68 protein-coding genes (2 of these 68 only partly in view) are annotated in these 56,173 nt (G+C 47.1%); 53 read left to right on the forward strand and 15 right to left on the reverse strand.

Annotated features, from left to right (window positions below):
- Positions 1-34, forward strand: the 3' portion of a protein-coding gene (prmC, locus tag NQS30_RS00590) for a peptide chain release factor N(5)-glutamine methyltransferase (RefSeq protein WP_015240760.1). Its footprint begins 827 nt before the window's first position; only the last 34 of its 861 coding nucleotides appear in the window; the start codon falls outside the window, past its left edge; the stop codon is at positions 32-34.
- Between the two features lie 70 nt (positions 35-104).
- Positions 105-383 carry a DUF5316 family protein gene (locus NQS30_RS00595; RefSeq protein WP_020954349.1) on the forward strand — a complete coding sequence of 93 codons (279 nt, stop codon included), beginning with the start codon at positions 105-107 and terminating at the stop codon, positions 381-383.
- On the opposite strand, the gene NQS30_RS00600 is transcribed toward NQS30_RS00595, so the two are convergent.
- Positions 370-744: a UPF0715 family protein gene (locus tag NQS30_RS00600; protein ID WP_015240759.1), complete on the reverse strand. Its 375-nt coding sequence runs from the start codon at positions 742-744 to the stop codon at positions 370-372. The two genes, NQS30_RS00595 and NQS30_RS00600, sit on opposite strands and share 14 nt — an antisense overlap.
- A 160-nt stretch (positions 745-904) precedes the next feature.
- On the opposite strand from NQS30_RS00600, the gene spoIIR reads away from it, so the two are divergent.
- From spoIIR to NQS30_RS00690, 18 genes are all read left to right on the forward strand, one after another.
- Positions 905-1,585 carry a stage II sporulation protein R gene (gene spoIIR / locus NQS30_RS00605; RefSeq protein ID WP_015240758.1) on the forward strand — a complete coding sequence of 227 codons (681 nt, stop codon included), beginning with the start codon at positions 905-907 and terminating at the stop codon, positions 1,583-1,585.
- Positions 1,586-1,655: 70 nt separating this feature from the next.
- Positions 1,656-2,099: a GNAT family N-acetyltransferase gene (locus tag NQS30_RS00610; RefSeq protein WP_007407603.1), complete on the forward strand. Its 444-nt coding sequence runs from the start codon at positions 1,656-1,658 to the stop codon at positions 2,097-2,099.
- Positions 2,100-2,255: 156 nt separating this feature from the next.
- Positions 2,256-3,296 (forward strand): L-threonylcarbamoyladenylate synthase, encoded by a 1,041-nt coding sequence (locus tag NQS30_RS00615; protein ID WP_080130569.1) that lies wholly within the window; start codon positions 2,256-2,258, stop codon positions 3,294-3,296.
- Positions 3,297-3,364: 68 nt separating this feature from the next.
- Entirely contained in the window at positions 3,365-3,922 is a 558-nt protein-coding gene (locus NQS30_RS00620) for a manganese efflux pump MntP (RefSeq protein WP_015418417.1), read from the forward strand.
- A 73-nt stretch (positions 3,923-3,995) separates the two neighbouring features.
- Positions 3,996-4,451: a low molecular weight protein arginine phosphatase gene (locus NQS30_RS00625; RefSeq protein WP_007407600.1), complete on the forward strand. Its 456-nt coding sequence runs from the start codon at positions 3,996-3,998 to the stop codon at positions 4,449-4,451.
- A gap of 133 nt (positions 4,452-4,584) precedes the next feature.
- The gene (rpiB, locus tag NQS30_RS00630; protein ID WP_003151149.1) at positions 4,585-5,034 is read left to right on the forward strand and encodes a ribose 5-phosphate isomerase B; all 450 of its coding nucleotides are present in this window, start codon (positions 4,585-4,587) and stop codon (positions 5,032-5,034) included.
- Positions 5,035-5,047: 13 nt separating this feature from the next.
- Positions 5,048-5,590, forward strand: a complete 543-nt coding sequence (locus NQS30_RS00635; protein WP_218791407.1) for a TIGR01440 family protein — start codon at positions 5,048-5,050, stop codon at positions 5,588-5,590.
- Positions 5,591-5,737: 147 nt separating this feature from the next.
- Positions 5,738-6,985, forward strand: coding sequence for a serine hydroxymethyltransferase (gene glyA / locus NQS30_RS00640; RefSeq protein ID WP_015240756.1), 1,248 nt, complete (start codon positions 5,738-5,740; stop codon positions 6,983-6,985).
- Between the two features lie 134 nt (positions 6,986-7,119).
- Positions 7,120-7,749, forward strand: coding sequence for a uracil phosphoribosyltransferase (gene upp, locus NQS30_RS00645; RefSeq protein ID WP_003151154.1), 630 nt, complete (start codon positions 7,120-7,122; stop codon positions 7,747-7,749).
- Between the two features lie 420 nt (positions 7,750-8,169).
- Entirely contained in the window at positions 8,170-8,553 is a 384-nt protein-coding gene (gene atpI, locus NQS30_RS00650) for an ATP synthase subunit I (protein WP_003151155.1), read from the forward strand.
- Between the two features lie 7 nt (positions 8,554-8,560).
- The gene (gene atpB, locus NQS30_RS00655; RefSeq protein WP_014419099.1) at positions 8,561-9,295 is read left to right on the forward strand and encodes a F0F1 ATP synthase subunit A; all 735 of its coding nucleotides are present in this window, start codon (positions 8,561-8,563) and stop codon (positions 9,293-9,295) included.
- A 45-nt stretch (positions 9,296-9,340) separates the two neighbouring features.
- Complete coding sequence (gene atpE / locus NQS30_RS00660; protein ID WP_003151167.1) at positions 9,341-9,553, forward strand: F0F1 ATP synthase subunit C; 213 nt, start codon at positions 9,341-9,343, stop codon at positions 9,551-9,553.
- Positions 9,554-9,695: 142 nt separating this feature from the next.
- A complete protein-coding gene (atpF, locus tag NQS30_RS00665; protein WP_003151168.1) occupies positions 9,696-10,208 on the forward strand; it encodes a F0F1 ATP synthase subunit B in 513 nt (170 codons plus the stop codon).
- Complete coding sequence (locus NQS30_RS00670) at positions 10,205-10,750, forward strand: F0F1 ATP synthase subunit delta (protein WP_218791406.1); 546 nt, start codon at positions 10,205-10,207, stop codon at positions 10,748-10,750. Before atpF ends, NQS30_RS00670 begins: the two co-directional genes overlap by 4 nt.
- Before the next feature lie 16 nt (positions 10,751-10,766).
- Complete coding sequence (gene atpA, locus NQS30_RS00675) at positions 10,767-12,275, forward strand: F0F1 ATP synthase subunit alpha (RefSeq protein WP_003151170.1); 1,509 nt, start codon at positions 10,767-10,769, stop codon at positions 12,273-12,275.
- 75 nt (positions 12,276-12,350) lie between these two features.
- A complete protein-coding gene (gene atpG / locus NQS30_RS00680) occupies positions 12,351-13,214 on the forward strand; it encodes an ATP synthase F1 subunit gamma (protein ID WP_003151172.1) in 864 nt (287 codons plus the stop codon).
- Positions 13,215-13,239: 25 nt separating this feature from the next.
- Positions 13,240-14,661 (forward strand): F0F1 ATP synthase subunit beta, encoded by a 1,422-nt coding sequence (gene atpD / locus NQS30_RS00685; protein ID WP_003151173.1) that lies wholly within the window; start codon positions 13,240-13,242, stop codon positions 14,659-14,661.
- A gap of 23 nt (positions 14,662-14,684) precedes the next feature.
- Positions 14,685-15,083 (forward strand): F0F1 ATP synthase subunit epsilon, encoded by a 399-nt coding sequence (locus NQS30_RS00690; protein ID WP_003151176.1) that lies wholly within the window; start codon positions 14,685-14,687, stop codon positions 15,081-15,083.
- A gap of 44 nt (positions 15,084-15,127) precedes the next feature.
- Here NQS30_RS00690 and NQS30_RS00695 read toward each other — a convergent pair whose 3' ends face one another.
- Positions 15,128-15,598 (reverse strand): hypothetical protein, encoded by a 471-nt coding sequence (locus NQS30_RS00695; RefSeq protein ID WP_007407595.1) that lies wholly within the window; start codon positions 15,596-15,598, stop codon positions 15,128-15,130.
- Between the two features lie 172 nt (positions 15,599-15,770).
- Here NQS30_RS00695 and NQS30_RS00700 point away from each other — a divergent pair, with 172 nt between their 5' ends.
- From NQS30_RS00700 to NQS30_RS00775, 16 genes are all read left to right on the forward strand, one after another.
- Positions 15,771-16,001, forward strand: a complete 231-nt coding sequence (locus tag NQS30_RS00700; protein WP_007614366.1) for a DUF1146 family protein — start codon at positions 15,771-15,773, stop codon at positions 15,999-16,001.
- A 141-nt stretch (positions 16,002-16,142) separates the two neighbouring features.
- Positions 16,143-16,883: a YwmB family TATA-box binding protein gene (locus NQS30_RS00705; protein WP_007614364.1), complete on the forward strand. Its 741-nt coding sequence runs from the start codon at positions 16,143-16,145 to the stop codon at positions 16,881-16,883.
- A gap of 33 nt (positions 16,884-16,916) precedes the next feature.
- Complete coding sequence (gene murA / locus NQS30_RS00710; RefSeq protein ID WP_007614362.1) at positions 16,917-18,227, forward strand: UDP-N-acetylglucosamine 1-carboxyvinyltransferase; 1,311 nt, start codon at positions 16,917-16,919, stop codon at positions 18,225-18,227.
- A gap of 199 nt (positions 18,228-18,426) precedes the next feature.
- Positions 18,427-19,458, forward strand: coding sequence for a stage II sporulation protein D (gene spoIID, locus NQS30_RS00715; RefSeq protein WP_012118658.1), 1,032 nt, complete (start codon positions 18,427-18,429; stop codon positions 19,456-19,458).
- A gap of 264 nt (positions 19,459-19,722) precedes the next feature.
- On the forward strand, positions 19,723-20,409 hold the full coding sequence (locus NQS30_RS00720) for a VWA domain-containing protein (protein ID WP_007407590.1): 687 nt from the start codon (positions 19,723-19,725) through the stop codon (positions 20,407-20,409).
- 309 nt (positions 20,410-20,718) lie between these two features.
- Positions 20,719-21,399 (forward strand): VWA domain-containing protein, encoded by a 681-nt coding sequence (locus NQS30_RS00725; protein WP_012118657.1) that lies wholly within the window; start codon positions 20,719-20,721, stop codon positions 21,397-21,399.
- 85 nt (positions 21,400-21,484) lie between these two features.
- On the forward strand, positions 21,485-21,649 hold the full coding sequence (locus NQS30_RS00730) for a hypothetical protein (protein ID WP_007407587.1): 165 nt from the start codon (positions 21,485-21,487) through the stop codon (positions 21,647-21,649).
- A 94-nt stretch (positions 21,650-21,743) separates the two neighbouring features.
- The gene (gene fdhD / locus NQS30_RS00735) at positions 21,744-22,532 is read left to right on the forward strand and encodes a formate dehydrogenase accessory sulfurtransferase FdhD (RefSeq protein WP_007407586.1); all 789 of its coding nucleotides are present in this window, start codon (positions 21,744-21,746) and stop codon (positions 22,530-22,532) included.
- Between the two features lie 17 nt (positions 22,533-22,549).
- Positions 22,550-23,575, forward strand: a complete 1,026-nt coding sequence (moaA, locus tag NQS30_RS00740) for a GTP 3',8-cyclase MoaA (RefSeq protein ID WP_218791405.1) — start codon at positions 22,550-22,552, stop codon at positions 23,573-23,575.
- Positions 23,576-23,765: 190 nt separating this feature from the next.
- Entirely contained in the window at positions 23,766-24,896 is a 1,131-nt protein-coding gene (locus tag NQS30_RS00745) for a response regulator aspartate phosphatase (protein WP_007407584.1), read from the forward strand.
- A gap of 120 nt (positions 24,897-25,016) precedes the next feature.
- Positions 25,017-25,496, forward strand: coding sequence for a hypothetical protein (locus NQS30_RS00750; RefSeq protein WP_218791404.1), 480 nt, complete (start codon positions 25,017-25,019; stop codon positions 25,494-25,496).
- 74 nt (positions 25,497-25,570) lie between these two features.
- Positions 25,571-25,759: a CsbD family protein gene (locus NQS30_RS00755; protein ID WP_012118653.1), complete on the forward strand. Its 189-nt coding sequence runs from the start codon at positions 25,571-25,573 to the stop codon at positions 25,757-25,759.
- A 353-nt stretch (positions 25,760-26,112) separates the two neighbouring features.
- Positions 26,113-26,430, forward strand: coding sequence for an urease subunit gamma (ureA, locus tag NQS30_RS00760; RefSeq protein WP_007407581.1), 318 nt, complete (start codon positions 26,113-26,115; stop codon positions 26,428-26,430).
- Positions 26,427-26,801: an urease subunit beta gene (gene ureB, locus NQS30_RS00765; protein WP_012118652.1), complete on the forward strand. Its 375-nt coding sequence runs from the start codon at positions 26,427-26,429 to the stop codon at positions 26,799-26,801. The genes ureA and ureB overlap by 4 nt, the downstream gene beginning before the upstream one ends.
- Positions 26,798-28,507 carry an urease subunit alpha gene (ureC, locus tag NQS30_RS00770; RefSeq protein ID WP_007407580.1) on the forward strand — a complete coding sequence of 570 codons (1,710 nt, stop codon included), beginning with the start codon at positions 26,798-26,800 and terminating at the stop codon, positions 28,505-28,507. Before ureB ends, ureC begins: the two co-directional genes overlap by 4 nt.
- Before the next feature lie 140 nt (positions 28,508-28,647).
- Complete coding sequence (locus NQS30_RS00775) at positions 28,648-29,052, forward strand: Rrf2 family transcriptional regulator (RefSeq protein WP_007614341.1); 405 nt, start codon at positions 28,648-28,650, stop codon at positions 29,050-29,052.
- 330 nt (positions 29,053-29,382) lie between these two features.
- On the opposite strand, the gene xynA is transcribed toward NQS30_RS00775, so the two are convergent.
- From xynA to cls, 3 genes are all read right to left on the reverse strand, one after another.
- Positions 29,383-30,024 carry an endo-1,4-beta-xylanase XynA gene (gene xynA, locus NQS30_RS00780; RefSeq protein ID WP_007407578.1) on the reverse strand — a complete coding sequence of 214 codons (642 nt, stop codon included), beginning with the start codon at positions 30,022-30,024 and terminating at the stop codon, positions 29,383-29,385.
- A 478-nt stretch (positions 30,025-30,502) separates the two neighbouring features.
- Entirely contained in the window at positions 30,503-30,889 is a 387-nt protein-coding gene (locus NQS30_RS00785; protein ID WP_064115301.1) for a DUF5362 family protein, read from the reverse strand.
- A gap of 136 nt (positions 30,890-31,025) precedes the next feature.
- Complete coding sequence (cls, locus tag NQS30_RS00790) at positions 31,026-32,474, reverse strand: cardiolipin synthase (protein ID WP_012118648.1); 1,449 nt, start codon at positions 32,472-32,474, stop codon at positions 31,026-31,028.
- A 220-nt stretch (positions 32,475-32,694) separates the two neighbouring features.
- Here cls and NQS30_RS00795 point away from each other — a divergent pair, with 220 nt between their 5' ends.
- Positions 32,695-33,132: a DUF5392 family protein gene (locus NQS30_RS00795; RefSeq protein ID WP_007614328.1), complete on the forward strand. Its 438-nt coding sequence runs from the start codon at positions 32,695-32,697 to the stop codon at positions 33,130-33,132.
- A gap of 31 nt (positions 33,133-33,163) precedes the next feature.
- Here NQS30_RS00795 and NQS30_RS00800 read toward each other — a convergent pair whose 3' ends face one another.
- Together NQS30_RS00800 and NQS30_RS00805 are read right to left on the reverse strand one after the other, a co-directional pair.
- Positions 33,164-33,613: a DUF5362 family protein gene (locus NQS30_RS00800; protein ID WP_007407573.1), complete on the reverse strand. Its 450-nt coding sequence runs from the start codon at positions 33,611-33,613 to the stop codon at positions 33,164-33,166.
- Positions 33,610-34,101: a GNAT family N-acetyltransferase gene (locus NQS30_RS00805; protein WP_089072492.1), complete on the reverse strand. Its 492-nt coding sequence runs from the start codon at positions 34,099-34,101 to the stop codon at positions 33,610-33,612. Before NQS30_RS00805 ends, NQS30_RS00800 begins: the two co-directional genes overlap by 4 nt.
- A 138-nt stretch (positions 34,102-34,239) precedes the next feature.
- Between NQS30_RS00805 and spoIIQ the strand changes: the two genes are divergently transcribed.
- The gene (spoIIQ, locus tag NQS30_RS00810) at positions 34,240-35,109 is read left to right on the forward strand and encodes a stage II sporulation protein SpoIIQ (protein WP_007407571.1); all 870 of its coding nucleotides are present in this window, start codon (positions 34,240-34,242) and stop codon (positions 35,107-35,109) included.
- A 91-nt stretch (positions 35,110-35,200) separates the two neighbouring features.
- On the forward strand, positions 35,201-35,623 hold the full coding sequence (locus NQS30_RS00815; RefSeq protein WP_007407570.1) for a VanZ family protein: 423 nt from the start codon (positions 35,201-35,203) through the stop codon (positions 35,621-35,623).
- Between the two features lie 15 nt (positions 35,624-35,638).
- Here the strand turns inward: NQS30_RS00815 and NQS30_RS00820 are convergent, their stop codons facing one another.
- Entirely contained in the window at positions 35,639-36,214 is a 576-nt protein-coding gene (locus tag NQS30_RS00820) for an undecaprenyl-diphosphatase (RefSeq protein WP_059367654.1), read from the reverse strand.
- A 164-nt stretch (positions 36,215-36,378) separates the two neighbouring features.
- On the opposite strand from NQS30_RS00820, the gene ftsW reads away from it, so the two are divergent.
- Entirely contained in the window at positions 36,379-37,533 is a 1,155-nt protein-coding gene (gene ftsW, locus NQS30_RS00825) for a putative lipid II flippase FtsW (protein WP_218791403.1), read from the forward strand.
- 52 nt (positions 37,534-37,585) lie between these two features.
- On the opposite strand, the gene NQS30_RS00830 is transcribed toward ftsW, so the two are convergent.
- Together NQS30_RS00830 and NQS30_RS00835 are read right to left on the reverse strand one after the other, a co-directional pair.
- The gene (locus tag NQS30_RS00830) at positions 37,586-37,936 is read right to left on the reverse strand and encodes a P-II family nitrogen regulator (RefSeq protein ID WP_003151222.1); all 351 of its coding nucleotides are present in this window, start codon (positions 37,934-37,936) and stop codon (positions 37,586-37,588) included.
- A 17-nt stretch (positions 37,937-37,953) separates the two neighbouring features.
- Positions 37,954-39,165 carry an ammonium transporter gene (locus NQS30_RS00835; RefSeq protein ID WP_003151223.1) on the reverse strand — a complete coding sequence of 404 codons (1,212 nt, stop codon included), beginning with the start codon at positions 39,163-39,165 and terminating at the stop codon, positions 37,954-37,956.
- A 252-nt stretch (positions 39,166-39,417) separates the two neighbouring features.
- On the opposite strand from NQS30_RS00835, the gene NQS30_RS00840 reads away from it, so the two are divergent.
- The 3 genes from NQS30_RS00840 (at position 39,418) to NQS30_RS00850 (ending at position 42,962) form a co-directional block, all read left to right on the forward strand.
- Positions 39,418-39,984: an isochorismatase family protein gene (locus NQS30_RS00840; protein ID WP_012118644.1), complete on the forward strand. Its 567-nt coding sequence runs from the start codon at positions 39,418-39,420 to the stop codon at positions 39,982-39,984.
- Positions 39,981-41,345, forward strand: coding sequence for an MFS transporter (locus tag NQS30_RS00845; protein WP_122504237.1), 1,365 nt, complete (start codon positions 39,981-39,983; stop codon positions 41,343-41,345). The genes NQS30_RS00840 and NQS30_RS00845 overlap by 4 nt, the downstream gene beginning before the upstream one ends.
- A gap of 162 nt (positions 41,346-41,507) precedes the next feature.
- On the forward strand, positions 41,508-42,962 hold the full coding sequence (locus NQS30_RS00850; RefSeq protein WP_122504236.1) for an NCS1 family nucleobase:cation symporter-1: 1,455 nt from the start codon (positions 41,508-41,510) through the stop codon (positions 42,960-42,962).
- Between the two features lie 35 nt (positions 42,963-42,997).
- On the opposite strand, the gene NQS30_RS00855 is transcribed toward NQS30_RS00850, so the two are convergent.
- Both NQS30_RS00855 and NQS30_RS00860 read right to left on the reverse strand, forming a co-directional pair.
- Positions 42,998-44,194, reverse strand: a complete 1,197-nt coding sequence (locus NQS30_RS00855) for an MFS transporter (RefSeq protein ID WP_012118641.1) — start codon at positions 44,192-44,194, stop codon at positions 42,998-43,000.
- A gap of 24 nt (positions 44,195-44,218) precedes the next feature.
- The gene (locus NQS30_RS00860; RefSeq protein WP_007407562.1) at positions 44,219-44,632 is read right to left on the reverse strand and encodes a MarR family winged helix-turn-helix transcriptional regulator; all 414 of its coding nucleotides are present in this window, start codon (positions 44,630-44,632) and stop codon (positions 44,219-44,221) included.
- A gap of 331 nt (positions 44,633-44,963) precedes the next feature.
- Between NQS30_RS00860 and spoIIID the strand changes: the two genes are divergently transcribed.
- From spoIIID to NQS30_RS00880, 4 genes are all read left to right on the forward strand, one after another.
- Complete coding sequence (gene spoIIID / locus NQS30_RS00865) at positions 44,964-45,245, forward strand: sporulation transcriptional regulator SpoIIID (RefSeq protein WP_003151236.1); 282 nt, start codon at positions 44,964-44,966, stop codon at positions 45,243-45,245.
- Positions 45,246-45,425: 180 nt separating this feature from the next.
- Entirely contained in the window at positions 45,426-46,427 is a 1,002-nt protein-coding gene (mbl, locus tag NQS30_RS00870; RefSeq protein WP_003151237.1) for a cell shape-determining protein Mbl, read from the forward strand.
- A 159-nt stretch (positions 46,428-46,586) separates the two neighbouring features.
- The gene (locus tag NQS30_RS00875) at positions 46,587-47,384 is read left to right on the forward strand and encodes a flagellar hook-basal body complex protein FlhO (protein WP_007614310.1); all 798 of its coding nucleotides are present in this window, start codon (positions 46,587-46,589) and stop codon (positions 47,382-47,384) included.
- 24 nt (positions 47,385-47,408) lie between these two features.
- A complete protein-coding gene (locus tag NQS30_RS00880) occupies positions 47,409-48,230 on the forward strand; it encodes a flagellar hook-basal body protein (RefSeq protein ID WP_012118640.1) in 822 nt (273 codons plus the stop codon).
- 17 nt (positions 48,231-48,247) lie between these two features.
- Here the strand turns inward: NQS30_RS00880 and NQS30_RS00885 are convergent, their stop codons facing one another.
- Entirely contained in the window at positions 48,248-49,312 is a 1,065-nt protein-coding gene (locus tag NQS30_RS00885; RefSeq protein WP_007407559.1) for a tetratricopeptide repeat protein, read from the reverse strand.
- 195 nt (positions 49,313-49,507) lie between these two features.
- Between NQS30_RS00885 and fabZ the strand changes: the two genes are divergently transcribed.
- Positions 49,508-49,933, forward strand: a complete 426-nt coding sequence (fabZ, locus tag NQS30_RS00890) for a 3-hydroxyacyl-ACP dehydratase FabZ (RefSeq protein ID WP_003151242.1) — start codon at positions 49,508-49,510, stop codon at positions 49,931-49,933.
- 55 nt (positions 49,934-49,988) lie between these two features.
- Positions 49,989-50,384 carry a large conductance mechanosensitive channel protein MscL gene (gene mscL, locus NQS30_RS00895; RefSeq protein WP_003151243.1) on the forward strand — a complete coding sequence of 132 codons (396 nt, stop codon included), beginning with the start codon at positions 49,989-49,991 and terminating at the stop codon, positions 50,382-50,384.
- 47 nt (positions 50,385-50,431) lie between these two features.
- Here mscL and NQS30_RS00900 read toward each other — a convergent pair whose 3' ends face one another.
- The gene (locus NQS30_RS00900) at positions 50,432-50,842 is read right to left on the reverse strand and encodes a YwpF-like family protein (protein WP_012118638.1); all 411 of its coding nucleotides are present in this window, start codon (positions 50,840-50,842) and stop codon (positions 50,432-50,434) included.
- Positions 50,843-51,014: 172 nt separating this feature from the next.
- Between NQS30_RS00900 and NQS30_RS00905 the strand changes: the two genes are divergently transcribed.
- The 4 genes from NQS30_RS00905 (at position 51,015) to NQS30_RS00920 (ending at position 53,652) form a co-directional block, all read left to right on the forward strand.
- Positions 51,015-51,368: a hypothetical protein gene (locus NQS30_RS00905; RefSeq protein ID WP_003151247.1), complete on the forward strand. Its 354-nt coding sequence runs from the start codon at positions 51,015-51,017 to the stop codon at positions 51,366-51,368.
- A gap of 97 nt (positions 51,369-51,465) precedes the next feature.
- Complete coding sequence (locus NQS30_RS00910; RefSeq protein ID WP_003151249.1) at positions 51,466-51,807, forward strand: single-stranded DNA-binding protein; 342 nt, start codon at positions 51,466-51,468, stop codon at positions 51,805-51,807.
- Between the two features lie 208 nt (positions 51,808-52,015).
- Entirely contained in the window at positions 52,016-52,798 is a 783-nt protein-coding gene (locus NQS30_RS00915; protein WP_003151250.1) for a transcriptional regulator GlcR, read from the forward strand.
- Positions 52,795-53,652, forward strand: a complete 858-nt coding sequence (locus tag NQS30_RS00920; protein ID WP_025285398.1) for a Cof-type HAD-IIB family hydrolase — start codon at positions 52,795-52,797, stop codon at positions 53,650-53,652. The genes NQS30_RS00915 and NQS30_RS00920 overlap by 4 nt, the downstream gene beginning before the upstream one ends.
- A 112-nt stretch (positions 53,653-53,764) precedes the next feature.
- Here NQS30_RS00920 and NQS30_RS00925 read toward each other — a convergent pair whose 3' ends face one another.
- Positions 53,765-56,173, reverse strand: partial view of a DEAD/DEAH box helicase gene (locus tag NQS30_RS00925; RefSeq protein ID WP_025285397.1) — the 3' portion only. It continues 366 nt past the right edge of the window; only the last 2,409 of its 2,775 coding nucleotides appear in the window; its start codon lies beyond the right edge, outside the window — the gene reads right to left on this strand; it ends in the stop codon at positions 53,765-53,767.

The following is a 56,173-nucleotide window of genomic DNA, read 5'->3' on the forward strand; positions in this document are numbered from 1 at the left end:
AGACAGAACCGTATCCGCGGTCATCACATCATGAAAAAAGCCCGCCGGTGACGCACACGGCGGGCTTTTGTTACAATGGAAAGAAAATGAAAGGGGCATCCGCCTTGAAAAAAGCGTTCGCCTTCGGATGTATACTCGCCGCCGCAGCTTATGCGGCGGGGTTTGTTCTGCCGTTTGGCGTTGATATCATTTTCGGCGCCGTTACGGCTGTTCTTATCGTCACAGCGATCATCGTTTCCGGGTTGGCCGTAAGCGGAGCGGAGCAGCGGGCCAATTATCATTCTGAAACAGAAGAAGGACGGCACGCCCGTTTAAAGATGGCCGCCGTTTTCTTTTGCGCCGCTCTCCCTTCAGCCGGCTGTCTGCTGATTACGCTTCTGTAGCCGGATTTTGTCTTTGCAGCAATACGGAATCCCATACCCAATAGACGACGGCTGTTAAAACCGCAAAGATATAAAAGGCTGAATTAGAAAACAGAGATTGGCCTGACGGCTGCAAAAGACCGAAGATGATCCCGTTTGCAATGAATGACACCCCTAAATAATAAAGAAAATACAGCGGATGAAATCTCTTCGGCTTTTTATTCAGAAAGTATTGAAGCGGCAGCGCAAAAATCAAATAAGGAAACAAAAAATAAAACGCCATCGAAATGAAAGCCGCGAAAATGAATTGATGAACATACAAAATAGAATAAATGACAGACATACATGCCGCCGACAGCAGCACGGTGTAATTATATTTCATCTGAAAACCTCCTATCAAAATAATATCGTACCATATTTTGAATCTGTCAATGCAGATTATCAGCTTGCTAGATTTTTTTCTTCCCGCCGGTTTAAACCTTTTCCGTCATGTCCATAATGGGACTAGATAAAAAAAGCACGGAGAGGAACGGTGGGGACCGATGAAACATACAATGATGATCTGCATATATATTTTTCTTTTATTATCAGGAGCGCTTGCGGGTTTGACAAAAGAAGAAACGGCGCGGGCATCAGCCGATGAGCCCGTCGTCATACCGGATGAAGCGATCCGGCTCAGAATTTTGGCCAACAGTGATAACGATGAGGATCAAAAGCTCAAGCGCCAGATCAGAGATGCTGTAAACAAGCAAATCACGGACTGGGTGAAAGATATCACTTCCATTGAAGAAGCGCGGCGGCTCATTCGTTCGAAGCTTCCTGAAATTAAAGAAATCGCCAAACAAACGATGAAAGAAAAGGGTGCGCATCAATCCGTTTCAGTTCAATTCAATAAAATCTCGTTTCCGACAAAGCTCTACGGCAATATGGTCTATCCGGCCGGAAAATATGAAGCGATTTTAATTACACTCGGCAATGGCGAGGGCGCCAACTGGTGGTGCGTCTTGTTTCCGCCGCTGTGCTTCCTTGATTTCTCAAACGGCGAAGCGGTGAAAGATCAGGAAGAGGGCGGACAGAAGCAGGAAGAAACGCAGAAACAGACTAAAAAAGTGCTGGATGACGTAAAAGCAAAGGCTGATAAAGCGAAGAAAGAAAATAAAGATGACGATGATACCGAAGTGAAGTTTTTCCTCGTCGATTGGATTTCAGATCTATTTTCCTGAAGTAAAAGGCATAAATCCGGATTCGATTCATAGATTGGAAGAAAGAGTTGATCGAAACGGAGGGAAATATATGTTTTATCAGCTGAGAGTGGCAAGAGATCAAGATACGGAGGCGCTGGAGGCCTTTTTGAAAAAGGCTGATACGGCACATGCGGAAATCGATCAGCAGATCAGCCGGTTTATCGTACTGGAAGACAGCGAAAAAATGATTGCCGCCTGTCTCGGGATCGAAAAATTCAGCGGCGGAAAAGGGCTTCTCCGTTCACTCGTCATGTCGGACAGGCTGAATCAAAGCCATATCGTTACACTGTTTCAAAGTATGGATGTGCTGTGCAAAAAACATGAGATTCAAGATGTCTACTTAGTCGCCAATCAGCCCTCATCTGCTGAGTTTCTGAATGTGATGGGATTTGAAGCGTGCGCCGATGCGCCTGATGAACTGTATACGTCCGAACATTTCCGCAACTCGTTATGCACAGAAGGTTCGTTTTTAATGGTGAAAACCTCTGCCTGATCTAACTTATACACAAGGTTATCCACTTATTAAAAAGTGTTGTCCACAGTTTGTGGATAACACTTGTTTTATTAAAGGACATCTTTTATACTTTCAAAAGGAATACACGAGAGAAAATAAAGTTTTACCGCTTTAAAATAAGGAGTTTGGTTATACATGAAAACAAGAAGATGGTTTGTGGATTGTTCCGCAGAATTATCCACAACCGATCCCCAGATTACACAAGCCGCGGAATTGCTGCGGCAGAATGAGGTTGTGGCTTTTCCGACAGAAACCGTTTACGGACTGGGCGCTAACGCTGAAAATACGGAAGCCGTAACGAAAATATATGAGGCGAAAGGAAGGCCGAGCGATAACCCGCTGATTGTGCATATATCCCATATCAGCCAGCTTGATCGTTTTATCAGCCATATTCCTGAGACGGCGAAAAAGCTTATGAAGCTATTCTGGCCGGGGGCGCTGACCCTTGTTCTGCCGTGTAAGCCCGGTGTGCTGTCACCCCGTGTCACCGCGGGACTTGAGACGGTAGCGGTCAGAATGCCTGATCATCCGGCAGCATTAGCCCTCATCAGCTCGGCCGGACTGCCGATCGCCGCGCCGAGCGCCAATTTATCAGGAAAACCGAGCCCGACGAAGGCCGAGCATGTAGCTCATGATTTAAACGGCCGCATTGCCGGTATTGTGGACGGCGGCGCGACGGGAATCGGAGTGGAATCAACCGTTCTGTCCTGTACGGGGAAACAGCCCGTGCTGCTTCGTCCGGGCGGCGTGACAAAAGAGCAGATTGAATCCGCCGCCGGTCCGGTTCTTGTGGATAAAGGGCTGACCGAAGAAGATGAGGTTCCTATTTCTCCCGGTATGAAATATACACATTACGCGCCTTCTGCGCCGATGGCTATTGCCGACGGCGGCGCCCGGAGAATTCAAGAACTGGCAGACGCATATAAAAGCCGGGGGAAACGAATCGGCATTCTGACAACAGAAGAGAACGCCGATAGTTACCAGGCTGATTATATCAAGGTCTGCGGCAGACGCGCCGACCTTGAAACAGTGGCGTCCGCCTTATACGATGCGCTCCGCAGCTTTGATGAAGCGGAAGTGGACATGATTATTTCTGAGTCCTTTCCCGATACCGGAGTGGGGCTTGCCATTATGAACAGGCTGATGAAAGCCGCAGGCGGCACCGTTATCCATTAACTTGTTCTACCCCTTATCGGACATGCATAAGCTAAACAAGCGGGCACGTCCAAGGGGGTTTTTATTTCATGTCGAATCTATTCATCGGGGAACTTGTCTCCTTAAGCATCATGGCATTTGCTTTGGGGACGGATGCCTTTTCCGTCGGGCTCGGAATGGGAATGATTCAGCTGAAGAAAAAACAGATTTTTCATATAGGGGTTGTCATCGGGCTGTTTCATGTCATGATGCCGCTTGCGGGAATGGCGGCCGGGCATCTGCTGTCCGGTTTTCTGGGGATGCTCGCCGTTTACATCGGCGGATCTCTTCTTTTCATTTTAGGGGTGCAGATGATCATCGCCGCGTTTAAACAATCAGACGGGCCGCTCATATCTCCGGCAGGCTCGGGACTGTTGCTGTTTGCGGTCGGTGTCAGTCTGGACAGCTTTTCTGTCGGGCTCAGTCTCGGGATGAACGGTTCCAATCCGTTTCTGGCCGTTACGCTGTTCGGGGTCTTCAGCACCGTTTTAACATGGGCGGGCCTTTTGGCGGGAAGAAAGGTGCAGTCGTGGCTCGGCTCCTACAGCGAAGCGCTTGGCGGAGCCATTTTGATCGGATTCGGATTGAAACTGCTTTTACCGATATAAGATACGTAAAAAAAGAAACGAAGATGCCGTTTCTTTTTTCTTCATTTATAATAAGCAGTAAGAGGTGACGGACATGAAAATAATCTTTGTTTGTACAGGCAATACGTGCCGCAGTCCCATGGCTGAGGCTCTTTTTAAATCCATTGCAGAAACGAAAGGGCTGGACGTCAGCGTAAGTTCGGCCGGCGTATTCGCGTCTCCGAACGGAAAAGCGTCAGCCCATGCCGTAGAAGCGCTGTTTGAAAAACGGATCGCTCTCAATCACAGTTCATCTCCCTTATCGGAAGAACATATCGAGACGGCTGATCTGGTGCTGGCGATGACGGAACAGCACAAACAGCTGATTGAAGGCCGATATCAAAACAGTCAGGGCAAAGTCTTTACCATTAAAGAATACGTAACGGGAGAAAACGGCGATATCTCTGACCCGTTCGGCGGTCCGCTTGATGTTTATAAACAAACGCGGGACGAACTGGAGGAGCTGCTGACCCTTTTGGCTGATCAATTGCTTGACGGAAAAAGCAAGTAATCTGTCAGAAAATCTGCAAACAGGTCATTTGCAAAACGAATGTGAAAGAGTAGAATGAAATCAACGGATTTCGTAATAAAAAGGACAAGCACACTGGGCTGTCTTCGCCCAGCCACACCTAGGAGGTAAATGAATGAAAGTAGCTATTGCGTCAGATCACGGCGGCGTCCATATCCGCGAAGAAATAAAAAGTCTTTTGGATGAATTGCAGATTGAATACATTGATATGGGCTGTGAATGCGGCGCCGGCTCTGTCGATTATTCAGACTACGCTTTTCCGGTAGCGGAAAAAGTGGTGAACGGCGAAGCTGACAGGGGAATTTTAATTTGCGGCACAGGCATCGGCATGAGCATCTCCGCAAATAAGGTAAAGGGCATACGCTGTGCGCTTGCCCATGACACCTTCAGCGCAAAAGCGACGCGTGAACACAATGACACGAATGTTCTTGCGATGGGCGAACGCGTCATCGGCCCGGGGCTGGCGCGCGAAATCGCAAAAGTCTGGCTGACGACTGAATTTACGGGCGGCCGCCACGAACGGCGGATCGGCAAAATCGCAGATTACGAAGAAAAAAATCTGTAAGAGGTGCTGGACAATGGAAGAGGTGAAGCAAAAATGGACGGACATGCTGACTGAGTTTCAAGAGCAGGCAGGACTGACGGACGGCAGTCTGCTGGTGATCGGGTGCAGTACAAGTGAAGCCGCCGGAAGCCGGATCGGCACCGCCGGAAGCGGGGATTGGGCTGAATTGATATACGGCGGACTTAACCGGTTTAAGGAAAAAACGGGTGTGCATCTTGCTTTTCAATGCTGCGAGCATTTAAACAGGGCGCTTGTCATTGAAGCAGAAACGGCCGAGCGGTTCAGGCTCCCCATTGTTTCAGCCGTCCCCGTCCCGAAAGCGGGCGGAGCGATGGCCTCTTATGCATACCGGCAGATGCGTTCTCCCGTGCTCGCCGAATCGATTCAGGCTGACGCCGGGATCGACATCGGCGATACGTTCATCGGCATGCATCTGAAACCCGTTGCCGTCCCTGTCCGGATATCAAGCCGTGAGCTTGGAGAAGCACATGTGACGATGGCCCGGACAAGGCCGAAGCTGATAGGCGGAATTCGCGCCGTTTATGAATGCGAATGATGAAAATGCTTTTCCTGTATAATGTTCGTGTTTTCTAATTAAATTTTGTGATTTTTTTAAATAAGCTGTTACATTCACCTGAAAAACCATGTACAATAAGGGTGGTAAAAATAAAGAACAGGAAACGGATAGGAGAGGATCTCGCTGATGAAACATTTACCTGTACAAGACAAACAAGTGTTTAACGCCATCAAAGATGAGCGTAAGCGTCAACAGACTAAGATCGAATTAATTGCTTCTGAAAACTTCGTGACGGAAGCGGTAATGGAAGCACAAGGCTCTGTTTTAACAAACAAATATGCTGAAGGCTACCCCGGCAAACGCTACTACGGCGGCTGTGAGCATGTTGATGTCGTTGAGGACATCGCCCGCGACCGCGCGAAAGAGATTTTCGGAGCTGAGCATGTAAACGTTCAGCCGCACTCAGGCGCTCAAGCGAACATGGCTGTTTACTTCACGATTTTAGAGCACGGCGACACGGTGCTCGGGATGAACCTCTCCCACGGCGGCCACTTAACACACGGAAGCCCGGTTAATTTCAGCGGCGTTCAATACAACTTTGTAGAATACGGTGTCGATAAAGACACGCAATATATAGATTATGAAGATGTGCGTGAAAAAGCGCTGGCGCATAAGCCGAAACTCATCGTTGCCGGAGCGAGCGCGTACCCCCGCACGATCGACTTTAAAAAATTCCGCGAAATCGCTGATGAAGTCGGCGCTTACTTCATGGTAGACATGGCGCATATCGCGGGTCTTGTCGCAGCCGGTCTTCATCCGAATCCGGTTCCTTACGCTGACTTTGTAACGACAACGACTCACAAAACACTTCGCGGACCCCGCGGAGGAATGATCCTTTGCCGTGAAGAGTTCGGCAAAAAGATTGATAAATCCATTTTCCCGGGAATCCAAGGCGGACCGCTTATGCATGTCATCGCGGCCAAAGCCGTTTCTTTCGGAGAGGTGCTTGAAGATGATTTCAAAACATATGCGCAAAACGTCATCTCGAACGCGAAGCGCCTGGCTGAGTCTCTGAACAAAGAGGGCATTCAGCTCGTATCAGGCGGAACGGATAACCACCTTGTGCTTGTCGACCTCCGTTCTCTCGGTCTGACCGGAAAAGTCGCTGAACACGTTCTTGATGAAATCGGCATTACATCTAATAAAAACGCGATCCCTTACGATCCGGAAAAACCGTTCGTCACAAGCGGAATCCGCCTCGGTACGGCAGCTGTGACAAGCCGCGGCTTTGACGGTGACGCGCTTGAAGAAGTCGGCGCCATCATCGGCCTCGCGCTGAAACATCATGAAGACGAAGCAAAACTTGAAGAAGCGAGACAGCGCGTATCTGCCTTGACTGAAAAGTTTCCTTTATATAAAGAACTAGGCTATTAATAAGGAAGAAACCCGCCGGAACCTTAATCCGGCGGGTTTTTTTATGATTTTCTTGAAACTGTTTGTCTTTTTCTGTAGAATCAATAGAAGTGTGAAAAAGTCACTCGGACAACAAAAAAGGAGCTGAACACAGTATGGGAAAGGTTTACGTATTTGATCATCCTTTAATCCAGCATAAACTGACATATATTCGGAATGAAAATACAGGCACAAAGGATTTCAGAGACCTTGTGGACGAAGTCGCATCACTGATGGCGTTTGAAATTACACGTGATCTTCCTCTTAAAGAAGTGGAAGTGAAAACACCTGTTCAAACAGCGACATCCAAAGTGATTTCAGGGAAGAAACTCGGTATCGTGCCGATCCTGAGAGCGGGTCTCGGAATGGTTGACGGCATGCTGAAATTAATCCCGGCCGCTAAAGTGGGACATGTCGGATTATACCGTGATCCGGAAACCTTAAAACCGGTGGAATACTATGTCAAGCTTCCTTCTGATGTAGAAGAACGCGAATTTATTGTCGTGGATCCGATGCTTGCTACGGGAGGCTCTGCGGTGGAAGCGATAAACAGCCTGAAAAAGCGCGGCGCGAGAAACATTCGTTTTATGTGTCTTGTAGCGGCTCCGGAAGGCGTGGAAGAGCTGCAGAAACACCATTCTGACGTTGATATTTACATCGCCGCCCTTGATGAAAAACTGAATGAAAAAGGCTATATCGTTCCGGGCCTCGGTGACGCGGGTGACAGACTGTACGGAACCAAATAAATCGGAAAACCTCATTCAGGGGTTTTCTTTTTTTATCCAGATATTTGCTGAATGGGCAGAGTTCATACATCTATAGGTGAAATTGTGAACATTCTGTGTATGCTTCCGGTATAAAAAGTTTTTTAACTTTAAACAGATTGACACATGTTAGGGGCTATTGTATGCTAAACGAGGGTATTATGAGAAGGTTTTCATTCCTTTCATTTCTAGTATCCATCCTCATTTTAAATCCTCCAAAAAACCCGTTATATGAGGATTTATCTAAGCGAATGAAACAGCATCCCGTGGCATCAGGAGGATGAGTGGTTTTTTCGAACAGGCCGTTTTGCGGGACAAAAAAAGGCCTTCTGCAAAGGGTTAACCGCATGTTTTGCCGTATCCAGGAATTATATTACATTTTCATCAGGAGACAGATAGTTGATGGACGATCCCAATCTTACATTCAGCAGACAACGGAGATATGTATTTGTGATCTTAGCAATCTATTTGCTGGGATATGGTCTTACGGCGTATAAAACTGTTTTTCTAGGCCTCTTTTTGGGAACTGTTTTCAGTTTGTTTAATTTGTGGCTCTTGACCAGAAGAATGAATGCTTTTGACAAGGCCGTGGCGAAAGGAAAGTCCATACGATCACTCGGGAGCGCAGCGCGTTGGTGCAATGCGATACTTGCGATGGCTGTCGCCTTTAAATATCCCGATAAAGTCAGTGTGGCAAGTGTGATTATTGGATTAATGACAATTTATCCCGTCATTATGATAGATTCCATTATTCAGCTCAAACGTTCATCAATGGAAGAGAGGTGAAAACCCATTGAATCACGATTACAGAACTATTGATTTGTTTGGTCTTACTTTTAATCTGACAAACATTCTGATGATTACTGTGGCAAGTGTGATTGTGCTGCTGATTGCGATTCTCACTACGAGAACGCTGTCCATCCGTCCAGGAAAAGCCCAGAACTTCATGGAATGGATTGTTGATTTTGTCCGCAATATTATAGGCAGTACAATGGATTTAAAAACAGGGGCTAACTTCTTGGCGCTTGGTGTAACCTTGCTGATGTACATATTTGTATCAAATATGCTGGGGCTGCCGTTTTCTGTAACGGTCGGACACGAGCTTTGGTGGAAATCACCGACGGCCGATCCGGCTATTACTCTGACTCTAGCCGTTATGGTTGTGTCGTTAACGCACTATTACGGCGTGAAGATGAAAGGTTTGAAGGAATACTCTAAGGATTACCTCAGACCGGTTCCGCTTATGTTCCCGATGAAGATCATTGAGGAGTTTGCGAATACGCTGACACTCGGACTTCGTCTTTACGGTAACATTTTCGCCGGGGAAATTCTTCTTGGCCTGCTTGCGAATCTGGCGACGAATTTCTACTCAAACAGCTTCTTTCTCGGTTTGGTCGGCACAGTCGGAGCCATTCTTCCGATGCTTGCATGGCAGGCGTTCAGCTTGTTCATCGGTACCATCCAGGCATTTATCTTTACGATGCTGACGATGGTGTACATGTCACACAAAATCAGTCATGATCATTAAAATCATATATCCATTCGGATAACATTTTAAAGGAGGAACTTTTTCATGAATTTAATAGCAGCTGCAATTGCAATCGGTTTAGGTGCACTTGGTGCAGGTATTGGTAACGGTCTGATCGTTTCACGTACGGTAGAGGGAATCGCCCGTCAGCCGGAAGCAGGAAAAGAACTTAGAACTCTTATGTTCATGGGTATCGCATTGGTTGAGGCCCTTCCGATTATCGCTGTCGTTATCGCGTTCTTAGCGTTCTTTGGCTAAGCAAAAAAGCCTTATATGAACTAAAAATGGCGAAGATCACTCTAAGAGAACCTTCGCCATTGCTTTATGTCTGATAAGCAGGCCGTCCCGAAACGGCTTTTTATCAGCAGAGAAAACCTGCAGAAGGGAGTTGCCGTAGTAGATGTCTCAATTACCTCTTGAATTAGGACTGTCGTTTAACGGCGGAGATATCCTATTCCAATTGTTAGCTATGTTAGTTTTATTAGCGCTTCTCAAGAAATTCGCTCTTGGACCGCTATTAAATATAATGAAACAGCGTGAAGATCATATCGCCGGCGAAATTACGTCCGCTGAAGAAAGAAATAAAGAAGCGCAGAAGCTGATTGAAGAGCAGCGCGTTCTTTTAAAAGAAGCGAAACAGGAATCACAATCACTCATTGAAAATGCGAAAAAACTGGGTGAAAAGCAGAAGGAAGACATTATCCAGGCTGCACGCGCCGAGTCTGAAAGATTGAAAGAAGCGGCGAGAACCGAAATTGTCAAAGAAAAAGAACAAGCGGTTTCCGCACTTCGCGAGCAAGTCGCATCACTTTCTGTCTTAATCGCATCGAAAGTGATTGAAAAAGAGCTTGATGAACAAGCCCAGGAACAACTGATTCAGGACTATCTTAAAGAGGTAGGAGAAAGCCGATGAGTGGATCTGCTGTCTCTAAACGATACGCGTCAGCGCTTTTCGACATTGCCGTTGAGACTTCTCAAATCAATGAAATCGAAGAAGAGCTTACCGTACTAAAAGAAGTGTTCCGGAACGAAGCCGGATTACAGGAAGTGTTAAGCCATCCGAAGGTATCGGCCGCTAAGAAAAAAGAGCTGATTCAGCAATCGTTCGGCGCACTGTCTGAGTCTGTGCTGCATACGATTTTTCTTCTGATTGACCGCCGCCGGTCTTCGATTGTGCCTAATCTCACAGACGAGTTTATCAAACTTGCCAATCAGGCCCGTCAGACAGAGGACGCGGTTGTTTATTCAGTAAAACCGCTGTCAGAAGCGGAAATGTTATCATTGTCTCAAGTGTTTGCAAAAAAAGCCGGAATCGCTTCGCTCAGAATCAGAAATGAAGTGCAGACGGATTTAATAGGCGGCATTAAAGTCCGCATTGGAAACCGGATTTATGACGGAAGCGTAAGCGGAAAGCTTGAGCGCATGGAACGTCAACTTGCCGGAGGAAATCGATAGAAGGGGTGAAACCTAAGTGAGCATCAAAGCTGAAGAGATTAGCACGCTGATAAAGCAGCAAATTCAAAATTACCAATCTGAAATTGAAGTTCATGACGTAGGTACAGTCATCCAAGTCGGAGACGGTATTGCGCGTGTGCACGGCCTTGACAATTGTATGGCCGGTGAACTTGTTGAGTTTTCAAACGGCGTTTTGGGTATGGCTCAAAACCTTGAAGAATCCAACGTAGGTATCGTTATCTTAGGACCTTACAGAGATATCCGTGAAGGTGATGAGGTCAAAAGAACGGGCCGCATCATGGAAGTTCCTGTAGGTGAAGAATTAATCGGACGTATCGTCAACCCGCTCGGACAGCCGGTAGACGGACTGGGTCCGATTCTGACAAGCAAAACACGTCCGATCGAAAGCCAGGCTCCAGGCGTAATGGACCGTAAATCGGTACATGAGCCGCTGCAAACGGGTATCAAAGCGATCGACGCGTTAATTCCGATCGGCCGCGGACAGCGTGAGCTGATTATCGGTGACCGTCAGACAGGTAAAACATCTGTTGCGATTGATACAATCTTAAACCAAAAAGATCAAGACATGATCTGTGTGTACGTAGCGATCGGTCAAAAAGAATCTACAGTGCGCGGCGTGGTGGAAACACTTCGTAAGCATGGCGCGCTTGATTACACGATTGTCGTGACAGCGTCCGCTTCACAGCCGGCTCCGCTTCTGTACCTTGCACCGTATGCAGGGGTGACAATGGGTGAAGAATTCATGTACAACGGCAAGCACGTTCTCGTCGTATATGATGATTTATCCAAACAAGCGGCCGCTTACCGTGAGCTGTCATTGCTTCTTCGCCGTCCGCCGGGCCGTGAAGCATTCCCTGGGGATGTATTCTATCTTCACTCCCGTCTGCTTGAGCGCGCAGCTAAGCTGAGTGACGCAAAAGGCGCAGGATCAATTACGGCGCTGCCGTTCGTCGAAACACAAGCAGGAGATATCTCCGCTTATATCCCGACAAACGTCATTTCCATTACTGACGGACAGATTTTCCTTCAATCCGACCTATTCTTCTCAGGCGTGCGTCCTGCGATCAATGCCGGATTATCCGTATCCCGTGTCGGCGGATCAGCCCAAATCAAAGCGATGAAAAAGGTAGCGGGAACTTTGCGTCTTGACCTGGCTTCATACCGTGAACTTGAAGCGTTCGCCCAATTCGGATCTGATCTTGACCAGGCGACTCAGGCGAAACTGAACCGCGGTGCGCGTACAGTTGAAGTGCTGAAACAAGACTTGAATAAACCGCTCCCGGTTGAAAAACAGGTAGCCATTCTTTATGCGCTGACAAAAGGATATCTTGATGATATTCCGGTTGCGGATATCAGACGTTTTGAAGAAGAGTACTACATGTACCTTGATCAAAACCATAAAGATCTGCTTGACGGCATTGCGAAAACAGGAAACCTTCCTGCTGATGAAGACTTCAAAGCTGCAATCGAAGGCTTCAAACGCACATTTGCACCAAGCAACTAACCCTTAGAAGATGAGAGAAAAAGGTTCTCTTTTTCTCTCTTTTTACGCAAATGAAGAATAAAGGTGGTGAAATCTTTGGCCTCATTACGCGATATTAAGTCAAGGATCACGTCAACGAAAAAAACAAGCCAGATTACAAAAGCCATGCAGATGGTATCCGCTGCGAAGCTGAACCGTGCGGAAACCAACGCGAAGTCATTTGCTCCGTATATGGATAAGATCCAGGAGGTTGTGTTTAACGTCGGAAAAGGCGCGAAAAACGCGAAACACCCGATGCTTGTCTCAAGAGAAGTGAAAAAGACGGCGTATCTCGTCATTACGTCTGACCGCGGGCTTGCGGGTGCGTTTAACAGTTCGGTTTTGCGAAACGCTTACCGCACCATTCAAGAACGCCATCAGTCTAAAGATGAATACACGGTGATTGCAATCGGCAGAGTCGGCCGCGATTTCTTCAAAAAACGGGAAATGCCGATTTTGTCTGAGTTAGTGGGGCTTGGCGACGAGGTCACTTTTGCTCAGATTAAAGATTTGACCCGTCAGACGGTTCAAATGTTTATCGACGGCGCTTTTGATGAACTGCATTTGGTGTATAACCATTTCGTCAGTGCGATTTCACAGGAAGTGACGGAGAAAAAAGTGCTGCCTTTAACGGATTTCGGAACGAGCGGCGGGAAGCGCACGGCTTCTTACGAGTTCGAACCGGATGAAGAAGAGGTGCTCGAAGTGCTGCTTCCTCAATATGCGGAAAGCTTAATTTACGGCGCGCTTCTTGACAGTAAAGCAAGTGAACACGCTGCGAGAATGACAGCAATGAAAAATGCGACTGATAATGCGAAAGAACTCATTGATTCACTTTCGCTTTCATATAACCGCGCGCGTCAAGCGGCGATTACACAAGAAATTACCGAAATTGTCGGCGGTGCAGCCGCTTTAGAATAGAAAGATTTTGTCAGGAGGGATAGCGATGAAGAAAGGACGCGTAAGTCAGGTGCTTGGACCGGTTGTCGACGTACGTTTCGAGGACGGCCACTTGCCTGCGATTTATAATGCGATTAAAGTTTCACAGCCAGCTACAGGCGAAAATGAAGTAGGCATCGACCTAACGCTAGAGGTTGCTCTTCATTTAGGCGATGATACAGTCCGTACAATTGCCATGGCATCTACGGACGGAATTCAGCGCGGAATGGAAGCTGTTGATACAGGTGCGCCGATTTCCGTTCCTGTCGGTGATGTGACTCTCGGACGCGTATTTAACGTACTGGGAGATAAAATTGATTTAAATGAACCGCTGCCTGCGGATGCTCAAAAGGACCCGATCCACAGATCAGCTCCTTCATTCGATGAGCTTTCAACTGAGGTTGAAATTCTTGAAACGGGAATTAAGGTTGTTGACCTGCTCGCTCCTTACATCAAGGGCGGTAAAATCGGATTGTTCGGCGGCGCCGGCGTAGGTAAAACCGTATTAATCCAGGAATTAATCAACAACATCGCGCAAGAGCACGGCGGTATTTCCGTATTCGCCGGTGTAGGAGAGCGTACTCGTGAAGGGAACGACCTTTTCTACGAAATGAGCGATTCAGGCGTTATCAAGAAAACAGCCATGGTCTTCGGACAAATGAACGAGCCGCCGGGCGCACGTATGCGTGTAGCACTGACGGGTCTTACAATGGCTGAGCATTTCCGTGATAAACAAGGACAGGACGTACTGTTCTTTATCGATAACATTTTCCGTTTCACACAAGCGGGTTCAGAGGTTTCCGCGCTTCTCGGCCGTATGCCTTCTGCGGTTGGTTATCAGCCGACGCTTGCGACAGAAATGGGTCAGCTTCAAGAGCGTATTACGTCTACAAACGTTGGTTCAGTTACATCTATCCAGGCGATCTACGTGCCTGCCGATGACTACACTGACCCGGCTCCGGCGACAACGTTCGCTCACTTGGATGCGACGACTAACCTTGAGCGTAAATTAACTGAAATGGGTATCTACCCTGCGGTTGATCCGCTGGCTTCCACTTCCCGCGCGCTTGCTCCGGAAATTGTCGGAGAAGAGCATTATGCGGTGGCGCGTGAAGTCCAGTCAACGCTTCAGCGTTACAAAGAACTTCAGGATATTATCGCGATTCTCGGTATGGACGAATTAGGTGAAGAAGACAAGCTTGTCGTTCACCGCGCACGCCGTATCCAGTTCTTCCTTTCTCAAAACTTCCACGTAGCTGAGCAGTTTACGGGACAAAAGGGTTCTTACGTGCCTGTTAAAGAAACGGTACGAGGCTTTAAAGAAATCCTTTCCGGTAAATATGACCATCTTCCGGAAGATGCATTCCGTCTTGTGGGACGCATTGAAGAAGTCATTGAGAATGCAAAAGAGATGGGTGTAGAAGTTTAATCTGGTCCTAGGAGGGTAAAAGCATGAAGACCGTTAAAGTCAATATCGTTACTCCCGACGGCCCAGTATATGATGCTGATATTGAAATGGTAAGTGTAAGAGCCGAGAGCGGTGATCTCGGTATCTTGCCTGGCCATATTCCGACCGTGGCTCCGCTTAAAATCGGCGCTGTCCGCCTTAAAAAAGACGGACAGACCGAATTGGCGGCTGTCAGCGGCGGATTTTTAGAAGTCCGTCCTGATCAGGTCACTATCCTTGCACAAGCCGCTGAAACAGCGGAAAGCATTGATAAAGAGCGCGCCCTTGCTGCGAAAAAGCGGGCGGAAGACCGTTTGAACAAACGATCAGATGATACTGACATTCGTCGGGCTGAGCTTGCGCTACAGCGGGCTGTAAACAGATTGGATGTTGCAGGAAACTAAAAAAGAATCCTTCTCGGCTGTCTGAGAAGGATTCTTTTTCTATATTAACGCATAAGAGATTCATAGACGCCGATAAGCGGATGATCCTCTTCTTTTTGCAGATATAAATGTTCGCAGCAGTTGTCGGTGTGCCACGTTTTGTTTCCTCTCCGCACACCCGTCGTATAGGCGCCGTCCGTATACGGATAAGGTTTGACGACCCATTCGGCATCGTCATGGTGTCTGATGGCGCAATCGATGACATACACACTGAGCATTTTCTCAAATTCGTCAATCGGCAGGTTCCAATCCGCCAAAAGCAGCTCTTGTATGCTGCGGAAGTAAAGAGCTTCCACTTCCAGCAGGCTGCCGCGTGAATAATCAAGAGAAATGTTGAAAAACTGACATAATTCTTTCAGTTCCTCTGTTTGAGACTGTCTATAATCATAGTAGAATGCTATCGCTTCCCACTCGTGGTCAAATACGGGAAGTGTTTCTCCATACTGCTTTTCCGGATGAAAAAAGGAATGATTCATATTCCCATCTCCTTTCCAAAAAAGTATATCATGCCGGAGAACGGACATTTAAGCGGGGATTGCCCCTAATTTTGGATAAAAATTCTGATGTAAAAATGATCATCTTTCTCTCTTCTTCTTATATAATAAGAGAGGATATGAGGGGCGGAAAAAATGAAAGGAGATGGAATTTGTGAATGTATTGGGGCAGCAGGCCGCAATCAGCATCCTGGTTCACCTGGTATGCATTGCGGTGACATGGTGGGCGCTTCAGGCCGTCAACTTTGATCCGCTGATCCGAAAAGGAAAAATAGTGCAGGCGAGGCTGCTGATCATTCTTCTTACCATTGCGATCGGTACGGCAGTCGCTGACTTCTTTTTAGATTATCTTACCTATTCGAAACAGCTTCCATACTTATTTTAAGATGTTTCGTCTGTTGAAATGAAGGGAATCGCTGGGTGAGAAACCAATTTTTCTTCACCCGCTTGGCGAGTTTTGACGAAGTTTTCCATGTATTGCTTTCCCCGGCTCCGGCAAAAATGGGAGTAAGGGGGAGAGATCGATATGAAGAAAAAAAGAGCAGGCCGCATCATCTTATTTTTTGTTTTTTTAAGCGCCTTAATAGCGGTATTTCATTCCATTCATGCAAGTGAGCTGTCTCCGCTTGCCCAGATTGCCGAAGGAATGGAGCGGCAGCAGGTCACTGTAGATGAATGGACGCTTCATGCGAAAAAAAATCTGAACCTGTCACTGAGTGAATTTGATGACAAGGTAAAAGAACTGAAGACGCAGTATCCGCAATATCATTGGGAATCCGCGCGGGAAGATAAAATCGTAAAGGCCGTCGGCACGTATTCTGACAAAAAAAATCACACAACTTTTAAACTGCAGCTCGTCACTACCCTCAAAAACCAGAACCCAACTTCGTATTTATTATATGAGCAAATGAGCCCGGAGCAACCGGAAAACTGGAATGATACATATGAACAGTTTGAACGGCAGGCACATGACATATTTCAAAATAAAGTATTTATTTTTACTTGTCTAAAGGGTCATTTAAATGATAATATGAGTATTGTTTTGCAAAAAAAAGCAGAACAGCTCATGAAAGAATTTGAAGCAAGTCCAGTTGAACATGTAGTTGAGCCTCATTTCGTTTCTGTTTCTGCATTTACATATAAGTGGACAGATTACATCATGACATCGAAACATAAGATGAATGTGCAAGTTGCGCTTAGAAGTGCGGGAATGGGCGAAAAACATACCGTTACGGTTGGCACACCAATCGTGACGACTGAATATTAATATAGAGAATATAGGGACGCGGAGGGGAATACCTTGGAAAAAATCATCGTCCGCGGCGGTCAGAAGTTAAACGGCACAGTGAAAGTTGAAGGAGCAAAAAATGCCGTTTTACCAGTTATCGCTGCATCTTTATTAGCAAGTGAAGAAAAAAGCGTAATATGTGATGTACCTACGCTCTCCGATGTATATACAATTAATGAAGTGTTGCGTCATTTAGGAGCAGATGTGCATTTTGAGAATAATGAAGTTACCGTAAACGCTTCTTACGCTTTAGAAACAGAAGCACCTTTTGAATATGTGCGCAAAATGCGCGCGTCAGTGCTTGTTATGGGCCCTCTGTTAGCCCGTACGGGTCATTCAAGAGTAGCGCTTCCGGGCGGCTGCGCAATCGGCTCAAGACCGATTGATCAGCATTTAAAAGGCTTTGAAGCAATGGGTGCAAAAATCAAAGTAGGCAACGGCTTTATTGAAGCAGAAGTGGAAGGCCGTCTGCAGGGCGCAAAAATCTATTTAGATTTCCCAAGTGTGGGTGCGACAGAAAACTTGATTATGGCAGCTGCTTTAGCTGAAGGAACAACAACGCTTGAAAACGTGGCAAAAGAGCCTGAAATCGTTGACTTAGCGAACTATATCAATGCGATGGGCGGAAAAATCCGCGGAGCCGGCACAGGCACCATTAAAATTGAAGGTGTCGAGAAGCTTCACGGCGTAAGACACAACATCATTCCTGACCGTATTGAAGCGGGTACTTTCATGGTGGCTGCGGCGATCACGGAAGGAAATGTATTAGTCAAAGGTGCGGTTCCTGAGCATCTTACGTCTTTAATTGCGAAGATGGAAGAAATGGGAGTCAAAATTACGGATGAAGGAGAAGGCCTTCGTGTCATCGGTCCTGCCCAGCTGAAGCCGATCGACATTAAAACGATGCCTCACCCAGGATTCCCGACTGATATGCAGTCGCAAATGATGGCGCTGCTTCTCCGTGCGAGCGGAACAAGCATGATTACTGAAACTGTGTTTGAAAACCGTTTTATGCATGCTGAAGAATTCCGCCGGATGAATGGCGACATTAAAATTGAAGGACGTTCTGTGATCATTAACGGTCCTGTACAGCTGCAAGGCGCAGAAGTTGCCGCTACGGACCTGCGTGCGGGCGCGGCGCTGATTCTTGCGGGATTAGTGGCTGAAGGTCATACACGCGTCACGGAACTGAAGCACTTGGATCGCGGTTATGTGAATTTCCATCAAAAACTTGCGGCTCTCGGCGCTGACATCGAGCGTGTCGTTGATGAAACGGCCGCTGAACAAGAAAGCAAAGAAGTCGTAACTGACCTAAACGCATAATGGCTGTAAAAACAGTATGTCAATCTGGCATACTGTTTTTTTATGGTTTATCATCATTATTATGCTCTGATTTCCAAAAAAGAATACGTTTTTCGCGTGAAAAATGGAGTAAAGATTCTGTCCAAAAGGAAGTCATATTAGCTTGTCCCTGCCCATAAGATGAAGTAGAGTCGAATCCCAAGCAGGAGGCAGCTGATATATGAAACCGATTGTATTTCTACTATCCGGGCTGTGTATACTTATTCTTCTAGTCCCCACCATTCTCGTCCTTCCGTTTCAGGCAGAAAAAGGAGCAGCCGTAAACAGAGAACCCGGACACAAAACAGCACACACCACACGAGAAACAAAAGGAGCAGAAACATTGAAAGAATCACCTGTATCCATTCCGGTTTATCGGACATCCAATCATTCTGTAGAAAACATTCCGCTTGAAGAGTACGTGATCGGTGTCGTGGCTTCCGAAATGCCCGCAAACTTTAAACCGGAGGCCTTAAAAGCCCAGGCGCTCGCCGCCCGGACATTCATCGTCAGACTGATGGTCGCTGACTCAGCCGTCCAGGCGCCGAAAGGATCACTGGTGGATGATACGCAAATGTTCCAAGTCTATCAAAGCAAAAGCCAGCTGAAAAAAGAATGGGGTTCTAAGTACGCACACAACCTCAAGAAAATCACAAACGCGGTGGCCGGCACGCAAGGAAAGATTTTAACGTACGATAACAAGCCGATTGAGGCATCTTTCTTCTCTACGAGCAACGGGTATACGGAAAATGCGGAAGCCTATTGGACAAGCGCCATTCCTTATTTAAAAAGCGTGAAAAGTCCGTGGGATAAGCAATCGCCGAAATATCTTGCCACCCAGACCTTCAGTGTGCCGGAGTTTCAGCAAAAGCTCGGCGTACAGCTCTCGGGACAAAACACGGTGGGACAGATTACAGCCAGAACGCCGGGCCATCAAGTGGCAACGGCCGTCATCAACGGCAAAAAGCTGAAGGGAAGAGACATCCGGGAAAAACTCGGACTCCGTTCTGCCGACTTTGAATGGAAACGAAACGGCGGCAGCATCACCATTACGACAAAAGGATTCGGCCACGGCGTCGGCATGAGCCAGTACGGGGCCAATTACATGGCGGAGCAGGGAAAATCAGTGGCGGACATCGTCAAGCATTATTATCAGGGAGTAGACATTTCCGAAGCAGATTCATTTTTAAACAAATATATGGCGAAAAAATAGACGCTTTCATGAGCGTCTTTTTTTTTGAAAACTATTCCATAAGCGGTAAAGCAACCAACAGACTCATATAACGAAAGCCTAAAGGCTGACAAATGTCGATTGAAGGCTGAGCGCCGGGTGTAAATCACTGATAAAAATGCCGCTTCTATGTGAATATACGCAAAAATAATGAGGAACGCCGTCCTATTTATTTCCCTTTTCATCTCATTTACGATAAATATTGTTCGGCGTTGAACGTAAATCTATTGAAAAGGGGAAAAAGCAATGAAAAAAACATTTTCACTCATACTCATGCTCGGATTGATGCTGACTGCTGCATCTCCTGCTTTTGCTGCCGAGAATGCAAACGAGAAGACTCTTTCATTTAAAAACAATACCGCCATTTTACTTGATGCGAGCGGCAGTATGGCAAAACGGATTGACGGTGTTTCTAAATACAACATGGCAAAAGAAGAAATTGTCCGTTTTGCGGATCAAATTAAATCTAAATCACAGGTCAGAATGACGGTTTTCGGTTCGGAAGGCAATAATAAAAACTCCGGAAAGGTTCAATCTTGTGAATCCATTCGCGGTGTGTACGGATTCCAAAGGTTTGACAGACAGAGCTTCCTTAACTCTCTTAACGGAATCGGGCCTACGGGCTGGACACCGATTGCAAAAGCATTAGAGGATGCGAAGGCTTCCTTTACCGGTTTGCACAAACTTGGCAGTAAATCCGTTTTCCTGTTGACGGACGGCGAGGAGACATGCGGAGGAGATCCTGTTAAGACAGCGAAAGAACTTCGCAAACAGCATATTAAAGTTAACGTGATCGGCTTTGACTTTAAGGAAGGCTTCAACGGCCAGCTTCACGAGATTGCCAAAGCGGGCGGAGGAAAATATTACGAAGCTCACAGCCAAAAGGATATGAACCGCATCTTTACAATGGCAGCGAGTTCATTAGCGGAATAAGAAAAGGTGCCGTTTATCGGCCCTTTTTTTTATTTTTATTTAACAAAAATTTCAAGAAAAGATGAAGAGAAAACTGTAAAAAGAATCAGATTCCGGACTTATATTACAAAAAGGGCGAAAAAGGCATTAAATCTGTCATCATTTATCCAATCTTTTTAGGATGATGCGCATAATTCTGTTCATTTTTAACGGCGTACCGCCGCTTATACAAAAGGAATCCCGCCCTATATCTTTTTGCATACTCGTCATCTAGCATAGAGAAGAGCCGGGGGCCCATCGGCCAAAAACAAACGGAGAGGAATGAAGGAAATGAAAAAAATGTTCACTGCGGGGATTGTCGGTCTTTTGACGCTTTCACTCGGATCACCTGTTTTTGCAGCTGAGAAAAAGCATGAAGAAACAAACGTTGCCGTGCTGTTTGACGCAAGCGGAAGCATGATACAAAAAACAGGGGGAGAGCGTAAAATAGATGTTGCGAAAGAGTCTGTCACTTCTTTTGCGGAAGTTCTTCCTGAAGACACGAATCTGATGCTTCGGGTATTCGGGCATAAGGGCAATAATAAAAACTCAGGCAAAGCCGTATCATGTAATGCGACAGAAACGTTATACGGCCTTCAGCCGTACGCCGTGACTCCATTTGAGCAATCACTCAGCAAGATTAAACCGACCGGCTGGACACCGATTGCGAAAGCGCTTTCTGATACGCGTGAAGAATTTGAGCGGGCCGGCGCCACAGGGAAAAACGTCGTATATCTGATCACAGACGGTGAAGAAACATGCGGCGGTAATCCTCAGGCCGAAATTCAAAAGCTCCGTAAAGCGAACGTCAACACGATCGTCAATATCATCGGCTTCAACTTCGGCATGAAAGGAAGCGAAAGCCTTGAAAAAGCGGCGGAAGCGGGAGGCGGCACATATGTCTCAGCTGACAGCGCGGACGAGTTCAAACAGGCTTGGGAAGACGCTGCAAAGGATTTAGCAAAAGAATAGGTTAAAAAAGGACGCCCGCGCGGCGTCTTTTTTGTTTAGAAAACGGAACCGCGGGAATGATACGGATAAAAGGAGATGAACGCTGTTGTTAAAAGGAGCAGGCATTATATTAGTGCTGGCGGCAGTCGTTTTTGTTCTGATGGGAATTTTTCTGAAGCTTGCCGCCTTCATATTCGTCAGTATATTGGCCATTATCGCCGCAGTTATTTTATTCACCATTCTGAGCAGACATCATCGCAATGAAACATAGAGTCCTAAGAGGGCTCTTTTTTTAAACCGCAAATTCGACAAAATACAGGGATTGTGGAAGAATAAAAGAGAAGGATACTGCGGAGGGGAAAACAGTGGATGAAAAAACAACAGCGGTTAGAGACATATACCGCTATGAAAAAGGGGTATTAACAAAGACGGCAGATCGGATGGTTTCAGAGTATCCGCTGACCGTCATGGTGAACGGACAGGAATTTGTTACGCTCGTCTGCACGCCTGACCATTTAGAGGAACTCGTCATCGGATTTCTCGCATCAGAAGGCGTCATTCGTTTTGAAAAAGAAATCAAAAGCTTTACTATAGATGAAAGTCTCGGGTTTGCATATGTTGAACTGACGAATCCCGGAGTGCTTGAGCAAAAAGACTATACGAAGAGGGTCATCGGTTCATGCTGCGGGAAAGGCCGCCATTTTTACTTTCAGCAGGATGTGAAAACGGCCAAAACCGCCGTCAGCCGTATCACTATAACTCCTGAGACGTGCCTTCGCCTGATGAAGGAGATGCAAAGAGGAAGCGGCACCTTCCAGGAAACGGGCGGCGTCCATAATGCGGCGCTGTGCGATACGGAAAAGCTGCTCTTCATGAGGACGGACATCGGGCGCCACAACGCGCTGGATAAGCTGTACGGCTGCTGTTTGAAAAACGGAATGCCGGTCCGTGACAAGCTGATCGTCTTCAGCGGCCGGATTTCCTCAGAGGTTTTATTAAAAGCCGCAAAAATCGGCGTGTCGATTGTCATTTCAAAATCGGCGCCGACGGAGCTCGCGCTGCAAATGGCGGAAGAGCTGAACATCACCGCGATCGGTTTTGTCAGAAACGGATCATTTAACGTATACACACATCCTGAACGGGTTGAACAATAGAAAGGGGTCTTGGGCTTATGAATACAGAAACGCGCCGGGTGACAGACAAAAAGGAAAGGCCGCTCAGGGATCTTCGTATCTCTGTAACCGACCGCTGCAACTTCAGATGCACGTACTGTATGCCAGCCGAATTATTCGGACCGGATTATCCATTTTTACAAAAGACGGAATTGCTCTCCTTCGAGGAGCTTGAGCGGCTTGCGAAGCTGTTTGTCGGCCGCTTCGGCGTTGAAAAAATCAGGCTGACGGGCGGAGAGCCGCTCATGAGAAAAGATATGCCTGAATTGATCAAAAAACTTGCGCGCATCCCCGGACTTAAAGATATCGCGATGACGACAAACGGCTCTCTGCTTCCCGTGTATGCGGAAAAACTGAAGCAGGCGGGGCTGCATCGCGTGACAGTCAGCCTCGATTCTTTAGAGGATGAGCGGTTTAAGGCCATTAACGGCCGCGGGGTTTCGGTGAACAAGGTGCTTGAGGGCATTGAGGCGGCAAAAGCGGCCGGACTCGGTGTGAAAATCAATATGGTTGTTCAAAAGGGCGTCAATGAAAAAGATATCCTGCCGATGGCCCGCCATTTTAAAGAAAAGGGTCATATTCTCCGGTTTATTGAATTTATGGATGTAGGCAATACGAATCAATGGAATAAAAAAGACGTGATCACGAAGGCAGAGATTATTGATCTGATCAACCAGCACATGCCGACGGAGCCGATAGAAGCGAACTATAAAGGAGAGGTCGCTTCCAGGTTCCGCTATCTTGACGGTTCCGGCGAAATCGGCGTGATTTCCTCCGTCTCGGATGCATTCTGCGCCTCCTGCAACAGAGCGCGCCTGTCGGCGAGAGGCGAGCTGTTTACGTGCCTGTTTGCGTCAAGCGGCTATGATGTTCGGAAACTCGTGCGCGGCGGTCTGACCGATGATGAATTGACGGAATCCATCGCTTCTGTCTGGAGAAATCGCACGGATCAGTATTCAATTGACCGCGCGCTTTCTAAAACGGATGGAAAAAAGAAAGTGGAAATGTCTTATATAGGCGGATGAAGAAAAGCTTGCCCGGACAAGGGCAGGCTTTTTTATTCACAATATGAGAGCGGTCTGTTCAAAAAATACCGATGACAGCCGAAATATATGATAGGAATTTTGATGCAGGACAATCAATTTATGCAATTCCAAAGCCATACAATATGTTAAAATATAACCAATAGAAATTAGAAAAGGTTGTGAAAGGGGCATGACCGCATACGAGATTCCGTCATCTCAAGTTGGAGTCAAGATCAACAAATGGTACAAGCACATTTTAGCGTTTCAAGCGGCTGATGCCATAAAGCTGAAAGAGGAAATTGATGAGGATATACAACGTATGGAGGAAGACCAGCTGCTGCTGTTATATTATCAGCTGATCAGCTACCGCCATCATATTATGCTTGATTACGTCAAGCCGGAATGCACCGAACAATCACAGATTCAGTACAGCGAGCTGCAAAAGACGATCGAAAGCACGGACAGCATATCGGGACTGTCTGAGTATTATTTCCATTTGTTCAGAGGGATGTATGAATTCGATCACAATAACTATGTTGCGGCTATTTCTTTTTACCGGAAAGCGGAAAAACTCCTTTCATTTGTCGAGGATGATATAGAGAGGGCGGAATTCCATTTCAAGATGTCTGAAGTGTTTTATGTCATGAAGCAGACTCATTTTTCCATGAATCACGGGATTCAGGCGCTGGATACGTATATGAAACACGATTTCTACAGAGTGCGGAGAATTCAATGCCATTTCGTCATCTCAGGAAACTACATCGACTGCAAAAACTACGACAAAGCGCTCGAGCATTTAGACGAAGCCCTCCGCCTTTCTTTGCTTGAAGGACAGCCCCGCCTGATCGGGTCTTCGCTTTACAATCTGGGGAATTGTTATTCTGAAAAGCGCGATCTGGATGAAGCGGCCCGGTACTTTAGAAAAGCGGTTCCCGTTTTTGAAGAGCATCAGCTTGAACAGCTTCCGAAGGCGCTGTTCAGCTTAACGCACACCCTTTTCAGGCTGCATGATGACCAAGCGGCCCTTACCTATTATGAAAGAGGGGTCATGATCGCGAAAGAACGGGGCGATCGATTCAGTTTAGAGAAGTATAAGTTTTTACAAGCGCTTTATTTGGAGTCACTCAATATGGATTTAATCCATGAAGTGTTTGACTATATGAATGAAAAATCGCTGTATGTGTATATTGAAGATTTCGCCTTGGAGGCCGCCGTTTACACAAGCGCACATGAGCAATATAAAGAAGCGGCGTATTTTTATGAAAAAGCGATTCGCATGAGAGAAAACATTCAAAAAGAACAGTGTTTATACGATATATAATTTTCTTAACCATCTGATCAGCAGATGGTTATTTTTTTATGCACATTATAACGTTTGATCATAGAAAAAAACGGAAAAATCGCAAAAGAGAGAAAAAAGCATATGCGAGGGGGGGATTTGTTGTTCGGATTCAATGATATGATAAAGTTTTTTGTATCATTTCTCATCATTCTGCCGATGGTGTCTGTCATCCATGTGGCGGGACACAGCTTTATGGCCATGCTGTTCGGAGGCAAGGCATCATTGGATATCGGAATGGGGAAACGTCTTTTAAAAGTAGGGCCGATTCGGGTTCGGCGTATCTACTTCATAGATTCTTTCTGCAAGTTCGGCGAATTGCGGATAGATAACCGTCTGACGAGCGCACTCGTCTATTCCGGAGGCTGTCTGTTTAATCTCGCTTCTATCTTTTTAATAAATCTGCTGATCATGAAAGATGTCCTCGAGCCAAACTTATTTTTTTACCAATTTGTCTATTTTTCAACTTATTATGTTTTCTTTGCTCTTCTGCCGGTGCAATACGGTGATAATAAGCTGTCAGACGGATTGGCTGTTTACAAAGTGCTCCGCTACGGGGAACGCTGTGAAATCAATAATTGAGAGTTGAAATGTTTGCTATCAGGCTGAAAGGGAAGAAAACAAGTACACAGAACAAAAAAGGAGCTGAAGAGATCATGAGTCAAGATAACGGTTTAAAAGACAAAGTAAAAGGCGGCATGAACAAAATGAAAGGGGAAGCAAAGGACAAAGCAGGCGACATGGCAAACAAGTCCGACTTAAAAGCGGAAGGTAAAAAAGACAAAGCGAAAGGCAGCCTGCAAAAGGGTGTCGGCAAAACGAAAGATAAACTCAGTGATGATTAATTTGATAGTGAAACACAGCAAAAGCCCAAAATATTTTGGGCTTTTTGTTATGAGAAATGACAAAAATTCCAGTTCATTTGGTTAATATTCACTAAATTTTTAAATATTCTATAAATTCCCCGGCGATTTCTTTATAATATTCACATAGAATGTAACCTTTCTTCACATTTGATTAAACGTTTGTTGAAGAAAAAAATGAGAAATCGGTAATTTCTGCAAAAGGAATCGGGTCGTTCACCGTCGAATAACTTTTATCACTTAACATTTCATGAGGTGAAGGGGGTGACGGCCGCCTGCATCGTTTCGGTATGACCATGCGGATTGTGTTTGACTATCACTAAGGGGGAATACAGATGAAACTGACACCGGTTGAACAAGAAAAATTGCTTATTTTTACGGCGGGAGAGCTCGCTAAGCAGCGGAAGGCGCGCGGCGTTCTGCTGAATTATCCCGAAGCCGCCGCATATTTGACCTGTTATCTGATGGAAGGCGCGAGAGACGGAAAAAGCGTTGCTGAGCTGATGGAATCCGGCCGCAATGTATTGACGGAAAAAGACGTTATGGAAGGCGTTCCGGAAATGCTGGACAGCATTCAGGTGGAAGCGACGTTCCCGGACGGGGTTAAGCTTGTCACCGTTCATCAGCCGATCAAAGCGGAGGTGAAGTCATGAAGCCGGGAGCGATTCAAGTCGCAAAGGGGATCATCACCATTAATGAAGGCCGGAAGACGCTGGAGGTGTCAGTCACCAATAACGGAACACGGTCAGTGCAGGTAGGATCGCATTTTCATTTTGCCGAAGCCAACGGCGCCCTTTCCTTCAATCGGGACAAAGCAATCGGCATGCGCCTTGATATCCCGTCAGGCACATCTGTCCGTTTTGAACCGGGAGAAGAGAAAACCGTCACGCTCGTGGAAATCGGAGGGCGAAAAACGGTCAGAGGTCTCAACGGCATGGCCGATACGTATATGGATGAGCGGGGAAAAGAGAAGACCCTGTCAAATCTTAAAAAAGCCGGATGGATGGAGGAGGCGATTCGATGAAAATGTCACGTGAGCAATACGCAGAACTGTTCGGACCGACAACGGGAGACAAAGTCAGACTCGGAGATACGGATTTATGGATTGAAGTCGAAAAAGATTTCACGAATTACGGTGAAGAAATGATTTTCGGCGGAGGGAAAACAATCCGGGACGGCATGGGGCAGAACGGGCGTATCACCGGGAAAGACGGAGCGCTTGATCTGGTCATTACAAACGCCGTTATCCTGGATTATACCGGAATCGTCAAGGCGGATATCGGGGTGAAGGACGGCCGGATTGTCGGCGTCGGAAAAAGCGGCAATCCTGATATCATGGATGGGGTGGACCCGCACATGATTATCGGTGCCGGAACAGAAGTCATTTCCGGCGAAGGGAAAATCGTAACGGCCGGCGGGGTGGATACGCATATCCACTTTATCTGCCCGCAGCAGATGGAAGTCGCGCTTTCTTCAGGCGTGACCACGCTTCTCGGCGGCGGAACGGGTCCTGCGACGGGAAGTAAAGCGACGACTTGTACATCCGGTGCATGGTACATGTCGAGAATGCTGGAAGCGGCCGAGGAGTTTCCGATCAACGTCGGTTTCTTAGGAAAAGGGAATGCATCCGATAAAGCGCCGCTGATCGAGCAGGTGGAAGCAGGCGCGATCGGCCTGAAGCTGCATGAAGATTGGGGATCAACGCCAAGCGCCATTAAAGCTTGCATGGAAGCAGCGGATGAGGCGGACATTCAGGTGGCAATCCATACAGACACGATAAATGAAGCGGGCTTTTTAGAAAATACGCTTGATGCGATCGGCGACCGGGTTATCCATACATATCACATAGAGGGAGCCGGCGGAGGCCACGCACCGGATATTATGAAACTCGCATCTTACGCCAATATCCTGCCGTCCTCTACGACGCCGACGATCCCGTATACCGTCAACACGATGGACGAGCATCTTGATATGATGATGGTCTGCCATCATTTAGATTCAAAAGTGCCTGAAGACGTGGCGTTCAGTCATTCACGCATCAGAGCGGCCACCATTGCGGCGGAGGATATTCTGCACGATATCGGCGCGATCAGCATGACGTCATCTGACTCGCAGGCGATGGGCAGGGTGGGAGAAGTGATTATCCGGACATGGCAGGTTGCCGATAAAATGAAAAAACAGCGCGGCGCTCTATCAGGAGAAAACGGCAATGACAATGTGCGTGCCAAACGCTATATCGCCAAATACACGATCAACCCGGCTGTCACTCACGGCCTGAGCCATGAAGTCGGTTCCGTTGAAAAAGGAAAGCTCGCCGACCTTGTACTATGGGACCCGGTTTTCTTCGGCGTCAAACCTGAACTTGTGCTCAAAGGCGGCATGATCGCCCGCGCCCAGATGGGAGATCCGAATGCTTCCATTCCGACGCCTGAGCCCGTGTTTATGCGGCAGATGTACGCATCATACGGTAAAGCAAACCGAAATACCTCTATTACATTTATGTCCCAGGCCGGTATCGCAAACGGTGTGCCGGAAAAGCTCGGCCTTGAAAAAATGATTTCTCCCGTACGGAATATCCGTAAGCTGAGTAAGCTCGACATGAAGCTGAATGACGCGATGCCGAATATACAAGTCGATCCGAAAACCTATCAGGTGTTCGCCGACGGAGAAGAGCTGGCATGCCAGCCCGTCAGCTATGTTCCGCTCGGACAGCGTTATTTCTTATTTTAATCCCTCTTCGGCCGGTTTCCCGCCGGCCTGTTTACCCTCTATTGCCAACTTGATTTCATCCTGCCGCCCGTTTTAGTGTATATTAGTAGTTGACAAACAAATGAAATGTAACTATTACGGTTACAACGGTGGTGAAAAACATGATTAACAGCCGTCTTGCTGTGGCCATTCACATTCTATCGCTGATCTCAACGGATGAACGGGCGTCATCGGACATGATTGCGGGCAGCGTAAACACCAATCCCGTCGTCGTGCGGAGAACGATCAGCCAGCTGAAAAAAGCGGGTATTCTGACTTCCCGGGCGGGTGTTCCGGGAGCCAGCCTGAAAAAAGATCCGTCGGAGATCACCCTCTTAGAGGTTTACAGGGCGGTGCAGAATAGGGAAGAGCTTTTTGCGGTTCACGACAATCCGAACCCCGACTGTCCGGTCGGCAAAAATATTCAGCGCGCGCTCGATGAGACGTTCGGAAGCGTACAGCGGGCAATGGAGAATGAACTTGCGAGCAAGTCCCTTTATGATGTAATGAATCATCTCTTTTGTTAAAAAGAGATGGGTTCATGCCGCTAGCGTTGTAACAAAAATGGTTGCAAGTGATAATGAGGAAATCACGGTTTTGGCTCCATATTCAGACAAGCCTGGATGCGGGATTGCGATCTGTTTAATGAAGAATCCTCCGAAACTAAAGGAGGTGGTTACCGGGATATTTTTATTTCGCTTAAGACTTATGTGAAGGTGTCAGCTGTGAGCAAGTTAAACAAAAAATGATATCCTGCCTCCGATATTGCCAAAACCGTTCGCCTCTTAACAATCATTATAAAATTTCTCAAGGAACGATCAGCAGCCCGTTAGCTGCCCCTAATTAAAGATGAGCTGTTACCACACTGTTACATTAGAACTTCCGCTGCTTTTATATCCTTCTGTCGCTAAGACTTGATAAGCCCAATTACTGCCCAGATTCATTCCATGGCTCTTCCAGGCGTTAACATGATTGCTGAAAGTGATTGCAGCGTTGCTTCCGGTTGGTCTCTTCGACTGGCGAACACTCCAGTACTGCGTAAAAGTAGTGTTATCGCCATCAATGGAAGGTGCGTTATAACGTGTCGTTGTATATATGTCATATGTACCTCCATCACTCTTTACAGTACCTTTATACGTTCCGGTAGGTCTGTAAGTACCCCATGAATCCACTACATAATATTCGATGAGAGGTGCTCTCGTCCAGCCATATAAAGTCAAATATCCATTGCCATTCGGCGCCCAGACTCCGGCATTATAGTTTATTGTTCTAAATGGCGAGCCTGTAGTCCAGCCTTTACCAACAACGAAATTTCCGGTATTAGACCAATTAACACTGTAATTCCCGCCAGATCCATTGACAGCGTTGACTGTTCCGCCCCCATCAGTCCAATTTTGCCAGTAATCTGTGCCAGCTGCAGAGGCGGTTGCCGAAAACATGCTGATACTCATGAAAGCAGCCGTTAATCCAACTAAGAATTTCTTTTTAAACTTAAACATATGTTACCTCCTATACTATTTTTTCTGACTTTGACATGAGGCAGCACTCGTAAATATTTAACGAACGCCAACGCTTTTGATCGTTCCTTTCAATATAATAGCATGAATACATGAGTGAATATTAAGAACAATTGTAATTTAATTACAAAGACCCAAAAAATTGTATGATGAGTGGTCTTGTCCCATCAGGGCTTTTATCCTTATTTTGCAGAATCACAATTCTTGCTTCTAAACCTGATCAGGAACAGTCGAACAATTGAGTGATTTCAGTTGAAACTCTGAGGAAAAGCTTTATTTGAATAAACTTTTTTGAGCTGAAGCCGGAATGTCTGAAAGAATATTTGCAGACAGCTGCATCAGCTGCGCCATTATGCCATCGCCGTATTGGCAAATCCGAAGCACAAAAACGAACGCTTTACCGTTATTGAAGAAGCGGAATAAGAAAAAATCCCGGGCGGATGCGCCGGGATTTTCCTTTTTAATATGTATTGGCATCAATATTATTAAACACGCCGTCCACGATGCCGAGCGTCATGAGGACAATGAAGAGAACGATACCGAGAACGGACAAGCCGATCGTCACAATCAGGTAGATCCCCTGCATTTTCACGAACTTTGCATAATTCTCCAGCATATGTTCCTCTGTCAGTTCATTGAACTGCTCCGCCATCTGTCCCGCTTCATTTGCCGAGCGCATCAGAAAAATGCCGGCAATGATCTGCAGAACGCCGGGAATGGCTCCGATTAAAAAGAAAAACGCGCCCGACAGCGCCGCAAACGCACCCACGATAATAAATAAAATACCTGTCGCTTTTCCCCATTTCGAAATAGAAATAAGCGAACGATTCACTGATTCAGGTTTCAAACTATGGCACTCCTTTACAAAAAAATACTCACTTTTCATTTATACACTATTCGGTCATTCTTTTGAATATAAAATGTGTTTTTTCATGCCGTGTCCGTTTTTATATCAGAAAATTCCCGAGAAAACACCCCGGGAATTACAAAATCGGCGAAAGAAGTCTTGAAATCGATTCTTTAATGCGGATCCACAGCGAACGCTCCTGATATTCTTCATACGTATATTTTCTGGAGACGAGCAGATCTTCTTTAAATGAGGAAATGAGTTTTTTCGCAATGGTGACGTCATAAATAAAGGCGTTGACTTCAAAATTAAGTCTGAAGCTTCTGACGTCGATATTCGCCGTACCGACTGAAGCCGTCTCATCATCGACGACAATCGTTTTTGCATGAATAAAGCCGTTATCGTAAATGTAGACTGAGGCTCCGGCTTTCAAAAGATCGCCGATGTAAGATAAAGTCGCCCAGTAAACGAAAGCGTGATCCGGCTTGTTCGGAATCATGATTTTGACGTCGATGCCTGACAGACAGGCGATCCTGAGGGCATCTAAAAGACTTGAGTCAGGAATAAAGTAAGGCGTCTGAATCAGGATCGACCGTTTGGCCGTTGAGATCATCTTGATATAGCCGTTTTTAATTTGTTCCCATTCTGAGTCCGGTCCGCTCGTGACAATCTGCATCCCGACGTTGCCCTTCGGCTCGCATTCCGGAAAATGATTCGGAACGTATGTGAGCGTATGATGATGGGAGGCTTGGTTCCAATCGAGGATAAACCGTGTCTGAATGGCGTGTACCGCCGTGCCTTGAAGCCTGAGGTGCGTATCGCGCCAGTAGCCGAATTTCGGATTCAGGCCGAGATATTCATCTCCGACGTTAAAGCCGCCGACATAGCCGGTTTCGCCGTCAATGATGACGAGCTTGCGGTGATTCCGGTAATTGAGCCGCAAATTAATCGGACGAAGCCTGGAAGGAAAAAAGACTTCCACATGGCCGCCGGCGTCCCGCAGCGGTTTGAAGAATTTTTTTCTGAGTGATCTTGAACCGAGTTCATCATATAACACTCTGACTTTTACGCCTTCCCGTGCTTTTTTCACTAAAGCATCGCGCAATTTTTTTCCCAGTTCATCACCTTTATAAATATAGTATTGAAGGTGAATATGATCTTTTGCGTTGGAAATGTCCTTCATTAAGCGTTTGAACTTATCGCGCCCGTCCGTCAAAATCTCCACCGAATTATCCTCTGTAAAGACTGCGTGGTTGTTCATGACAAGCATATAGATGAGGTCTTTATTATCCACAGTCGCCCTGTTGTTAAATTGGAATTGCCTCGACTTCAGATCCTTCAGCTGAGACTTCAGCAGCTTTTCAATCCCGATTTTTTTACGGTCTTCCCATTGAAACAGATGCTTGCGTCTCAGGTTATGGCCGAATAACAGGTATAAAATAAACCCTAAAATGGGAATAAAAAAAAGAACCAAGAGCCAAGCCCATGAAGCGCTGGCATCGCGTCTTTCTTTAAAAATCATGATGACGGCCAAAAGTATATTTAAAACGAAAAAAAATCCGAATAAAATAAATGAAATGCTCACTTTGCAACCCCGCTATATCATATTTATCAAGACTGTGCCCATTAGTATTCCGACAAGTGCAGCAATCTGATTCCCATTTCAAATTATAACATTGACATTTTGAAAGAATAAAGAGCCGGAATCAAAGATGAATGCAGTTTTCTTTCAAAGAAAGTTCCGGGTGCGGTAAAATATGCATATATGAAAAAGAAGACAAAAATGACAGCAAAGGGGAGAGGGCATGAAGCTGGAGCATGCGGAACAATTGCCGGGATTCATAAAAAAAGAAATTCAGAAAATACAAATCGCCATCGCGCCGCTGATGAAAAAAAGCATCATTTACCGTTTTCTTGCTTTCCCGCTCGCCGCTTTTAGTCTGTTTCATCTGGCATCGCTTTTGATTCAGGCCCCTTCCGGGAGAGGAGCTCTCGTATCGGCCGGCATTTTTGCCCTCCTTGCGGCTCTGGGTCTTGCGTTTTTTAAGGAAGCCGGCTATCAGCGGAAACAGGTGCAAAAAACGATCCGCCTTTATATGCTGAACAGAATCAGAAAAAGCGACATTCTGTCCGAGGAACGGAAAAGCGCCTATACCCGGCTGATTGCCGAGGAGCCGTCTGCGATGAAGAGCTTTATTGAATTTTTAACGGAAGAAGACCGGAAAAAAGAAATGCTTTATTAAAAAAGAGCTGACACGCGATCAGCTCTTTTTGTCATTCAAACACCGGGTCGTTCTCATAGTAATATGAATCAGGCGTGTCATACGTATCAGTGCTGTGATAAGCGATAATTCCGATGACAGCGAAGATGACGACTAAAATAAAAGCGAGAATGCCCAATACCACACTGGATGCCGCGTAAAAAAACTGCATTTTGATAAATGACGCGTAATGTGCAAGCATATTTTCTTCCGCGTTTTCTTCTAGTCCTTCCTGAAGGGCGGCAGCCGCTTTTGCCGAGCGCATCAGCATGACGCCGGAAATGATGAGCAGAACCCCCGGAATGGCTCCGAGCAGCGTCACAATGGCTGACAGAGCGGAAAGAGAGCCCGTGATGATCAGAAACACGGCGGTGATCTTTCCCCATTTGGCGATGTCGGCAAGGGAACGGGCTTTTTTATTGAGCGGCTGGTTTTCGTCTTTGTCTTTATCGATGGTGATCATGACAGTTCTCTCCCTAAAATGTTCAAGTCATATCGTTTTCCGTCCATTTCGGCGATACCCGGGAATACGCCCCATTCGGTAAAACCGAATTTTTCAAACAGCTTAATGCTCGGCACATTATGTCCGAAGATAAAAGCCATCAGGCTGCGGATGCCGATTGCCGGAGCGAGTGCCAGGGCTTCTTTCAGCAGAAAGCTTCCTGCTCCTTTGCCGCGGCAATCCTGATGCAGATAGATGCTGATTTCCGCCGTTTTGTCATAGGCAGGACGGCCGTAAAACGTTTCAAAGCTGATCCAGGCCGCCACTTTGCCGGTTTCATCTTCCGCGACCATCAGCGGGCGCCGGTCCGTGTGCCGCAAAAACCAATCCATCCGGTCTTCGGGCGTCACTTCTTCCGTATCAGCCGTTACCATTCGTGAGGCAATCGTCGAGTTGTATATGGCCACCACCGCATCTAAATCCTCCAATACGGCTTTGCGCAGGGTCAAATTCATATTCCGGGATCTCCCTTCACATTTTATTACATAATCAAGTGCAATCTGCACATACTATTTCCAAAAAAGTTTTTTATGAATGTGTATATATTTTCAGAAAAGTGTTCAGAATGTTGCTGAGGTGATGAACAAATGAGAGAGGAAGAAAAGAAAACTTCTCAAGTCAAAAAACTTCAGCGGTTTTTTCGCAAACGCTGGATATTCCCTGCAATCTACTTAGTCAGTGCGGCCGTCATTTTAACAGCTGTCCTTTGGTATCAATCCGTTTCGAATGATGTGAAGGACAATCTGACGAACAACGGCGGAAACTCCGCGTATGACAGCGGCAAAGACGATGCCGTCGAAGTAGGCAAGTCAATGGAAAACGTCGCAATGCCGGCTGCTCATTCTGAAAATGTTTCTGTTGTGAAAAAGTTTTATGAAACTGATGCCGCAAAAAAAGAGAAAGAAGCAGCACTTGTTAACTATAATAACACGTACAGCCTCAGTAAAGGAATTGACTTAGCTGAGAAAGACGGAAAATCATTTGATGTTTCTGCTTCTCTGAGCGGTACGGTTGTTAAAGCTGCTAAAGACCCGGTACTGGGATATGTGGTTGAAATTGAACACTCAGACGGCCTGTCTACTGTCTATCAGTCTTTATCTGAAGTCAGCGTGGATCAGGGCGACAAAGTAAAGCAGAACCAGGTCATCGGTAAATCCGGAAAAAACCTTTACAGTGAAGAAAGCGGAAATCACGTGCACTTTGAAATCCGCAAGGACGGCGTAGCGATGAACCCGCTCAATTTTATGGACAAGCCGGTAACATCTATTGAAAAAGCGGCGGCTGAAGAGAAAAACGCTGTGACAGAAGAAACGGAAGGGTCAATTCAGCAGTCTTCCGAGAAAAAAGATGTGACGCCTAAAAAAGAAACCGAAGAAAAACCAGGTGACAAAGAGGACGGCACAAAAGACAAGACAGATGGTAAAGATGACGGCTCAATGAAAGATTCGGGCAAGTAATCTTGATCCCAAAGCGCCTATCAGCTCAGATAGGCGCTTTTCATATTGCCGCATGTGCCTTTATACTAGTAGAAAACGAAGGAGATGCTGTTTGAATAAATGTCTGGCGGCCGGGTGGCTCGTCTTTGTTTTCGTTTCTGCTTTGACGGAAAGCTTTCACGATATGATTGTGTCGCAGACGGTGTCCTTCCGTTTCACGCCGCATCCGGATGTGTCCGGTTTCTTTGTGTTCGATATGGCGGAGCTCGCCATACCGGAAGCGGCGATTCAAAAGCTCGGGCACGCGTTTTCATTTTTTGTGCTCGCCTATTTGTTTTTCAGGGAGCGCAGGCGCATGAAGAGGGCGGTGCTGTATGCATTGGCCGCCGCTTTCCTGACAGAAATCGTCCAGCTCTTTTTCGGCAGAAACGGATGCCTCCGCGATGTGCTGATTGACAGTCTCGGCATTGCCGCATTCTGTGCTTTACAAAGGAAAAAGCATACAGCCAAACATACAAAAACCGGCAGTCTGTGACAGACGCCGGCTTTTTTATATATTATGGTTTGTCGATTTGCTTTTATGAACGATACTTTCATAGATTCGCACGATCAGATCGACAATCGGACGAAGCACATTTGAAAATCTGAACAGCAGGAATCCGACAATGAGGGAAACGATAATGCTTCCGAGCACATCGATCGGATAATGGTGGCCGACCCAAATTCTTGAGAAGCCGGTCAAAAGGCCGAAAATCACAAGCGGCCAGCCGAGTTTTTTGTTGCGGAACAGAATCGCAATTGAAATCGCCAATGCGCCTGTCGTATGGTCACTCGGAAATGAAGCATCCGCGGCATGAGGGATCAGCGTATGAACCGTATGCTCGACAAAGGGGCGCGGCTCGATATAGACTTTCGTGATGAGGTAGTTGATGATAAGCGCTGCAACACCCGTGAAGCCCGCGTACAGGGCGTTTTGTCTGCCTTTTGTGCTTCCGAACAGCCACATGGCAAGCAGGAAAAGGGCGTAGGCGTAAATGGCGTATTCCGTAATAAATACCATGATAGAGTCGAGAATGGCACTATGGTGCGACAAACCATTGATCGCTTTAAATAGTTCGTAATTCACAAATATCACCTTTTATCTTTATTTTATATGAACAGTGTAATGCTTTTTTCTATGAGACACAATTGGTATTAAAAATAATCATAAAAAAGTAAACAGAATGAAACGTGACTGTATTACTGTGCGTCAAGTATGCGGGAAAAGAATAGCCGAAGGAGTTTTGTCCGTTGCTGAAACGTTTGAAAAACGCCGATCTGCCGCTTGTGTTTGTCATTATGCTGCTTTGCGGATTCGGCTTGTTAATGGTGTACAGCGCCAGTGATGTGATGGGGTCTCAGCGGTATGGAGATCGATCCTATTTCTTCCATAAACAAAGTACCTCTTTACTGATCGGATTATGCTTATTTCTATTTGCCGCCTGTCTGCCGTATAAGCGGTATGCGCGGCTTGTACCGCTGTTTGTGGTCGGTTCGCTGGTATTGCTGCTGCTCGTATTGATACCGGGAATCGGGCTGGAGCGGAATTTTTCCCGCAGGTGGCTGGGAGCGGGCCCGCTTGTCGTACAGCCGTCTGAATTGGCTAAGATCGCGATGATTTTGTATTTCGCTTCGATTTATACGAAAAAGCAGCCGTACATTCATCAATTTGTGAAAGGGGTTCTGCCGCCTTTAGTGATTTTGGGAACTGCTTTTCTGCTGACATTGGCGGAGCCTGATTTAGGGACGGCTTCCTTAATCCTGGCGGCGTGCGGGTCGATTTTATTATGTGCCGGCTTGAAAAAGCGCCATCTGTTCGTGCTCGGCGCGACGGCGGTGTCCGGGGTTGTTTATCTCGCATTTTCGGCTTCCTATCGTGTGAAGCGCCTCGTTTCCTTTACCAATCCGTTTGGTGACGCGAACGGGGACGGCTATCAGCTGATTCAATCCTATTTTGCTATTTCCGGAGGCGGGCTTTTCGGAAGAGGGCTTGGAAACAGTGTTGAAAAAATGAACTATCTGCCTGAGGCGCATACCGATTTCATTATGGCCGTGATCAGCGAAGAACTGGGGATATTCGGTGTTCTGATCGTTTTGGGATTATATTTTGCGTTAATGCTTCTCGGCGTAAAAACGGCCGTGCGGGCTGATGACCCGTTCGGGAAGCTTCTTGCCATCGGAATTACGTTTCAATTAATGTTTCAGGTTGTATTGAATTTGGGAGCGATGAGCGGACTTCTCCCGGTTACGGGTGTGCCGCTTCCGTTTATCAGCTACGGCGGTTCTTCATTAATTATGACGCTGTTTTTGTGCGGCATACTGGTCAATATCAGTACATATGCGAAAAAACAACCCGTACGGCATAAGCGGCCTGTCCCGCATGAAAAAAAGGTTTCTTCTTTTTAATGAAGCTAGAAAAAACGCCCGGGACATTTCTGTCTCCGGGCGTTCTGCCTGTTTATAAAGCTCCTGGTCCTTCTTCTCCGGTGCGGATATTAATCGTGTTTCCGATTTCATAGACGAATATTTTGCCGTCTCCGGGCTCTCCCGTTTTCAGCACTTTTTTCGCCGTTTCCACGACTTGATCAACGGGGACCTTGCTGACAACGATTTCCACTTTCAGCCGTTCATACACATTGCTTTCAATTTTGACTCCGCGGTACAGTTCGGTGTGGGCTTTTTGAAGGCCGCAGCCGTGTACGTTGGAGAAGGTCAGCGATGTGACTCCGATTTTACCGAGTTCCTGTTTCAATGTTTCAAACTTAGCCGGACGCGTAACGATTTCTACCTTGAACATTTGACCGCTCATCTAAGCCACTCCTCACTTTATAAGTCCTGATATGCTTTTTCCCCGTGCATCGTTAAATCAAGCCCAAGTGACTCTTCTTCTTCACTGGCGCGCAGGGGAATGAACAGACCTACAATTTTAATGATAACGAAAGTGACAATAAATACAAATACATAGGTTGCCGCAATGGCCGCAATCTGCTTCCAGAGCAGTCCCGGATCGCCGTAAAACAGCCCGTTTGCCCCGCCGTCATTGACGGAAGTGGTTGCGAATAAACCGGTCGCGATGCCGCCCCATGTGCCGCCGATCCCATGCAGGCCGAAAGCGTCAAGCGCATCATCATAACCGAAAGTCTTTTTGAGCCAATAAACGCCCCAAAAGCAGACAAGCCCGCCGATGAAACCGATTACAATGGAAGAGAACGGCGTAACGAACCCGGCAGCCGGCGTAATGGCGACAAGCCCGGCGATAGCGCCTGATACAGCGCCCAGCATGGTCGGTTTTTTATTCAGCATCCATTCGATTAAAATCCAGCCGATAATTCCGGCTGCAGCCGCGGTGTTTGTGTTAATGAAGGCAAACATCGCGATACTGTCAAGCGTGAGGGCGCTTCCGACATTGAAGCCGAACCATCCGAACCAGATGAGCGCTCCGCCCAAGAACGTGTAAATTAAGTTGTGAGGCGAAGCCGCCGTGCCGTCCTTGCGTTTCCCGAGCACAATCGCCAGCACAAGCCCTGCGACTCCGGAAGAAATGTGGACGACGTTTCCGCCTGCGAAGTCAAGAGCGCCCATTTGGCCGATCCAGCCGCCGCCCCATACCCAGTGCGCAACGGGCGTATATACGAGGGAAGCCCACAAAAAGGAAAATACAAGAAAAGCACTGAATCTCATGCGTTCAGCAAATGCTCCGGAAATAATGGCCGTTGTCAGTACGGCAAACGTCATTTGGAACATCATGAACAAGGAATGCGGGATCGTATCACTGTAACTTCCGGGTTCAAAGCCGACCCCCTTCAGCCCGGCCCATTCAATCCCGCCAAGCCATGTATTGCCGGGGGCAAAAGCAAGTGAATATCCGTACAAAACCCAAACGACGGATACGATGGCGAGAGAAGAAAAACTATGCATCGCCGTGCTGAGCACATTTTTGCTTTTTACCATTCCGCCGTAAAACAAAGCCAGCCCGGGGGTCATCAGCCACACGAGTAAAGCGCAAAAGAACATAAATACTGTATCGCCCATCTGCATGTTGTATTCCTCCGTCTCATTCAGAATGTAATTGTGATTAATTCATTATTATAGAGAAAAAAGAACGATAAAACATTTTCATGTAAGGTTATCTGACATGGTTTTTTGCGTTCATCATGCTGCTTTTTCAAATGGGTGTCGTGCGACTTTATATCCATAAAAAGAGCGCCGGAGCACGGCGGAAGAAATCCTGTCCGGGAAAGAGTAAAATAAACGGGGTGAGAAACACTAACTGCATCAGGAGGAATCATTATGACAACATCATTAAATCTGCAATTTGAAAAAACGGCTTTGGTCCTTATTGATTTACAAAAAGGCATTGTGCCGATTGATAAAAGCGGTACCGTTGTGCCGAACGCGAAAAAATTAATTGATGTGTTCAGGGAAAAAGGCGGATTTATCAGCTTTGTGAACGTGGATTTTCATGACGGAGCGGATGCGCTGAAGCCGCTGACGGATGAAGAGGCGGCGGGCCATTCGGCTCCGCCGGCGGACTGGGCTGAATTTGTGCCTGACATCGGAGTGAAAGAAAACGATTATACGGTAACAAAACGGCAGTGGGGCGCGTTTTTCGGCACGGACCTGGACCTTCAGCTCAGAAGACGGGGAATCGACACGATTGTGTTATGCGGGATTGCGACAAACATCGGTGTGGAAAGCACGGCGCGAGAAGCTTTTCAGCTCGGGTATCAGCAAGTTTTCGTAACTGACGCGATGGCGACATTCAGCGATGAACAGCACGAAGCGACACTCAAGTTTATCTTCCCGAAAATCGGCAGAAGCCGGACGACGGAAGAATTTATCGCACAGACAAAATGACAATCTCCAAAAAAAGCCGCGTCCTGTTCTTGACGGCCGTGGCTTCGGGGACGATGCTGAACCCATTGAACTCGTCGATGATTTCTCTTGCGCTTCACAGTATTCAGCATGAATTTCACCTGTCGTTTACAACGGTGTCCTGGCTGATATCGTCCTTTTATCTGGCCAGCGCGGTGGCGCAGCCTGTTACCGGGAAGCTCGGTGATATGCTCGGCAGGAAGAAGCTGTTTTTGATCGGGCTTCTGCTTGTTGCCGTCTCAGCGGTCGGCGCGCCGTTTGCGCCGACTTTTATGACTTTGCTGATCATGCGGCTTTTTCAATCGATCGGAAGCAGCGCGATATATCCGTCCGGCGTCGGATTGATCCGTTCAAATATACAGGAGAAGCAGGCTTCGGCGCTGGCCGTCCTGTCAATCTTTGCATCAGCCATGACGGCGCTCGGTCCGACTCTCGGCGGTCTTCTGATCGTTTGGGGAGGGTGGCCGGCGATCTTTTTCGTCAATCTGCCGTTTATCATTCTCAGCTTTTTTCTCGGAATGTATATGTTTCCGAAAGATGAAAAACGCGAGATCGGCGGCTTGAAAGGCGTGCTCCGCCAGCTTGATACGATCGGGATATTTCTGTTTGCCGGGGCGATTATCCTTCTCCTGTCGTTTTTATTGTCCTTCAGTACGAAGCCTCACTATACAGAAGGCGTATTCGGGCTTTTGTTTGTCGGGCTGTTTATCTGGCGCGAGCTGAAAACAGAGAAGCCGTTTATTGATGTCAGGCTGTTTAAAACGCATCGGAAACTATCGTCGGTGTATATTCAATTTATTTTGCTGAATATATTCTTTTACTGCATCTTTTTCGGGCTTCCGAGCTATTTTCAGGATGAAATGCATTTGTCCGTTCAGACAAGCGGATTGATTATGCTGTTTATGTCGGGCATGAGTATTCTGGTGTCGCCTCTGACCGGAAAATGGATAGATAAGAAAGGGCTTCTTCAGCCGATTGTTGCCGGAACCTGCCTGACCGCGATCGGGGCGGTGCTGTTAACGTTTTTCTTTCTTCAGGCGCCCATGATAGGAAAAGGACTGATCCTGTCCGTGCTGGGTGTCGGCTACGGCTTCGGAAATGTCACGTTTCAGGCGGCCATGCTGAAAACGAGCCCCGCCGACATGGTCGGAACAACGTCCGGCCTGTTTCAGACCTGCCGGTATCTCGGTTCGATTTTGTCTTCTGTCATTTTGGGCATTCTTTTCGGAAAAGAAATTACCGCCGGCCATTTTCATATGCTTGGGACGATTCTTATCGTTGTCGGCGCTGTAAGCCTTTTGATGGCGTTCCGGTTTTCGGTTCTCCTCAAAAAAGCCTCTTAACAGGCGCAACAAAAAGAGACGGGCTCTCCCCGTCTCTTTTTTGTGTAATGTGCTCAAAAATCAAAACGATTATTGTCGACAGCGACCAATGTTATTTACGGAATTTTCAGTTATATTTTTTCACATGTGATGTAAGGAAAACGCACATAGGGGAGGGAGAAAATGAAAAAAACAACGAGTGATCGGCTAAGCAACAAAGATTTACTGCCTTTAGAAGACGGCGAACGGACATGGAAAGCGGTGAATTTTGCATCCATCTGGATGGGTTGTATTCATAATATCCCGACCTACGCGACTGTGGGCGGGCTCATTGCGATCGGTCTTTCTCCGTGGCAGGTGCTCGCCATTATCGTGACGGCGTCACTCATTTTGTTCGCCGCTTTGGCCTTGAACGGCCATGCCGGAACGAAATACGGACTGCCTTTTCCGGTCATTATCAGGGCTTCTTACGGAATATACGGGGCTAACATTCCGGCGCTTCTCAGGGCGTTTACAGCCATCATGTGGCTCGGAATTCAAACATTTGCCGGGAGCACGGCTTTGCACATTCTGCTTTTGAACATATGGCCGGGCTGGGGGAGTCTCGGCGGAGATTGGAATATACTCGGGCTTCATCTGCCGGGTTTTCTGTCGTTCATTTTCTTTTGGGGCATTCATCTGCTTGTGCTGCGGCACGGCATGGAATCGATCAAAAAATTTGAAGTGTGGGCGGGCCCGCTTGTTTATCTCGTCTTCGGCGGCATGGTCTGGTGGGCGATAGATATTGCCGGCGGGCTCGGACCGATTTACTCACAGCCGGGAAAGTTCCACACCTTTTCTGAAACGTTTTGGCCGTTTGCAGCAGGGGTGACGGGCATTATCGGAATATGGGCGACGCTGATCCTGAATATCCCTGACTTCACCCGGTTCGCCGCGTCGCAAAAAGAACAGATTCGCGGCCAGTTTTACGGGCTGCCGGGAACGTTTGCGCTGTTCGCGTTTGCAAGCATCACGGTGACATCCGGATCACAAGTAGCATTCGGAGAACCGATTTGGGATGTGGTGGAGATTTTGGCCCGGTTTGATAATCCTTTCGTTATCGCTCTTTCGGTCATCACACTTTGCATCGCCGCCGTCTCGGTTAACGTGGCGGCAAACATCGTGTCACCGGCCTATGACTTGGCGAATGTCCTGCCGAAGTATATTACATTCAGGAGGGGAGGGTATTTGGCCGCCGTTTTGGCTCTGTTCACAATACCGTGGAAGCTGATGGAGAGCGCCACGAATGTTTATGCGTTTCTCGGGCTCATCGGCGGGATGCTCGGACCGGTGGCCGGGGTGATGATGGCTGATTATTTTATCATCAGAAAAAGGCGGCTCTCAGTTGAAGACCTTTATTCGGAAACCGGACAGTACACTTATTACAAAGGCTATAATTACCGGGCCTTTGCCGCGACTTTTCTCGGCGCGTTTATTTCTTTAATCGGGATGTACGTCCCGGCGTTCGCCGGCATCTATGATATCTCCTGGTTTGCGGGTGTCATTTTGTCATGTCTCGTTTATACGGCGCTTATGTATATTCATCCTCCTTATGTAAAAGCGGAGGGACGAATCGCGCGGGAAAGAGCGGCCGAATAAAAAAAGCCGGGGGCTGCCCCCGGCTTTTTGTCATATCAGTCTGCGATTGAAACGTTTCCGTCCGCTTCAAGCGGCGTTCTTTTTTTCTGGCTCCAGCCATACAGGAGCAAAGCAATCAGGACGAACAGCCCCGCTGCCAGATAAATCGAATGGAATCCGGCCGAAGCAACAAAGAGGCCGAATACATAGGATCCGCCGGCAATCCCGCTGTCAAAGAAAGTGAAGAAGGTAGCCGTCGCAAAGCCTGAACGGTGTCCGGGCGAGTTCTGAATCGCCAGCGTCTGCATGCACGGTACGATAGAGCCGTATCCGAGACCGATTACGGCACCGGACAAGAGAAGCATGAGGGCGCTGTTTGTCATCGCCAGCATGCAAAGCCCCGCGGAGAACACGATAATCGACGGATAGATGACGATTCCCGGCCCCACTCTGTCAAACAGCTTTCCTGTGAAAGGACGGGCGGCCATCATCGTCACGGCGAAACAGACGAAGAAATAGCCGCTGACATCCAACAGGTGGATCGTCTTGGCATAAACGGATAAATATGAAGTCACACTTGAATAACAGAAAGAAATGGACAACCCGACAATCGCGATTTTAAGCGCGCCTTTTTCAAACATGTCGGAGAAAGAAAAACGGAAGACAGTCGTTCCGCTGTTGTTTTGATCCGGCACACGAATCATAAAAGCAATCAGCAAGCCTAAAGAAACAAATACGGCAAAAATCGTAAAGAAAACCGGGAACGAGATGACTTTCACAAGACTCAGCCCGAGAAAAGGACCGATCGCCATGGCAAGGTTCATAGACATCGCAAAATAACCGAGCCCCTCGCCGCGCCGCTTGGCGGGAATAATGTCAGCGGCAATTGCGCCCGTAACCGTCGTTAAAATGCTGAACCAGATGCCTTGGAAAAAACGCAGTCCGAGCAGGAGATAGAAATTGTGTAGCGGCAAATACAGATAAGAAGACAGGGCGAACAGCGCCAAGGATACAATCGTCATTCTTTTCTTGCCGAACCGTTCAATAATCGCCCCTGAAAAAGGACGGGTGATAATAGCAGATAACAGGAACAGGCTGATCAAAAGCCCTCCTTGCGATTCACTGCCGCCAAGCTCCTGAATCATATAGATAGGCAGCACGGCCAAAAATGTATAAAAGAACACAAAGACAAATAAATTCACGAGTACGACCATAATAAAATCTTTGGTCCAGATCGAGTCAGATTTACTCAAAAGTACAGCACTTCCCTTTCTTTTCTATTTCGTTAAAAACACATTCAGAAACTCAGAAAAAGCTTCCTTATCTCCATCTTGGAAATCCGCAAGCATGTCTTCCTCGAACTTCAGCATCTCTTGATTGATGCTGTCGTATTTCAATTCAGCTTCCTTCGTCAGGACGACGAGCTTTTCCCGCTTGTCTTCTCCCTGTTCCCGCTGAATCCAGCCGTTTTCTTCAAGGCGTTTGATCGTTCTGGTAACGGTCGGCGCCTCTACGTTCAGATAGGACCAGATTTCTTTTTGGGTCATCGGTCCGATCGTTTTTAAGCAATATAGGATTGACCATTGAGAGGAGTACAGGCCGAATGGTTCCAGCCGTTCATTGGCTTTCTTCGTAATCAGGCGGGCGCATTGATTGATTTGGTGAATGAGGCGTCTGTTGACGTGGATCATTTCCGTTCTCCTTTTCAAAAAACTTACCTAAGTAACTAATTGTGCTGTTTCATTCTACAGCAGGATCGCGCGGATGTAAACCCCCCGATCAAAAAGCAGAAAATTATGACCCGCCCCTTGTCCTTATTGAGTTTTTAGCATATTCCCAATTCATTGCTAATACACTGTTACAAACCTATCAAAGAGAGTGTTTGAGGTGAGGGATCGTGGGCATATTTCTAAAACCTTCTTATATAATCGGACAACGAAGAAGCTGCATCATCAGTGAATCTGTTACAGAATACGGATCTCATTTCACACTTCTCACATCCAACTGGGGAGGTCGAGTGGTGTGCACGATTACATCAAAGAGCGAACAATCAAGATTGGCAAGTATATCGTGGAGACGAAAAAAACCGTTCGTGTCATTGCGAAAGAGTTTGGTGTTTCCAAAAGTACCGTACACAAAGATCTGACAGAGCGCCTGCCTGAAATCAATCCTGACTTGGCGAATGAAGTAAAAGAAATACTCGATTATCATAAATCCATCAGACATTTAAGAGGGGGAGAGGCGACGAAACTAAAGTACAAGAAGGATGAAATTCTTGAAGGGGAGCCCGTTCAGCAGCCGTAGCGCCTGACGTCTGCCGGGCCCTTTTTTCTCCTCCCGGGCGGTTTCGCGAATATCCGCAAAATTTTGTCAAGAACTTATATCGTTCAGCAGCTTTTTTTTGATAAATTATGATAATATATATAATTAGGGCACAATGTGGATATTTTACTGTGAAACAGATATCAAGGAGGATATAAATAGATGTTTGCAAGGGATATTGGAATTGACCTCGGTACTGCAAATGTACTGATCCATGTAAAAGGAAAAGGAATTGTTCTGAATGAGCCTTCCGTTGTGGCACTTGATAAAAACAGCGGCAAAGTGCTGGCTGTCGGTGAAGAAGCCAGACGAATGGTTGGACGTACACCTGGGAATATTGTTGCGATCCGTCCGCTGAAAGACGGCGTAATCGCAGACTTCGAAGTAACAGAAGCCATGCTGAAACATTTCATTAATAAGCTGAATGTAAAAGGACTTTTCTCAAAACCGCGCATGCTGATCTGCTGCCCGACGAATATTACATCCGTTGAGCAAAAAGCGATTAAAGAAGCAGCTGAAAAAAGCGGCGGAAAGCATGTGTACCTTGAAGAAGAACCAAAAGTTGCCGCTATCGGCGCGGGTATGGAAATCTTCCAGCCGAGCGGTAACATGGTTGTTGACATCGGAGGCGGTACGACAGATATCGCAGTTATTTCTATGGGCGATATTGTCACCTCCTCTTCTATTAAGATGGCTGGGGACAAGTTTGACATGGAAATCTTAAATTATATCAAACGCGAGTATAAGCTGCTGATCGGTGAACGTACCGCTGAAGATATTAAGGTGAAGGTCGCAACGGTTTTCCCAGACGCACGTCATGAAGAAATCACCATCCGCGGCCGTGACATGGTTTCCGGTCTGCCGAGAACGATTACAGTAAACAGCAAAGAAGTAGAAGAAGCCCTTCGTGAATCAGTTGCCGTCATTGTGCAGGCCGCCAAGCAGGTTCTTGAAAGAACACCGCCTGAATTGTCCGCTGACATCATCGACCGCGGCGTTATCATTACCGGCGGGGGAGCGCTGTTAAACGGGCTTGATCAGCTTCTTGCCGAAGAGCTGAGGGTGCCTGTTCTTGTTGCTGAGAACCCGATGGATTGTGTTGCGGTCGGAACCGGCGTCATGCTGGATAACATGGACAAGCTTCCAAAACGCAAACTGAGCTGATGATAAAACCTCATTCTGAAAAAGAATGGGGTTTTTTTCTGTCAAACCCTTCACGAACGGGAATGTAAATCCGATAATAAGAAAAAATGCTGATTTTCATTATAGAACAAATGTTCCGGTGAGGCAACTGGAAATAATGCTATTTCAGAGGTGGAAGACTTGTTAAAAGGATTATATACCGCAACGTCCGCAATGATTACACAGCAGAGAAGAACGGAAATGCTGTCAAATAACATCGCAAACGCGAATACATCAGGGTACAAAGAGGATCAAGGTTCAATCCGCGCCTTTCCCGAGATGCTTCTGAGCCGAATAGAAGGCGATAAAAAAACGAAAATCGGTTCCGTCAACACAGGCGTATACATGCAGGAGCTGAAACCGTTGTTTACGCAGGGAAGCCTGAAAACGACCGATCAGCCGACGGATATCGCGCTGATGGAGAATCAGGTTCCCAAGAATGCCGAAACGAATGAAAACGCCGAGCTGTTTTATCCCGTGCAGACCGCAGGCGGCGTCCGCTATTCAAAAAGCAGCACTTTCTCATTAAATGAAAACAATCAGCTTACGATAAACGGAAACCTTGTGTTATCAACAAACGGACAGCCGATTACAGTCGACAATGAAAAATTCACCGTATCAGAAAACGGAACGGTCACGACAAACGGCCGGCCGGCGGGGCAGATTGATATCAGAATGGAAGAAGACGTGCGCAATCTGAAACGGGACGGCAATGACCTATACAGCACGGCCGACGGCTCTGAACTGCCGAGCGCGGCGGCGAATCCCCAAGTCTCGTATTCATTAAAGCAAGGCGTCTCGGAGCTTTCGAACGTGGACGTGACGAGCACGTATACAGAAATGACGGAAGCATACAGATCATTTGAAGCCAATCAAAAAGTCATTCAGGCTTACGATAAAAGCATGGATAAAGCCGCAAATGAAATCGGCAAAGTGTAACAAAATGGGGGACATTCAATTATGATGCTCAGATCAATGCTGACGGCTTCAACAGCCTTACATCAGCTTCAGCAGCAGATGGATACAGTCAGCAGCAACCTTTCAAACAGTGATACGACAGGCTATAAAGCGAGGGACTCCCGCTTTTCCGAGCTGATCAGACAGCAGTATGACCATATAGATGACAAAAAGGAAAATTCGCCGAACATGCGGAAAACGCCGCCCGGCCTGCGTCTCGGCGCCGGAACGGTCATGACTCCGCAGCTGGACTCAGGGCAGGGAAGCATCAAAAAAACCGACCGTGACCTTGATATCGCGTTCACATCACCTTATCAATATCTTCAGGCAGAAGCGGACGGACGGCGGGTGTATACAAGGGACGGCTCACTTTCCCTCAAGCCGGCCGGCGGAAATGACCGGCTGCTTCAGCTGATGACAGCGGGAGGCAATCCCATTCTCGATGAGAACGGTCAGCCCATACAAATTGACAGTTCGCTGACTCAGCTGAAAATCAGCAAAACCGGAACGCTGACGGCTTCAGACCAGGCGGGAACCCGTTCGCAGACGTTTAATCTCGGCATCGTCAATGTCAATAATCCGCAGGCGCTTCATGCGGAAGGGGATAATCTGTTTTCCGTGAACGGCGCGGGGGCTTCAGCGATTGAAGAGCTTACCGGCGCAAACCGGCAGGCAATCGGCATGGAGCAGGGCGCGCTTGAAGGTTCAAATGTCGATATGTCAAAAGAAATGACCGGCTTAATCGTGTCTCAGCGTTCCTATCAGCTGAACAGCCGCACGATTACATTAGGAGACCAAATGCTGGGCTTAATCAACTCAGTCAGATAAAAGAAGGGGCGTTTTGATCAGCCGCGCATGATAAAAAATGCGGCTTTCTCAAAATCGCCCTTTTTTTTGTAGTAATCAGTAATATCCTGAAGCAGCACTTCCAAATCCACCCACGCTTCAATTTTCTGCAGCTCCAGCACGAGCTTCTGCAATCGGTCGTACGGGTCCTCCTGAGCGGTGTACAGTATGTTGAGCGCGGTCAGCTTCAATTTCATAATCTTGTTCTGCACTTTTTCAGATATGTATAAACCTTTCTGCAGCACGGTTTGTCCTTCGGCGGCAGATCCGGTTTTAAAAAGTGCTCTGACCGCTTCGTACACACAATGAAGGTAGGAAACGGGAGACTCTTTCTCGAAACGCTGATTGCCCAATACCTTTTTGTAAAAAGGGAGGGCCTCTTTATCTTTTTTCTGGGCGGTCTTTAAAAAACCAAAATTATAATAGGCGTGGCACAGCAGGTTATTGTCATTGATCCGGTCCGTTATCTTTATGGATTCATTAAAGAGCTGTTCTGCGTCGTCATAGCGTGCCTCGTCTATATAATTCACGGCGAGAAGCAGCCGGCAGCTGAGCGTTTTTTTGATGTAGCCGGCTTCATCTTGATAGATTTCCAGCGCTTTATTGACATATTGAATGGAGAGCGCAGGCGACTTCATCATGTAATATGCACCCGCTGTTTTATAATAAAATTCAGCGGCTTCGAAACGGTCCTGAATGGCCGGCAGGTACTGTTCAGCTTCTTTAAAGCGGCAGACAGCACGGTTCGGAGCGCCATTCACCATATGGAATAACCCTTTGAAAAAATAGAAATAATAAGTTAATTCATGATCCATCTCATCTTTGCGCCGCTTCAGCTCGCAGAACAGCTTATTCAGACCGTCTTTTTTCTCAAACAGCAGCTGAAACCGTGCGAAAAACAGCTGATATCTGAGTTTGAGCTTTGCATTCTTTTGTAATTTGGGGAGATGCTGATTGATTTGTTCGTGAAGGGAACGGGCTAGATCGAATTGGCGTTTTCCCATGGCGTCATACCACTCATTCAGCATCACCAGCGTACGTTTTTCAGTAAACTTAGCAATCATCTTCCAACCTCTTTGCATAGGGTAAAAATCTTTATTTATCATAACACATTAATGGACGAGGCTCATTGCCAGCTGGTTACAGTTTACAGCGCGGTTGAAAAAGAAATTGATTCATAATATACTTCCAAATGTACAGATTGGTTGCCACATATGCCTTCTATACATACTATTGTCGATGAAGGAGATGTCAAGAGAATGCTTGATACTCAGCAAATTAAAGAAATTATTCCCCATCGCTATCCGTTTCTTCTGGTAGACAGAATTACGGAAGTCGAAGAAGGAAAACGGGCGGCGGGATATAAAAATGTGACGGCGAATGAAGATTTTTTCAACGGCCATTTTCCTGAATACCCTGTTATGCCGGGCGTATTAATCGTAGAGGCTTTGGCGCAGGTCGGAGCGGTTGCGATGCTGATTAAAGAAGAAAACCGGGGCAGACTCGCATTTTTTGCGGGGATTGATAACTGCCGTTTCAAAAAGCAGGTAAAACCGGGTGACAAGCTGGAGCTTGAGGTTGATATTACCCGCGCGCGCGGTACGATCGGACGCGGCAAAGGCGTTGCCAAAGTTGACGGCGAGCTCGTGTGTGAAGCTGAATTAACCTTTGCGCTCGGAGAATAAAAGCAAACAAATGGGCTTATAAAAAGCCCATTTTGTATAGAAAGGGGTGAATGTGATGTGGTCAGAATTTAAAAGCTTTGCGATGCGGGGCAATATCATGGATCTGGCTATCGGTGTCGTCATCGGCGGCGCTTTCGGCAAAATCGTGACGTCGCTCGTTGAAGACATCATCATGCCGCTGGTCGGCCTGCTTCTTGGCGGTCTTGACTTTTCAGGGCTGGCCGTGACATTCGGCGATGCTCATATCAAGTACGGAAGCTTCATTCAAACGATTGTGAACTTCTTCATTATTTCATTTTCTATTTTTATCGTGATCCGCACAATAGGCAAGCTGAGACGTAAAAAAGAAGCAGAAGAAGAGGCTGAAGAAGCCGAGGAAACAGATCAGCAGACAGAACTGCTGACTGAAATCAGAGATCTGCTGAAACAGCGGGCTCCTCACAATGACTAGGGCACAAAAAAAGGCTGGATGATTAACGTCCGGCCTTTTTCATATGATTATAATTTTTGTTTAAACGCTTCAATCAGCCGGCTGCCCGAGTAGCCTTCTTTCACGAGCGACTCCAGAATGCTTTCTGATCCGGGGTGGTTTCTAGACACCATTTGACCGTAAATTAAAACTTGTATACTTCTTTCCAGCTCGACGATATTTTTGATGCTTCCCGTCAGCTGGGCGGGGCGGTTGCTTTTTTTCGTAATCGTTACAAACACCTTCGCTTCTTTCTGGCTTTTCATCAGCATGTCAAAAAAAGACAAGTGTTCGGCCGGGACCAGTGCTTCAATTAACCAATGATTTTCTCCGTCCTCTTTATTGATAATCAATCCGTCTAAAAGGGGAAACTGCTCAATTGGCTGATCGTCTTTATCTAAACGTTCCACATTCAGATCAACCAGTTTAAAGGTTTTCATCTCTTATTTTCACCCCTGTTGTCCATGTTTTTCGTTCATTTATTATAACACATATCATTTTTCCCGGGAAAATGCTGTAAGACATGCTTCATCATTTTTGTAGGCGGTCAACATTTAATCATTTCTATTTTTTCATTATAATGTAAAAGAATACGGTCATGGAGAGATGCTTATGAATCAATTGCGCCTGAAGGAAATCTATATAGAAGACGGTTCAAGGCGAAAAGACGATCATTCCTACTTGGTATGCAAAAAGGAAGATTGTGAGGTGCATCTTAACAGAAGGGGAAATGTCGTCTTTTTATATGAAACAAAAGACCGCATGGAACAGTATAAAATTCAGCTTTCACTGACTGATAAAAAGCTGAGTTTTTACTGGTTCGCATGGGATGGCGGAAAGTTTGTCCGCATGTTTGAGAAAGACTGGCTCAAAACGAAACTTTTCTCGCGGCTGCTCAAAAATACATATTACATAAGCGGTCAAAAACAAAAGTTTTTTTTATCAGAAAGAAAAACGAAAACATAAGAGCAGCCTGAACGAATAACGGCTTTTTCCGCTTTTTGCTTTCACGAGCCCTTGTACTACAATGAAGCCAGCCTCGAAAAAGAGAGGAGGATACGGCTTGTTTAACCACGTTATGCTTGTCGGCCGGCTGACGAAAGACCCGGAGCTCCGTTTTACATCAGCGGGCATTCCCGTCGCGCATATTACGTTGGCGGTAAACCGCAATTTTAAAAGCGCGTCGGGTGAAACCGGAACCGACTTCGTCAACTGCACCATCTGGAGAAAAAACGCTGAAAATACGGCATTGTACTGCCAAAAAGGGTCAATGGTCGGTGTAAGCGGCAGAATCCAGACGAGAAGCTATGAAAAGACAGACGGCGTAAAAGTTTATGTGACCGAGGTCATGGCTGATACCGTTCGGTTTATGGATCAAAAACGGAAAGAGCCGCTGGCTGAATAGCATTCTTTTTTCCTCGATTTCCCGCCTTTCAGCGGGCCCCGCAATACCTCCTTCCCACTCGCCAGTCGAAAGACTGGTTTTTTTGTGAGGGAGCTAAAAAATGGTTAAAAAGAAGTGATTTCGCTTATGAATGCTTAAAAACATTGAATATATTGGGATAAAAACTTATAATTACTTACAGATAAGTGACGAAAAAGGGAATGAGGACGTGTATCAAGAAGAAAGACTGATTGCGATAATGGAATATTTGAAACAGCATCGGCGAATCACCGCTGAACAGATATGTTCGCTGCTTCATATTTCAAGAGATACCGCAAGAAGGGACCTTGTAAAGCTGAAAGAGCGCGGGGCCATTATCAGAACACGGGGCGGCGCGATTCTGCCGTCGGTGAATCAGGAGGTTCCTGGCTATTCGGGCCGGCTGAAAACTGTTTCTGAAGAGAAAAACAAAATCGGCAAGCTGGCCGCATCCCTGATCCATAAAGGAGACCGGATCATCCTGGACACTTCGACAACCGTGCAGGCCTGCGCGGAGCATTTAAATGTCACCGGCTGCACTGTTATTACAAATTCGATCAATCAGGCCGATATCCTTTCCGCAAAAGAGGGAATTGATATTCACCTGCTCGGCGGAAAGCTCCAGAAGGAACACCGGTTTTTATACGGGGCTTCCGTTGTAGAAAAACTGGGGGATTATCACGCCGATAAGGTGCTGATCGGCGTTGTCGGCATCTCGGAAAACGGCCTGACGATTCCGCATGAAGAAGACGGCATGGTAAAGCGTAAAATGATCCGACAGGCTGAACAGGTGATTGCGCTGAGCGATCACTCCAAGCTTGGCCGTACGAGTTTTTATCAGTATGCAGACCTGCACGAGGTTGACCTGCTGATTACCGATCGGCTGCCTGATCAGGATTTTTGCGATCTGCTCGACCGGCACGGCGTAGAATTGCTTGTAACTGAATCTGAAGAAGAGGATGAGGACATGTGAAACTGATTGCCATAGATCTGGACGGCACACTGCTGAACAGCAGTCATCAAGTAAGCGATGAAAATGAGCGGGCTTTAAGGGAAGCCCGGCAAGCGGGAATTGAAATCGTGGTTTCCACGGGACGCGCGCATTTTGACGTGCACTCCATATTCGAACCGCTCGGCATAAAAACGTGGGTCATCAGCGCAAACGGAGCCGCCATTTATGCTCCTGACGGCAGCCTGTACCACTGTGATGCGATTGAAGAAACAAGAGCCCGCGGGATTTTGTCATGGCTTGAAGAGAATCAATATTACTATGAGGTGTTTACAAACAAAGCCATCTATACGCCTGAAACCGGCAGGCAGCTGCTCGATATCGAAATGGACCGGGTGAAAAGCGCCAATCCTGAAGCCGATCTTTCCGTTTTGGAACAGGCGGCTTCAGTGCAATACAGCCAATCCGGCTTTGCTTACATTCATTCATACCGTGAGCTCTTTGAGAAAGAAGAGCATCTGGATTTTTATAATATTCTCGGATTTTCGTTTGATGAGCGGAAGCTGAAAGCGGGCTGGGACCGATTCAGCGGTCAGAAAGATCTCACCCTTGTCAGCTCTGCCGACCACAACTTCGAACTGGCGTCTCGAAACGCCTCTAAAGGGCAGGCGCTCAAACGGCTGGCGCAAAAGCTCGGCATTCCGATGGCTGAAACCGCCGCGGTCGGTGACAGCTTAAATGACTATTCAATGCTTCAGGCGGCCGGAAAAGGCATAGCGATGGGGAATGCGAGAGAAGATATTAAAGAGATCGCTGATGCCGTTACATTGACAAATGATCAAAACGGCGTTGCGCATATGATCAGGAATTTACTGTGAAAGGTATGGCGATACTGTTCATGACTGGCGTGACGCATTCATGGCAAATGCGGCGTAACAGTAAGGACGACATAAAAGACCGGCTCTTTTGAGAGAGCCGGCCTTTTTGCGTTTAATGTGATTGCGCCGATGCGCTGAGGGTGAATAATTCTTCAAGCTCAGCGGATGACAGCTCGGTAATCCAATTTTCACTTTGGATAATCTGATCGTTCAGCGTTTGTTTCGTTTCAAGCATGGCATCAATTTTTTCTTCAATCGTTCCCGTCGTAATGAGTTTGTGAACGTGGACGAACCGTTCCTGGCCGATTCGGTAGGCGCGGTCGGTCGCCTGGTTTTCCACCGCCGGATTCCACCATCTGTCATAGTGAATGACATGATTGGCAGCCGTCAGGTTCAAGCCGGTTCCGCCCGCTTTCAGTGACAAAATCAGCGTCGGGTATTCTTTCTTCTGGAACCGTTCGACGAGAGAATCGCGTTCCTGCTTGGACAGGCTTCCGTTTAAAAACTGAACCGGTTCTCCGAATGTTTTTTCCAGGAGGCGCTTCATCATGTTGCCCATCTGAATGTATTGGGTGAAAATGAGGCAGCTTTCCCCTTGTCCGCGGATCACCGCCATTAAATCAAGCAGCTTTTCCAGTTTGACGGATCTCCCGTTTAACAGCTCTGTCTGTTCTTCCTTCAAATAGAGCGCAGGATGGTCGCATATTTGCTTCAAGCGGCCGAGCATGCTCAGAATCAGCGCTTTCCGCTGCATCCCGGTCAGAGAAGCCATATGTTCAAATGTATCTTTGACAAGCTGTTCATAAAGGGATGCCTGTTCGGCTGAGAGCGGGATAAACTCTTTTTGTTCCAGCTTGTCAGGAAGATTAAGCGCCACTTCTTCATCCCGTTTTGTCCGGCGCAGTAAAAACGGCCGGATTAACTGCTGAAGCTGGTTGATTCTTTTTTCGTCACGGTCTTTTTCAATCGGCAGCACATAGCGTTTATGAAAGCCGGTCAGACTGCCGAGATAGCCTTTGTTCATAAAATCAAAGATCGACCAAAGCTCTGTCAGGCGGTTTTCCATCGGTGTTCCGCTCAGCGCGATATGATGGACGCCTTTCAGCTTTCTGATCGCGCGGGATTGCTTCGTATGCGCGTTTTTAATATTTTGCGCTTCATCAAGGCAGATGGTGCTCCATGTCACGGAAGAAAGCTCTTCCTGATCGGCGTGCGACAGGCCGTAAGAAGTAAGAACGACATCCGCGTCCTGATAGGCCGGGACAAATGCTTCCCCCTTCGGCCGGCGGGGGCCGTAATGAAGCACGGCCTTCAGCTGCGGCGCGAAGGTCTGGAGCTCACGCTGCCAGTTGCCGAGCACAGATGTCGGCGCAATGATTAAGGCAGGCGCTTTTTGCCGGCCGCTTTCCTTCACATGGAGAAAATAAGCGATCATCTGAATCGTCTTTCCAAGTCCCATGTCATCTGCGAGACAGGCGCCGAAGCCGTTTTCCCGTAAAAACAGAAGCCAGTTCATGCCGTACATCTGATAAGGGCGGAGCTGGCCCTGAAACGCGGCGCTGACTTCATGCTCCGGCAGATCCCGGGCTTCCGTCAGTTTGCGGATCAGGCTTCTGAGCTGCTTTGATAATTCGATCTTGATCCCGGCAAATGCCGATGAGTCAATGATGTCCGTGTCCTCGGCACCGTTTTCCCCGTGATCCATCAGTTCGCGCGCCAGCACGTCGGACATGTGGAGGCCCTCAGATTCCGCTTTTTCCATCAGTTTTTTCATTTGTTTAATGAATTGAGGATCAATTTTCACCCATTGGCCGCGGATGTTGACGAGACGTCTGTTGTTTGCGACAAGCTCATTGAATTCATCCTCTGTCAGCTCAATTCCGTTTGTGGCGAATCTCCAGTTGAAATCAAGCAGAGCGTTCATGCCGACGAAGGACTCGCCCCGCGGCGAGGATGACACTTTCGCCTTGAGCATCATATTGCTGTCCCGGACAATCTGCCACCATGATGGGAGAAGAATCTCCACACCCATATCGACAAGCGTCTCACTCGCTTCCGATAAGAAGATCCAAGCCTCTTCTTCAGAAATCAGCGTCGTTCCTGAATCAAACGAAAGCCAGGGAACCGTTCTGCGGAAGCGGTCCTGTTCGCGCGCGATTTTTCCGCTGTATGCCTGCCACGCTTTTTTCAGTCCCTTCAGTCCGTCAAAAAAGGTGATGGAGCCGGTTTTTTTCTCACGTAAAAACATTTCGATTTTCCAGTCGTCACCGTCGAAATCAGGCTCGTTTAATCGGAGCCCGACGGTAAACGGCGTCAGATCGTCATGCCAGCCGATTCCCTCCAGAAAATCATCTTCATCCAAAAAGGAGCCTTTAAACGTATGAACGGCCGGTGAGCGGGTTTCGATCCGCCGCCATTTTTCCAGCAGGTCATCATTGTACTGAATGTAGTCCTGGACCGCGGCTGAGAACCAGTCTGCCGTAAAGCCTTCCAGCAAAAGCTCGCGGTCTTTGAAGCGCAG

Origin of the sequence: Bacillus sp. B1(2022) (assembly GCF_040259625.1) — a bacterium.
In the GTDB taxonomy this organism is placed as follows: domain Bacteria; phylum Bacillota; class Bacilli; order Bacillales; family Bacillaceae; genus Bacillus; species Bacillus velezensis.

Coding starts and splice junctions, on each gene's coding strand:
- NQS30_RS00600 (WP_015240759.1), bottom strand. CDS start 744: ATGAAATATAATTACACCGTGCTGCTGTCGGCGGCATGTATGTCTGTC.
- spoIIR (WP_015240758.1), top strand. CDS start 905: ATGAAACATACAATGATGATCTGCATATATATTTTTCTTTTATTATCA.
- NQS30_RS00610 (WP_007407603.1), top strand. CDS start 1,656: ATGTTTTATCAGCTGAGAGTGGCAAGAGATCAAGATACGGAGGCGCTG.
- NQS30_RS00615 (WP_080130569.1), top strand. CDS start 2,256: ATGAAAACAAGAAGATGGTTTGTGGATTGTTCCGCAGAATTATCCACA.
- NQS30_RS00620 (WP_015418417.1), top strand. CDS start 3,365: ATGTCGAATCTATTCATCGGGGAACTTGTCTCCTTAAGCATCATGGCA.
- NQS30_RS00625 (WP_007407600.1), top strand. CDS start 3,996: ATGAAAATAATCTTTGTTTGTACAGGCAATACGTGCCGCAGTCCCATG.
- rpiB (WP_003151149.1), top strand. CDS start 4,585: ATGAAAGTAGCTATTGCGTCAGATCACGGCGGCGTCCATATCCGCGAA.
- NQS30_RS00635 (WP_218791407.1), top strand. CDS start 5,048: ATGGAAGAGGTGAAGCAAAAATGGACGGACATGCTGACTGAGTTTCAA.
- glyA (WP_015240756.1), top strand. CDS start 5,738: ATGAAACATTTACCTGTACAAGACAAACAAGTGTTTAACGCCATCAAA.
- upp (WP_003151154.1), top strand. CDS start 7,120: ATGGGAAAGGTTTACGTATTTGATCATCCTTTAATCCAGCATAAACTG.
- atpI (WP_003151155.1), top strand. CDS start 8,170: ATGGACGATCCCAATCTTACATTCAGCAGACAACGGAGATATGTATTT.
- atpE (WP_003151167.1), top strand. CDS start 9,341: ATGAATTTAATAGCAGCTGCAATTGCAATCGGTTTAGGTGCACTTGGT.
- atpF (WP_003151168.1), top strand. CDS start 9,696: ATGTCTCAATTACCTCTTGAATTAGGACTGTCGTTTAACGGCGGAGAT.
- NQS30_RS00670 (WP_218791406.1), top strand. CDS start 10,205: ATGAGTGGATCTGCTGTCTCTAAACGATACGCGTCAGCGCTTTTCGAC.
- atpD (WP_003151173.1), top strand. CDS start 13,240: ATGAAGAAAGGACGCGTAAGTCAGGTGCTTGGACCGGTTGTCGACGTA.
- NQS30_RS00690 (WP_003151176.1), top strand. CDS start 14,685: ATGAAGACCGTTAAAGTCAATATCGTTACTCCCGACGGCCCAGTATAT.
- NQS30_RS00695 (WP_007407595.1), bottom strand. CDS start 15,598: ATGAATCATTCCTTTTTTCATCCGGAAAAGCAGTATGGAGAAACACTT.
- NQS30_RS00705 (WP_007614364.1), top strand. CDS start 16,143: ATGAAGAAAAAAAGAGCAGGCCGCATCATCTTATTTTTTGTTTTTTTA.
- spoIID (WP_012118658.1), top strand. CDS start 18,427: ATGAAACCGATTGTATTTCTACTATCCGGGCTGTGTATACTTATTCTT.
- NQS30_RS00720 (WP_007407590.1), top strand. CDS start 19,723: ATGAAAAAAACATTTTCACTCATACTCATGCTCGGATTGATGCTGACT.
- NQS30_RS00725 (WP_012118657.1), top strand. CDS start 20,719: ATGAAAAAAATGTTCACTGCGGGGATTGTCGGTCTTTTGACGCTTTCA.
- moaA (WP_218791405.1), top strand. CDS start 22,550: ATGAATACAGAAACGCGCCGGGTGACAGACAAAAAGGAAAGGCCGCTC.
- NQS30_RS00745 (WP_007407584.1), top strand. CDS start 23,766: ATGACCGCATACGAGATTCCGTCATCTCAAGTTGGAGTCAAGATCAAC.
- NQS30_RS00755 (WP_012118653.1), top strand. CDS start 25,571: ATGAGTCAAGATAACGGTTTAAAAGACAAAGTAAAAGGCGGCATGAAC.
- ureA (WP_007407581.1), top strand. CDS start 26,113: ATGAAACTGACACCGGTTGAACAAGAAAAATTGCTTATTTTTACGGCG.
- ureB (WP_012118652.1), top strand. CDS start 26,427: ATGAAGCCGGGAGCGATTCAAGTCGCAAAGGGGATCATCACCATTAAT.
- ureC (WP_007407580.1), top strand. CDS start 26,798: ATGAAAATGTCACGTGAGCAATACGCAGAACTGTTCGGACCGACAACG.
- NQS30_RS00775 (WP_007614341.1), top strand. CDS start 28,648: ATGATTAACAGCCGTCTTGCTGTGGCCATTCACATTCTATCGCTGATC.
- xynA (WP_007407578.1), bottom strand. CDS start 30,024: ATGTTTAAGTTTAAAAAGAAATTCTTAGTTGGATTAACGGCTGCTTTC.
- NQS30_RS00795 (WP_007614328.1), top strand. CDS start 32,695: ATGAAGCTGGAGCATGCGGAACAATTGCCGGGATTCATAAAAAAAGAA.
- NQS30_RS00800 (WP_007407573.1), bottom strand. CDS start 33,613: ATGATCACCATCGATAAAGACAAAGACGAAAACCAGCCGCTCAATAAA.
- spoIIQ (WP_007407571.1), top strand. CDS start 34,240: ATGAGAGAGGAAGAAAAGAAAACTTCTCAAGTCAAAAAACTTCAGCGG.
- NQS30_RS00830 (WP_003151222.1), bottom strand. CDS start 37,936: ATGAGCGGTCAAATGTTCAAGGTAGAAATCGTTACGCGTCCGGCTAAG.
- NQS30_RS00835 (WP_003151223.1), bottom strand. CDS start 39,165: ATGCAGATGGGCGATACAGTATTTATGTTCTTTTGCGCTTTACTCGTG.
- NQS30_RS00840 (WP_012118644.1), top strand. CDS start 39,418: ATGACAACATCATTAAATCTGCAATTTGAAAAAACGGCTTTGGTCCTT.
- NQS30_RS00845 (WP_122504237.1), top strand. CDS start 39,981: ATGACAATCTCCAAAAAAAGCCGCGTCCTGTTCTTGACGGCCGTGGCT.
- NQS30_RS00850 (WP_122504236.1), top strand. CDS start 41,508: ATGAAAAAAACAACGAGTGATCGGCTAAGCAACAAAGATTTACTGCCT.
- NQS30_RS00860 (WP_007407562.1), bottom strand. CDS start 44,632: ATGATCCACGTCAACAGACGCCTCATTCACCAAATCAATCAATGCGCC.
- mbl (WP_003151237.1), top strand. CDS start 45,426: ATGTTTGCAAGGGATATTGGAATTGACCTCGGTACTGCAAATGTACTG.
- NQS30_RS00880 (WP_012118640.1), top strand. CDS start 47,409: ATGCTCAGATCAATGCTGACGGCTTCAACAGCCTTACATCAGCTTCAG.
- NQS30_RS00885 (WP_007407559.1), bottom strand. CDS start 49,312: ATGATTGCTAAGTTTACTGAAAAACGTACGCTGGTGATGCTGAATGAG.
- fabZ (WP_003151242.1), top strand. CDS start 49,508: ATGCTTGATACTCAGCAAATTAAAGAAATTATTCCCCATCGCTATCCG.
- mscL (WP_003151243.1), top strand. CDS start 49,989: ATGTGGTCAGAATTTAAAAGCTTTGCGATGCGGGGCAATATCATGGAT.
- NQS30_RS00900 (WP_012118638.1), bottom strand. CDS start 50,842: ATGAAAACCTTTAAACTGGTTGATCTGAATGTGGAACGTTTAGATAAA.
- NQS30_RS00905 (WP_003151247.1), top strand. CDS start 51,015: ATGAATCAATTGCGCCTGAAGGAAATCTATATAGAAGACGGTTCAAGG.